This is a genomic window from Pseudomonas trutticola BRTCR10 (assembly GCF_056155105.1).
The window spans coordinates 6188387-6245760 of sequence record NZ_CM149552.1; the positions used below are offsets into that span (position 1 = coordinate 6188387).

Here is a 57374-nt window from a genome sequence, read left to right on the forward strand (position 1 = left end):
TGCACTTGGCTGCGTGATGACCGACGATTACACGCTGTTCCTGATATTCCGTGTCGTACAGGCAATAGGGTGCGGTTGTTTCGTGCTGTCCCAGGCACTGGTGCAGGATCTGTTCGAAGGTGAAGAGCGTGATCGCCTGCGTATCCTGATGGTCACCGCCAGCGGGATCTTCATTTCGGTGTCGCCACTGGCCGGCACCTTTCTGCAAGCCACCCTTGGCTGGCGCGGCAGCTTCTGGGTATTTACCGCACTCGCAGCAGTCGTGCTCATCAAGGCCTGGCTGTTGCTGGACAACAGTCGGCCGGCCAGCGGTGGCATACGCCTGGGTTTCATTCAGTCGTACCGACGGGTACTGGGAAATTTCCAATCCGTCGGTTACTGGTTGATATCGGCGTTCGCCTTCGCCTGCCACTTTTCGTTCATCGTGATTTCGCCGCTGATTTTCATGGATCAGCTACAACTCGCGCCCTATGACTTTTCGCTGATTCTGCTGATTTACGGGGCTGCCTATATCGTCGGCGGCATTGTCGCCAGCGTGCTAAATCGACGCATCACCACAGGCCGACAAATCATTACCGGGCTGAGCCTGATCCTGCTGTCGGGCCTGGCCATGCTGTATCTGGCCGCCCATCATGCTCTGGCGCCGGCCACGGTGCTGATCCCGATGCTGATCTGCACGGCCGGCACCACCATCACACGACCGGCCGCCACCTCTCGGGCCATGGCGCTGTTTCCCGACAACGCCGGCACTTCGGCCTCGGCCGGTAGCACCATCATTTTTATCAGCGGCGGTTTGATCAGCGCACTGATCAGTCTGAGCCCGGCCAATCTGCAAGCCACGCTGGGTTACAGTTTTGTACTGCTCAGTTGCGTCGCGCTGGCACTCAACAGCGGGGTCAGCCGGCGCTTGAGGAGCGTTCAGGCCAGTGCGCTGGTGCAACCTGGCAGCGAATGATCCTGCCGGTCGTCATGCCACACGCACCGTCGGCACTGGAACAATGCTTTGCGCCATTCCCTCCAGACGCCAGCGGTGTAGAATCGGCTGATTCATCGCCATTCATCCCCCGGCGGGTTTATGAGCTCAAGCTGAGACCAGCGGCGATCCCGCAACGTCATCGGCAACTTCACGGACACACGGCCATTTCTGAGTGTTCCAGACGTCAATAGAAGCTCACTCCCCTTTGATACCTGATTAGCCGCCCGGAGTGCTCCATGCCAGATTACCGCTCGAAAACATCCACCCACGGCCGCAACATGGCCGGCGCCCGCGCACTGTGGCGCGCCACCGGGATGAAAGATGACGACTTCAAAAAGCCGATCATCGCCATTGCCAACTCGTTCACCCAGTTCGTACCGGGCCATGTGCACCTGAAGGATCTGGGCCAGCTGGTCGCCCGCGAAATCGAACGCGCCGGTGGCGTCGCGAAAGAATTCAACACCATCGCCGTGGATGACGGTATCGCCATGGGCCACGACGGCATGCTCTATTCGCTGCCGAGCCGCGAGATCATCGCCGATTCCGTCGAGTACATGGTCAACGCCCACTGCGCCGATGCCATCGTGTGCATTTCCAACTGCGACAAGATCACCCCGGGCATGCTGATGGCTGCCTTGCGCCTGAACATCCCGGTGATTTTCGTTTCCGGCGGCCCGATGGAAGCCGGCAAGACCAAACTCGCTTCCCACGGCCTCGACCTCGTCGACGCCATGGTGATCGCCGCCGACGAAAGCGCTTCTGACGAGAAAGTCGCTGAGTACGAGCGCAGCGCCTGCCCGACCTGCGGTTCGTGCTCCGGCATGTTCACCGCCAACTCGATGAACTGCCTGACGGAAGCGCTGGGTCTGGCATTGCCGGGCAACGGTTCGACCCTCGCCACCCACAGCGACCGCGAGCAGCTGTTCCTGCAGGCGGGCCGTACCATCGTCGAGCTATGCAAGCGTTACTACGGCGAGAACGATGAATCGGTATTGCCGCGCAACATCGCCAACTTCAAGGCGTTCGAGAACGCGATGATGCTCGACATCGCCATGGGCGGTTCGACCAACACCATCCTGCACTTGCTGGCTGCCGCCCAGGAGGCGGAGATCGATTTCGACCTGCGCGATATCGACCGTCTTTCGCGCAGCGTTCCACAGCTGTGCAAAGTCGCGCCGAACATCCAGAAGTACCACATGGAAGACGTGCACCGCGCCGGCGGCATCTTCAGCATCCTCGGTTCGCTGGCCCGTGGCGGCCTGCTGCACACCGATCTGCCGACCGTGCACAGCCGCAGCATGGAAGAAGCCATCGCCAAGTGGGACATCACCCAGACCACTGACGAAGCGGTTCACCACTTCTTCAAGGCTGGTCCTGCCGGCATCCCGACCCAGACCGCGTTCAGCCAGTCGACCCGTTGGGAAACCCTGGATGATGACCGTGAAAACGGCTGCATCCGCAGCTTCGAACACGCTTACTCGCAAGAGGGTGGCCTGGCCGTGTTGTACGGCAACATCGCGCTGGACGGCTGCGTGGTGAAAACTGCCGGCGTCGATGAGTCGATCCATGTCTTCGAAGGCAACGCGAAAATCTTCGAAAGCCAGGACAGCGCCGTGCGCGGCATCCTCGCTGACGAAGTGAAGGCTGGCGACATCGTCATCATTCGCTACGAAGGCCCGAAAGGCGGCCCGGGCATGCAGGAAATGCTCTACCCGACCTCTTACCTGAAATCCAAAGGCCTGGGCAAAGCCTGTGCGCTGCTCACCGATGGTCGTTTCTCCGGCGGCACTTCGGGCCTGTCCATCGGCCACGCTTCGCCAGAGGCTGCGGCCGGCGGCGCGATCGGTCTGGTGCAGGACGGCGATAAAGTGCTGATCGACATCCCGAACCGTTCGATCAACCTGTTGGTCAGCGACGAAGAACTGGCTGCACGCCGGGTCGAGCAGGACAAGAAAGGCTGGAAACCGGTTGAGGTTCGTCCTCGCAAAGTGACCACCGCCCTCAAGGCCTACGCCCTGCTGGCGACCAGCGCCGACAAGGGTGCTGTGCGTAACAAGGCAATGCTCGACGGGCTGTAAGCGTCGAATCGCAGTAACGAAAATGCCCCGCCAACGTGCGGGGCATTTTTTCGCCTGATCGAATCAATGGATGAACACGAGGGCCCCATCGCTGGCAAGCCAGCTCCCACAGGGATTTATGGTGTTCTCACCATTTGTGTTTCACCTTGGACACTGTGGGAGCTGGCTTGCCAGCGATGGGAGCGACTCGGTCTTACTGAATCTCTTCAGGCTTGACGATCACCCAGTTCTTGTCCGCCGTCACCGGCAACCCTTCCTTGGCCTGCGCCGCTGCGTGCTTGGCCATCATGCCGTTGAGCTGCGTCATGTATTTGTCCTTGCGGTTGACCCACAAGTGAATGCCGCCCTTGGCCACATCCACATCGTGGAACAGCATGTAACCGTCGCTGGTCGGGGTATCGCCACCCACCAGTACCGGTTTTTTCCATTCGTCGATGTAAGTCAGAATCGCCGCGTGCTTGCCGGCCATCCACGTTGCTGGCGTCCACAGGTATGGCGTCAGTTCGAGGCCAAGGTTGGCCTTCTCGTCATATTTGCCGGCGGTAATCTGCTTGCGCGCAGTGGTCAGTTCGTTGGTTTCGCGGTTTTTCAGCAACGTGGTCACGCCGATGACGTTCTGCGGTTTGACGTTGTAGCCATACTTCGGATCGGCCGCGACCATGCGCACCAGTTCTTCCGAGGCCGCAGTCATCACGTAGACCTCGATGCCGTTCTCCATCAGCTTGTTGTACAGCTCAACCTGGCCGGTGAAGATTTTCGGTGGTTGAACGTCGAGGTTCTTCACCACATCGCCTTCGTAATAAGTCGCCGGCACCGGCTTGCCCGAGGCCATCAACTCATCGACGTAGCCCTTAAGCTCCTTGAGGGTGAAGCCGGAGAACACCTGCGCCACCCACGGGTAGCAGACCATGTCGTCGACTTCGCAGAGGCGATAGTAGTAACTGAACAGGCTTTCCTTGTGGTCGGCGGTGTCCTTGAACGGCATCAGCTTCAGGGAGGGATCGAGCTTGTCGCGGGTGATCAGGCCCTTGTTTTCCATGAATGGCAGCAAGGACTCTTCGAGGTCGTAGCGGTAACTGGTGTTGTCCATGTCGAACACTGCGTAGTTACCCTTGTTGGCGTTGGCGGCGATCATCGCGTCCAGTGCCTTGGCCTGATCCGCCGGCCAGTGTTTGAGGTCGGTGGCGAAAGCCTGACCGGCCAGGCCCAAACCTACAGTCAGTGCGACAGCCAGAAATTTCGGTGTGAACTTCATCGATGCTTTCTCCCTGAGCTAAAGACATCGACGCTAACAAATATGTGTGACAGTCCTCGTCTGTCAGCGACCGCTCACGTCCCCATTGCGCCAAATGCATTGCCGAGAGCGACATGCGCTTATTCCAAAAACGACGGAAGACCTTCAATTTCGGTATTAAATCATTGCAAATCAAACTGTTAGGCTTACCGGTTCGCAGCAGCCCCGGAAGGCTGTTGGCACAGTCTTACCTGGAGATCTCATGAATCTACCGTTGATTCTCAACCTGCTGGTGTTCCTCGCCCTGCTCTTCGGTCTGGCGCAAACCCGCCACACCACTTGGAGCCTGGCGAAAAAAGTCCTGCTCGCGCTGGGATTGGGTGTTGCGTTCGGTGTTGCGCTGCACACGATCTACGGTGCCGGCAACCCGGTGCTGAAAGCCTCGATCGGCTGGTTCGATCTGGTTGGCAACGGTTACGTGCAGTTGCTGCAAATGATCGTCATCCCGCTAGTGTTCGCCTCGATCCTCAGCGCCGTGGCGCGCCTGCACAACGCTTCGTCGTTGGGCAAGATCAGCTTCCTGACCATCGGCACGCTGCTGTTCACCACGGCGATTGCGGCGCTGATCGGTATCGGCCTGACCAATCTGTTCGGCCTCACCGCTGAAGGTCTGGTCGCCGGCACCCAGGAAATGGCCCGTCTGCAAACCATCCAGACCGACTACGCCGGCAAGGTTGCCGACCTGAATGTGCCGCAATTGCTGCTGTCGTTTATCCCGCAGAATCCGTTCGCCGACCTGGCGCGGGCCAAGCCGACCTCGATCATCAGCGTGGTGATTTTCGCTGCGTTCCTCGGGGTTGCCGCGCTGCAACTGCTCAAGGACGACGTCGAGAAAGGTCAGAAAGTGATCAACGCCATCGACACCCTGCAAGCCTGGGTGATGCGTCTGGTGCGTCTGGTCATGAAGCTGACCCCGTACGGCGTGCTGGCGCTGATGACCAAAGTGGTCGCCGGTTCCAACCTGCAAGACATCATCAAGCTCGGCAGTTTCGTGGTGGTGTCGTACCTCGGCCTCGGTCTGATGTTTGTCGTCCACGGTTTGCTGGTGTCGGCGGCCGGGATCAACCCGCTGCGTTTCTTCCGCAAGATCTGGCCGGTGCTGACGTTCGCGTTCACCAGCCGCTCCAGCGCCGCCAGCATTCCGCTGAGCATTGAAGCGCAGACCCGTCGTCTGGGCATTCCACAATCGGTGGCGAGTTTTGCCGCTTCGTTCGGTGCGACCATCGGCCAGAACGGCTGCGCAGGCCTGTACCCGGCGATGCTGGCGGTGATGGTTGCGCCAACCGTTGGCATCAACCCGCTGGATCCGCTGTGGATCGCGACGCTGGTGGCGATTGTGACCCTGAGTTCGGCCGGTGTGGCCGGCGTGGGTGGCGGTGCGACGTTCGCCGCGCTGATCGTGCTGCCGGCGATGGGCTTGCCGGTGTCACTGGTGGCGTTGCTGATTTCGGTTGAGCCGCTGATTGATATGGGTCGTACGGCGTTGAACGTGAGTGGTTCGATTACTGCTGGTGCGATTACCAGTCAGGTGATGCAGCAGACCGATAAAGAGTTGCTGGATGCCGATGAGCATGCGGAGCTTGCTCAGGCTTAAGGTCTTCTTTGCCTGATCTGGCCCTATCGCTGGCAAGCCGGCTCCCACAGTGTCCGAGGTGAAACACATATTGTGTGAACACCATCGATCCCTGTGGGAGCTGGCTTGCCAGCGATGCTTTTAAGCCTTTTCCCAGACTTCGAAGTTGTACGCCGGTTTATCGCCTTCCGCCGGATTCGGCACGTTCGACACCAGTTTCCACTGGTGCAAATCGAACTCCGGAAACCATGCATCGCCCTCCGGGCTCAGCGCCACACGGGTCAAGTACAAGCGATCCGCATCAGCCAGCCCCTGCGCATACAACTGCGCCCCGCCAATCAGCATCAACTCATCGACGCCCTGCTCTTTCGCCCACTCTTCGGCGCGAACCACGGCAGCCTCCAGCGACGGATAAACCTCCGCACCTTCGAGCACCAGGTCTTGCTGACGGCTGACCACGATGTTCAACCGGCCCGGCAGCGGACGACCGAGGGAATCCCAGGTCTTGCGACCCATGATGATCGGCTTGCCCAAGGTCGTCGCCTTGAAGTATTTGAAGTCCCCCGGCAGGTGCCAGGGCATGCTGTTGTCGACGCCGATCACACGGTTTTCACCGAGGGCTGCGATCAGGCTGAGGGGGAGTGATTTAGTCATGCCGGCGAGGATACCAGAGCCTCGCTTGACCCGATAAGCGCCACAGCGGTTATGCTCACGGCTCAATTGAGCGACGGGATGCCGCGTGACACAACTGACTCCACTGCAAAACCTCTGGTTGACCGAAACCGTGCGCCTGCGCGAAGAACACGCAGGTCCCCTGGATGATCTGGAAGCCAATCGCCTGGCCCGCGCGGCCGGCGGTGATCTGCCGAGCCGGATTCAGCGCCGTGCGCTGTGGCTGGCTGAGCGTGACGGGCTGACATCTGCACTCAAACACTGGCTGCAAGGCGCGCGTCTGGCGCTGATGTTGCTGATGATTTTCGCCGTATTGAGCGGTGCCGGGCTGGCCTTCGCCGCGCTGGGACAAACCCCGGTCAACGTGTTCTGGGCCTTGGGCAGCCTGCTCGGGCTGAATCTGATTCTGTTGCTGAGCTGGGCGCTGGGGCTGATTTTTGCCGGCGAACACGGTGCCACTTTGGGCCGCCTGTGGTTGTGGCTCAGCGAAAAGTTCGCCCGCGACGCCAAAGCCGCGCAACTGGCGCCAGCGCTGCTGCTGATGCTCCAGCGCCAGAAGCTCAATCGCTGGGCGCTGGGTGCATTGGTCAACGGCTTGTGGTTATTGGCGATGCTCAGCGCACTGATTCTGTTGCTGACGCTGATGGCGACCCGGCGCTACGGCTTTGTCTGGGAAACCACGATTCTCAGTGCCAACACCTTTATCCACGTCACTCAGGCACTCGGCTATCTGCCGTCGCTGCTCGGTTTCAATGTGCCGACCGTGGAGATGATCCGCGCCAGCGGCGACAGCGCACTCGACATCGAAAGCGCCCGCCAGGCCTGGGCGACATGGCTGGTTGGCGTGCTGGTGGTCTACGGCGTCGTCCCGCGGTTGTTGCTCGCGCTGTTTTGCCTGTGGCGCTGGAATGCCGGCAAAGCCGCACTGCGTCTGGACTTGAACCTGCCCGGCTACGCGCAACTGCGCGAACGCCTGATGCCCACCAGCGAACGCCTCGGCGTCAACGACCCGGAGCCTGCGCAGATGCATCGCGTCGAAAGCGGCGTGGGTGAACTCGCCAGCGAAGGCGCGCTGCTGGTCGCCATCGAACTCGATGAGCAACGCCCATGGCCGCCCGCCCTGCCGAAAAGCGTCAGCAACGCCGGCATCCTCGACAGCCGCGAATCGCGCACCAAACTCCTCGAACAACTGAGCCGCTTCCCCCCGGCACGTCTGGCGATTGCCTGTGATCCACGACGTTCGCCGGATCGCGGCAGCCTCGCCTTGATCGCCGAATTGGCACGCAGTGCGGGCGAAACCCGGGTCTGGCTGCTGCAAGCGCCACCCGGCGAAGCGCTGGACGCCGAGCGCCTCGGTGACTGGCACATTGCGCTGCAACAACTGGAGTTGCCCTTCGCCGATTGCGCACCGCTGAACTGGCTGGAGACGGGTCATGACTGATACCTGGAAAGCGCCGCTGAAACTCGCGGTGGTCGGCCACACCAACGTCGGCAAAACCTCACTGTTGCGTACGCTGACTCGTGATGTCGGCTTCGGCGAGGTCTCCCATCGCCCAAGCACCACCCGCCATGTCGAAGGCGCGCGGTTGTCGGTGGACGGCGAACCGTTGCTCGACCTCTACGACACGCCGGGGCTGGAAGACGCCATCGCCCTGCTGGATTTTCTCGAACGCCTGGAACGCCCCGGCGAACGCCTCGACGGCCCGGCGCGGCTGGTGCGGTTTCTCGACGGCAGCGAGGCGCGTCAGCGTTTCGAACAGGAAGCCAAGGTGCTGCGGCAACTGCTCGCCTCCGACGCCGGTTTGTATGTCATCGACGCCCGCGAGCCGGTGTTGGCCAAGTATCGCGATGAACTGGAAGTGCTCGCCAGTTGCGGTAAACCGCTGCTGCCGGTGCTGAATTTCGTCAGCAGTGCCAATCACCGTGAACCGGATTGGCGTGAAGCATTGGCGCGGCTCGGATTGCACGCATTGGTGCGTTTCGACAGCGTCGCGCCGCCGGAGGATGGCGAGCGGCGGCTGTACGAGAGTCTGGCGTTATTGCTGGAAACGGCGCGACCGCAACTGGAACGGTTGATCGCTGATCAGCAAGCCCAGCGCCTCGCCCGCCAGCAAAGTGCGGCGCGCCTGATCGCCGAATTGCTGATCGACTGCGCCGCGTGTCGACGCAGTGTGGTCAGTGAAGCCGAGCAGGAACAGCAAGCCATCAGCGAATTGCGCAAAGCCGTGCGTCAGCGCGAGCAAAAATGCGTCGAAGCGCTGCTCAAGCTCTATGCGTTTCGCCCGCAGGATGCGGCGGCGAGTGATTTGCCTCTGCTGGATGGGCGTTGGGGCGATGACCTGTTCAATCCGGAAACCCTCAAGCAACTCGGTGTGCGGGTCGGTGGCGGCATCGCCGCAGGCGCGGCGGCGGGGGCTGGCGTCGATTTGCTGGTCGGCGGAATTACTCTCGGCGCAGCGGCGTTGGCTGGCGCGATTGCTGGCGGTGCGCTGCAAACGGTGCGCAGTTATGGCAGTCGCTTGCTCGGCAAGATCAAAGGCCAGCGGGAATTGACGGTGGATGACGGGGTGCTGCGGTTATTGGCGTTGCGCCAGCGGCAGTTGTTGCTGGCGCTGGATCAGCGTGGACATGCGGCGATGGACGCGGTTCAGGTGGCGACGCCGCAGGACAAGACCTGGCGTGAGGGCAAGTTGCCCGAGGCGCTGAGCAAGGCGCGGGCGCATCCGCAGTGGTCGTCGTTGAATCCGCAGGCGAAATTGAATCAGGCGGAGCGGCAGGAGCAGATTGAGTCTTTGGCCAAAGAGCTCTAGCGCCTGACCTGGCCCCTTCGCTGGCAAGCCAGCTCCCACAGTGTCCGAGGTGGAACACATATTGTGTGAACACCATCGATCCCTGTGGGAGCTGGCTTGCCAGCGATAGCCGCACCTCGGTCTAACGCCTCAAGCAGCCAAAAGTCGCGCCGCTTTGTCCTTCAAAACCCCAAGATCCATCACCGGCACCGCCGTTTCCTTGGCCAGCTCATCCCACTGCCGCATCCGCAGACTGACCGCACACAGCGGATCGCGCTCAAACACATCCGCCTCAGCCCCCGTCATCACCCCGCCCTGATATTCCAGCGTCCGGCGACTCGCTTCACTCAAACGCTCGAAATACCCCGGCTCGCGTAAGGTCAGATACCGCTTGGCCTGCACGTGATATTCCACCAAACGTGCCAACCGCTCGCTGAAGCCGGCCTCACGCAGATAATCGGCACCCAACCGTTCATGGCTGACCACCCCATAGCCGCCCATGCTCTGTGCACCTTCTGCACACAAATGACCAATGTCGTGAAAGAACGCCGCCAGCACCACTTCGTCATCAAAACCTTCGGCCATCGCCAACTGCGCGGCCTGAGACATGTGCTCGATCTGCGACACCGGTTCGCCGATGTAATCACTGGTGCCGAAGCGTTCATACAGCCCGAATACCCGCGCAATGACTTGTTGGTGATCGGCCATCAGATTTCCTCCAGCAGCTGCGCCACGTTGCGCTCGGCCATCGCCGGGCCGACGCTCATGCCGACGCCCGTGTGCATCAGCGCCACACTTAACCCCGGAGCCGGGCGCAAAAACGAAAACGGCCCAGGCCCCCGGGAACCATAGACGCCCTGCCAGCGCTCGACCACTTGCACCTTGCAGCCCAGCGTCTGCTCGGCCAGTTCGATCATCCAGTTGTCCACGTGCTCGGCGTTGAATGGCGATGGATCGCTGCCGTAATGGTGCGAGTCGCCGATGATCAACTCGCCGTACGGCGTCGGACTGATCAGCAGGTGGATACCGTTTTCATGCAGGTGCGGTTGCTCGCGCAGGATCTGCGCCTGCACCGCCGCCGCTTCCGGCAGGTCGGCAAAGGCGCCGTAGTGCACGCAGCTCAGGCCGGTGAGCAAGGCGTGTTGCAGATTCAGCTCGATCTGCGGTTTTGCGCGGAGCATTTGCAGACGGCAGATCTGCGGATCGAGCGTGGCAATCGGCTCGGCCAGCAAGGTCTGATAGTCGTGGCCGGAGCAGACAATGATCTGCTTGGCGCTGAAACGGCCGACAGTGCTTTGCAGGTGCCCCGGCTCGACATCGCGCACCAGCGTGGAGAAGTGGAATTCGACGCCGAGGTCGCGGCGCAGGTAGTCGATCAGCGCCGGAATCGCTTCGCGCGAGTACAACTGTTGATCGTCCATCCCGTGCAGAGCGGCGCGGTGATGGCTGAACTGGCCGTTGTACAAATCGCGCAGTGCCGCGCCGCGCAGTAGGTCGACGTTGTAACCGTGTTCGACGGCGCGCCCGGCGCAGAAGGCTTCGAGCAAATGTTCTTCGGCTTCGGTGCGGGCGAACAGGTACGAGCCGTTGCGTTTGATTTTCAGCCCGGCAAGTTGCGCCCAGTCGCCCCAGATCTCGCGGCTGGCCTTGGCCAGTTCGAGCATTTGGCCTGGCGGCTGACCAGTGACCAGCGCCTGACCGAAGTTGCGCACCGAAGCGCCGAGGGGCGTGGCAGTGCGTTCGAAGACGGCGACCTTGAGGCCGCGTTTGGCGGCGGCGTAGGCGTGGGACAGGCCGAGAATGCCGGCGCCTACGATGAGCAGGTCTTTGTGGTGTGTCATTTAGAGATGCTCTGAATGCGAGACCGCTATCGCTGGCAAGCCAGCTCCCACAGTTGACCGAGTTGTCCAGACGGACGCGGTCCAGTGTGGGAGCTGGCTTGCCAGCGATGAGGCCCTGTCAGTCAATAAAGATCTTACTTGGCGGCGACTTTCTCGGACTTGCCGTCATAGCGCTTGCGCCACTCGGTGAGGATCTCGTCGCGATTCTTCGAGGCCCAGGCAAAGTCGTTCTTGATCAAACGCTGCTCGTAATCGGCCGGCAGTTCGGTCTGCGGCTTGGCGATGCCCGGCTGCGCGAGGACGGCGAAGTTCTCCTTGTACAGGTCCATCGCCTCGGCGCTGGCGGAGAAGTCCGCGAGTTTCTTCGCCGCGTCTTCATGCGGCGTGCCTTTGATCACGGCCGTCGCTTCGATCTCCCAGCCCAGGCCTTCCTTCGGCAGGATGATGTCCAGCGGCGCGCCCTGGCGCTTCAACTGTACGGCCGGGTATTCAAAGGAAATGCCGATCGGGAATTCCCCCGCCGCCGCCAGTTTGCAAGGCTTGGAACCGGAGTGAACGTACTGGCCGATGTTCTGGTGCAGACCATCCATGTAGGCCCAGCCCTGCTTCTCGCCGAAGGTTTGCAGCCAGGCGCTGACGTCGAGGAAACCGGTGCCGGACGACGCCGGGTTGGGCATGACGATCTTGCCTTTGTACTCAGGCTTGGTCAGGTCCTGCCAGCTCACCGGTTTGCTCAAGCCCTGCTTTTCGGCTTCGACAGTGTTGAAACAAATGGTTGCGGCCCACACGTCCATGCCGACCCAGGCGGGCGGGTTGGCAGCGTCGCGGTAGTTCGCGCCGATCTTGCCCAGATCCTTCGGCGCGTAGCTTTGCAGCATGCCCTGCTGGTCGAGGATCGCCAGACTGGAAGCCGCGAGGCCCCACACCGCATCAGCCTGCGGACGGGCCTTTTCGGCCAGCAGTTTGGCGGTGATGATCCCGGTGGAATCGCGTACCCATTTGATTTCGACGTCCGGGTTGGCCTTCTCGAAAGCCTCTTTGTAGGACTTCAGTTGCTCGGCTTCGAGGGCGGTGTACACCGTCAACTCGGTTTTTGCCGCGAAGGCATTCAGGCTGAATGTCGCGAGCACAGCAGCGGCCAGGGCCATAGGCTTGAACATGATCGTTTTCCTGTCTTTTGGAGTTGAGGGTTACGGGAAAAATCAGTGACCGGGCGCGGTTTGCCGCCAGGCCTGGGAACGGCGCAGCAAGCCGCGCGAAGCCCACGCCAGCAGCAAGGACACGCCCGCCGAGGTGAACAGAATCAGGGTCGACATCGCCGCCGCGCCGCCGACGTTGCCGGCGTCATCCATATTCAGCACCGCGACCGCCGCGAGGATGGTGTCGGGGCTGTAGAGGAAGATCGCCGCCGACACCGTGGTCATCGCCGAAACGAACAGGTAGCGCACAATGTCCAGCAGCGCCGGCAGGCAGATCGGCACGGTGACGCGCAGGTAGTGGCGGTACAGCGGCGCCTTGAGCGACAGCGCGGCGGCTTCGAACTCGGCATCGAGTTGGCGCAGCGCGGTGGTCGCAGTCATTTGCGCGGTGGTCAAATAGTGAGCAATGGTGCAGACGATCAGCAGCGTCATCGTCCCGTACAGCACGTGCAGCGGGTTGCCGGTGAGGTTGAAGAAGAAGACGTAACCCAGACCGAGCACCAGCCCCGGCACCGCCATCGGGATGAAACTGAGCATGCGCAACGTCAGGTTGAGGCCGCGCTGGCTGCGGGTTTTCTCCATCAGATAGGCGCCAGTGAAAATCAGCACGCTGCCGATCAACGCCGTACCTAGCGCCATCTTCAAACTGTTGCTGTACGCCAGCCAGCCACCGCCAGCGGTTTCGTTGAACTGGTAATGGTTCAGCGACAGCGACAGGTTGTATGGCCAGAACTTCACCAGCGACGAGAACACTGCCATGCCGAATACCAGAATCAACGCGGCGCTGATCAACAAGACAATCGCTAGATAGCAGCCATCACGCAGTTTCGACGGTGCCGGTTTGAACACCTGCGCGCGGCCACTCATCGAGTCGCCGTGACGCCGACGCAACCAGGCATCGACACCGAAGCTGAACAGCGCCGGCAGCAACAGCACCATGCCGATCAACGCCCCGCGACCGAACTGCTGCTGACCGACCACGGCTTTGTAGGCTTCCAGCGCCAGCACTTGGTAGTCGCCACCAACCACCACCGGCACGCCGAAATCGGTGATGGTGAGGGTGAACACCAGACAGAACGCGGCGAACACCGCCTGACGGGTCGCCGGCCAGGTGATGCTGCGGAACGCTTTGGCAGGACTGGCGCCCATGCTCGATGCGGCATCGAACAGGCGCGCATCGGCCAGCGACAGCGCCGACAGCAAAATCATCAGCGCATGGGGAAAGGTGTAGATCACCTCACCCAGGACAATCCCCCAGAACCCGTAGATGTTGTCCGAGAGCAAGCCGCGCAACATGCCCTGATTGCCGAACAGATAGACCAGCGCAATCCCCGGCAGCATCGACGGCGCCATCAACGGCAGCAGGGAAATTCCGCGCCAGATGCCCTTGGCCGGAATCAGCGTGCGTTGCAGCGCGTAGGCAAACAGGTAGGCCAGCGGTACGACGATGGCCGCCACGCTGAGGGAAACTTTCAGGCTGTTACCGAGCAACCAGTGGAAATTGTCGCTGGTCACCAGCTCCTTGGCGGCGAGCCAGCCACCGCCCTGCCCGGCCTCGCTACTGAAGCCACGCCAGAAGATCGCCAGCAGCGGCAACAACACCGCGACACCAAGCAAAAGCAGCAAGAAGACTTTGCCGCCGACTACAAAGATGCGGTCGCCAATCTCGGCTTTCGAAGACTGTCGCACCTGCTTGTGCGGTAGCGGCAGCGCGAGGTTGCTGTTCATCAGGCAAACACCTGCAGGCTGCGCGGCGGCAAGGCGACCATGATCTGCTGGGCGCCGAGGCGCGGCATTGCTTCCGGGGCCAGTTCAGCGAGCAGCGCGTGGCCCGGCAGTTGATCGAGTTCGAAGCTCATGCGGCAGCGATTGCCGAGGAAGGTGATCTCACGGACTTTGGCCGGGAACAGGTTTTCTTCATGCACCAGCGGATTGACGTTGATCGCTTCCGGGCGGCAGAACAGTCGCCCCGAGGCGCCGCTCACGCTGCCGTCGGCCAGACGCACATTCATTCCGCCAACCCGCGCGTGGCTGTCACTGCTGCGCTGGAACGGCAGCCAGTTACCCTGGCCGACAAACTCGGCCACGAACGGCGTGGCCGGGCGGTTGTAGATTTCCTGCGGGGTGGCGTATTGCTCGACGCGGCCGTTGTTCATCACGGCAATACGGTCGGCCATCAGCATGGCTTCGTCCTGATTGTGGGTGACCATCAGGGTGGTGATGCCGAGGTTGCGTTGCAGCTGGCGCAGCTCGGTGCACAGGTGCTCGCGGACGCGGGCGTCGAGGGCGGACATCGGTTCGTCGAGCAACAATAACGAAGGTGCTGGGGCCAGAGCGCGAGCCAGCGCGACGCGTTGCTGTTGGCCACCGGACAATTGGCCGGGGTATTTTTTCTCACTGCCGGTGAGGCCGACCAGTTCCAGCATCTGCCCGACGCGACGGCGCACTTCGTCGCGACCGCTGCCGGCCAGGCCGTAGGCAATGTTCGCTTCGACGGTCAGATTGGGGAACAGCGCGTAGGACTGAAACAGAATACCGTAGTCCCGGGCTTGTGGCGCAAGGTGCGAAACGTCGCGGTCACCCAGGTACAACTCGCCGCTGTCCTGCTTTTCCAGACCGGCGATGCAGCGCAGCAGCGTGGTTTTACCGCAACCCGAGGGGCCGAGCAGACAGACCAGCTCACCGGCCGCGACGTCGAGGGAGACGTTATCCAGCGCAGTAAAAGCGCCAAAGCGCTTCTGCACGCCGCGCACTTTCATCGGCGCACCGGGGTTGGTCAGGGCAGTTGCGATTGCAGGATTCATGGGACAGACCTCATCAAGCAGATGAGGGCCATCCTAGAGTTGTAATGCGTCCGTCATGTGGCAGTGAGGCAAAAACGGCCGATAGTGGTATTCGGGGATTTTGGTTCACCAGAGATCGTTCCCACGCTCTGCGTGGGAACGCCTCATCGGACGCTCCGCGTTCGGCTGTTGGGACGCAGAGCGTCCCGGGCTGCGTTCCCACGCAGAGCGTGGGAACGATCATTACGCCGGGGACATCTCTTGGGCCAAGCCGAGAAATGCCGCCGGCAACCGCGCATTCTTCCTCTCTTTGAGGCAATACAGATACTCGGGAATCTGCGGCGCTTTCTCGATCGTAAGCACGCGCAACTGCGGATCATGCGGCACTTCCTGCCGGGCAATGATGCTGATGCCGATGTTGCGCAACACCGCCTCACGGATCGACTCACGGCTGCCAATCTCCAGCAGTGGCCCAAAACTCACGCCCGCGCTGGCCAGTAACTCTTCAGTCAATCGCCGCGTGGTCGAGCCGGTCTCACGCATCAGCAAGGTATGCCCGGCCAGTGCGCTCAATGTCACATGCTCCTGCGCCGCCAGCGGATGATTGCGATGCACCGCCAGCACCAGCGGATCTGTGCCCAGCACCCGGCGAATCAGCCGTGCATCCTCGAGCAATTGCGACGAGGCAGCCACATCCACCCGGTAATCCTCCAGCGCTTCCAGCACCTGCTGCGAGTTGCCGATTTCCACCGACACTTCCACCTGCGGCAGGCGCTCGCGGAAGGTCTTGACCAGATCGAGGATGTAATACGGCGCGGTGGCAGCGATGCGCAGCGTGCCCTGCACCTGACCGCTGTTGCGCAGGAAGAATTCGATGTCGGCCTCCTGCTGCAACAGCGCCTTGACCATCGGCAGCAACCGCGCGCCTTCGTCGCTGACGCTCAGCCGGCGACCGCCACGGTAAAACAGTTCCACCGAATACTGACTTTCCAGATTGCGGATCTGCGTGGTCACGGTCGGTTGGCTGAGGCCGAGCTTTTTCGCCGCCAGGGTGATGCTGCCCAGGCGGGCCACCATGTAAAACGCCTTTAGCTCGGCACTCAGCACAACCATCCCTCATCGTTTACTTGCGCAGCAGGCGCAAGCCGTTGAACACCACCAACAGGCTCACGCCCATGTCGGCGAACACAGCCATCCACATGGTGGCGAGTCCGGCGAAGGTTACCCCAAGAAAGATAGCTTTGATCACCAGTGCCAATGCGATGTTCTGTTTCAGGATGCTTGCGGTGTTGCGCGACAGGCTGATGAACGCCGGGATCTTGCGCAGATCGTCGTCCATCAGGGCAACATCGGCGGTTTCGATCGCAGTGTCGGTGCCCGCTGCGGCCATGGCAAAACCGATTTCGGCACGGGCCAGTGCCGGGGCGTCGTTGATGCCGTCGCCGACCATGCCGACGCGATGACCTTTACCGTAAAGCTCTTCGATGGCTTGCAGTTTGTCAGTTGGCAACAAGTCGCCCTTGGCCTGATCGATGCCGACCTGAACGGCAATCGCCTGCGCGGTGTGTACGTTATCGCCGGTGAGCATCAAGGTTTTCACGCCCAGTGCGTGCAACTGGCGGATCGCTTCGCGGCTGGTTTCCTTGACCGTGTCGGCCACGGCAAACAGCGCCAACGGGCCGGAGCTGTCGAGCAGCAGCACCACCGACTTGCCCTGCTTCTCCAGCGCGAACAGCTTTTCTTCCAGTTGCGGCGAGCACAGACCCAGCTCTTCCACCAGACGGTGGTTGCCCAAGTGGTAGGTCTGACCGCCAATTTCACCTTTGACACCACGCCCGGCCAGCGCTTCGAAGTTATCCACACTCAGCGCCGCGAAGTTTTTATCCACAGCCGCATTGGCGATGGCCAGCGACACCGGGTGATCGGAGCGCCCGGCCAACGCACCAGCAATTGCCGGGGCCGTGGCGTCGGCGGTTGGATCAAGGGATAGGTAATCGGTCTGCACCGGTTTGCCGTGGGTGATCGTCCCGGTTTTATCCAGCGCCAGATAGTCGAGCTTGAAACCGCCCTCCAGGTACACACCGCCCTTGACCAGAATGCCTTTGCGCGCCGCCGCCGCGAGGCCGCTGACGATGGTCACTGGGGTGGAAATCACCAGCGCACACGGGCAAGCCACCACCAGCAGCACCAGCGCGCGGTAGATCCAGTCGAACCACACCGCGCCCATGAACAACGGCGGAATGATCGCCACGGCCAGCGCCAGGACGAACACCACCGGGGTGTAGATTTTCGAGAATTGATCGACGAAACGTTGAGTCGGTGCACGCGCACCTTGGGCTTGCTCGACGGCGTGGATGATTCGCGCCAGCGTCGAGTTATTCGCCGCCGCAGTCACCGTATATTCCAGCGAACCCGCCTGGTTGATGGTGCCGGCGAAGACTTTGTCGCCAACGGTTTTCTCCACCGGCAGGCTTTCACCGGTAATCGGCGCCTGGTCGATGGTCGAGCTGCCGCTGACCACTTCGCCATCCAGCGCGATGCGTTCACCGGGTTTTACCCGCACACGGGCACCCAGTTCGACGATTTTCACCTCCTGCTCAAGCCAAACGCCGTCAGCCTGCTGCACGGTCGCCTGCTCGGGCGTCATCTGCATCAGGCCACCGATTGCATTGCGCGCACGGTCCAGCGAGCGCGCTTCGATCAACTCGGCCACGGTGAACAGGAACATTACCATCGCCGCTTCCGGCCACTGACCGATGAGGATGGCACCGGTCACCGCGATGCTCATCAGCGCATTGATGTTGAGATTAAGGTTCTTCAGGGCGATCCAGCCCTTTTTATAGGTGGTCAGGCCACCGCTGAGGATCGACACCAGCGCAATGATCGCCACCACCCAGGTCGGCGCGGCGTTGGTGAAGTGGATGACTTCGGCAGCCAGTGCACCGACACCGGACAGTGCCAGTGGCCACCAGTGTTTTTTCACTGCCGCAGGTGCCGGCGCTTCGACGCCCGCTTCCAACGGCTCGGCGTGCATGCCGAGGGACTTGATCGCCTCGGTGATGGGCTCGGTGCCCGGCAGCGTGTGAGTCACGCCGAGCACACGGTTGATCAGGTTGAATTCCAACTGCTCAACGCCGGCCAGTTTGCCGAGTTTGTTCTGGATCAGCGTCTGCTCGGTCGGACAGTCCATCGCCTCGATGCGGAAACTGCTCAACCGCGCATCGGCGCTGGTCTTTTCGCTCAGTTGCACCCGCGCAGGCGCGGCGGCTTCCGACGAGCAGCAGGAGTCCTCGTGCGCATGAACCGGTGCCGGTGCTGCGACTTTCGACCCGCAGCAAGCATCGCCGCCATGGGAATGCTTATGCACAGGCTGCAATTTATGACTGTGATCGTGCCCGTCGCCGGGCTTGTGGGTGTGCTGGGAATCGCTCATTGGTCGCGTCCATGAAGGTGCCTGTTGCCAAGTAAAGACCCTGTAGCCACTATAGGGTCAAGCACCCTTTTGGAGATTGCCGTCATGAAGATCGGAGAACTGGCCAAACTCACCGACTGCGCCGTGGAAACCATCCGCTATTACGAGCGCGAAAACCTGCTGCCGGAACCGGCCCGCAGCGACGGCAACTACCGCGTTTACACCCAGGCCCACGCCGAACGCCTGACCTTCATCCGCAACTGCCGCACCCTCGACATGACGCTCGAAGAGATCCGCAGCCTGCTGGCGATGCGGGATAGCCCGCAGGATCAGTGTGAGAGCGTTAATACCCTGATCGACGAGCATATCCAGCATGTGAAAGCGCGGATTGATGGGTTGCTGGCGTTGCAGACACAACTGCTCGACCTGCGCCAACGCTGTGGCGAGGGGCCGGGGGCGGATCAGTGCGGGATTTTGCAGCGGCTGGAAGTGAGTGGCGGGGTTGTGGCGACGGAAATCGAACACTCCCACGTGGGCCGCAGCCACGGCCATTAAGAACACCGAGTATCCCTGTGGGAGCTGGCTTGCCAGCGATAGCGGTTTTACAGACACATCAATGTTGAATGTGCCGCCGTCATCGCTGGCAAGCCAGCTCCCACAGGTTTATTGGCAAGCCTTCAGACCGCCATCGGCGCAGTCATCGGCGCGTGATGCTCGTAACCTTCCAGCGAGAAGTCGCTCGGCTCAACCAGCTCCAGCCATTCCGGTTGATACACACCGGTCTTGGCAAACTCCGGCACGCGGTCGGAGATCTTCAGCTTCGGCATGGCGAACGGCTCGCGCTTGAGCTGTTCGTTGAGCATGTCGAGGTGGTTCTCGTAGACGTGTGCATCACCGATGAAATAGGTGAACCAGCGCGGCGTGTAGCCGGTCAGGCGACCGATCAGGCTCAGCAGCGCGGCGCCTTCGGTGAGGTTGAACGGCGTGCCCAGGCCCAGGTCGTTGGAACGGATGTAGAGGGTCAGAGAAATCTCTTTGGTCTCGACATTCGGGTGGAACTGATACAGCAGGTGGCACGGCGGCAGGGCCATTTCATCCAGCTGAGCGACGTTCCAGCCGTGGAACAGGATGCGACGGCTGCCCGGATCGTTGATGATCGTGTCGACGCACTGGCGCACCTGATCGATGGCTTTGTACAGCACCACGTAGGCCTGGCCGCCTTCTTCGCCTTGGGCGATCTGCTTGTAGCCGTTGTTCAAGGTTTGTTCGATGGCGGCGGTGTTGCTCAGCGGGATCTGCTTGTACGCCGGCCATTTGCGCCATTGCACGCCGTAGATCTCGCCGAGGTCGTCGTCGCCCTGACGGAACGGGTTGGCCAGCCATTGTGCGTTTTCGTTGGCGTTCTGGTCCCAGACCTTGCAGCCCAGTGCACGGAATTCAGCGGCATTGTTGACGCCACGCAGAAAGCCGCACATCTCGCCGATGGCCGATTTGAAGGCCATCTTGCGGGTGGTGATCGCCGGGAAACCTTCCTGCAGATCGAAACGCAGCATCGCCCCCGGGAAACTGATGGTGTTGATGCCGGTGCGGTTGGCCTGTTTGGTGCCGTTCTGAATGACGTGCGAGACCAGTTCGAGATATTGCTTCATGAGTTACCTGTGTCCTTGGAGCCCCGGCGTCGCGCGCCGGGGTTCGTAGTTTAAGCCGTCGGTGCGAGCGGTGCTGCCGGCGCGCGACGATAGGCCAGCCAGATCAGGAACAGCCCGCCGATGATCATCGGCACGCACAGAACCTGCCCCATGGTCAGCCAGTTCCAGGCCAGATAGCCCAGTTGCGCATCCGGGACGCGGACGAACTCGACGATGAAACGGAAGATGCCGTAAAAAAGCGCGAACATGCCGGAAACGGCCATGGTCGGGCGCGGTTTGCGCGAGAAAATCCACAGGATCAGGAACAGCGCCACGCCTTCGAGGGCGAACTGATACAGCTGCGAGGGGTGACGCGGCAGTTGCGCCGGATCGCTGAACGGCGGGAAGACCATGGCCCACGGCACGTCGGTGGCCTTGCCCCACAACTCGGCGTTGATGAAGTTGCCGATACGCCCGGCACCCAGACCGATCGGCACCATAGGCGCGACGAAGTCCATCAACTGGAAGAACGACTTGCCGTTACGCTTGCCGAACCACAGGGCCGCGAGCATCACCCCGATAAAGCCGCCGTGGAACGACATGCCGCCCTTCCACACTTCGAAAATCAGCGTCGGGTTGGCCAGGTAAGCGCTCAGGTCGTAGAAAAGCACATAGCCCAGACGCCCGCCGACAATCACGCCCATCGACAGCCAGAAGATCAGATCGGAGAGCTTCTCCTTGGACCAGGTCGGGTCGAAGCGGTTGAGCCGGCGCGACGCCAGCAGCCACGCACCGCCGATGCCGATCAGGTACATCAGACCGTACCAGTGGATTTTCAGCGGACCGATGGCCAGGGCCACCGGGTCGATCTGCGGGTAAGGCAGCATTGCGACTCCTCGTTAGAGTTGAAACCAAAATTCCCGGGCGACGCTGCCACCTCAGGATTAAGTCAGGATTGCGGCGCGGTTAAAGCAGAAAGCTCAAACCCACGCTGAACAGCAAAGCGGCGAACAGCCGTTTCAGCAAGCGCGGCGACAATCGATGTGCCAAACGCGCGCCGATGCGGGCGAAGACCATGCTGGTCAGGGCGATGCCCAACAACGCCGGCAAATAAACAAAACCGAGACTATGGGCTGGCAGCAACGGATCATGCCAGCCCAGAATCATGAAACTTAATGCACTGACCAGAGCGATCGGCAGGCCACAGGCTGATGAAGTCGCCACGGCTTGCTGCATCGGCACACTGCGCCAGGTCAAAAACGGAACGGTGAGCGAACCGCCACCGACGCCAAATATCGCCGAGGCCCAACCAATCACACTGCCGGCCACGGTCAGACCGAGTTTGCCCGGCACGGTTCGGCTGGCCTTGGGTTTGATATCCAGCGCCAGTTGCACGGAAATCACCAGGGCGAACACACCGATGATTTTTTGCAGGTTTGGCCCCGAGATCGCTTCAGCGGTCAGCGCACCGAAACCGGCACCGAGCAAAATGCCCACCGCCATCCACATGAAGATCGGCCAGCGCACCGCACCACGCCGATGATGTTCACGCACAGCGTTGACCGAGGTGAAAATGATCGTTGCCAGCGACGTACCCACCGCCAGATGCGTCAGGATCGATTGGTCAAAGCCTTGCAGGGTGAAACTGAACACCAGCACCGGGACAATGATGATCCCGCCCCCCACTCCGAACAGCCCGGCCAGTACGCCCGCACAGGCGCCCAGCGCCAGATAGAGCAGAAACTCCATGACCGTCTCCCAAGGCGCATCGCCAAAACCGGAGCGGCATGGTAACGGATGCATGGCCTCCTGCTCCACTTGCGATGGATGCACGGACGCTGGATGCGTAGAGTGAGCAAAAAACACACAAGGACCACCTTATGTGCCTGATTGTTTTCGCCTGGCGCCCGGGCCATGCCCAGCCGCTGATCGTCGCGGCCAACCGTGACGAATTCTATGCCCGGCCAAGCCTGCCGCTGGCGCAATGGCCGGAGGCGCCGCAGGTGCATGCCGGGCGTGATCTGGAGGCTGGTGGGACCTGGCTCGGCATCGGCGCCAATGGCCGCTTTGCCGCACTGACCAATATTCGCGATCCGCATCAGCCGCCGGCCCGCAAGTCACGGGGCGAGTTGGTGGCGCGGTTTCTGACGGGTGATGCGTCGATTGATGATTATTTGAACGATGTGGTCGGACGTGCGCCGGAATATGCCGGGTTCAATCTGCTGCTCGGCAACAGCCATGAACTGTGGCTCTTCAATGCGCGGATGTCCGAGCCGGTGATGCTTGAGCCCGGTGTTTACGGACTGTCGAATGCCGGGCTGGATACGCCGTGGCCGAAGTTGCTCAAGGCCAAGGCAGCGTTGAGCGCGGTGCTGGATGATCCGCAGCCTGGGCGGTTGCTGGAGCTGCTGGGCGATGCGCAGACCGCGCCGTTTGCCGAGTTGCCGGATACCGGGGTGGGTCTGGCGACGGAGTCATTGTTGTCGAGTGTGTTTATCGCCAGCCAGAGTTACGGGACGCGGGCGAGTACGGCGCTGGTGGTGCAGGCGGACGGGACGCGGCGGATGGTGGAGCGGAGTTTCGGGCCGTATGGCGGGCATTTGGGTGAGGTAGAGGTTTTGGTTTAGCGTTGCAGGGTAGGCCGCCATCGCTGGCAAGCCAGCTCCCACAGGTTTCTCGGGTGTTCACACGCTCGGTGAACGGTGAAGATCCTTGTGGGAGCTGGCTTGCCAGCGATGGGGCCAGCAGCCTTTTAGAGAGCTTTGTTGACCGCCGGCGGATTGATCTTCGACAACCCAAGATTCTTCAGCGCCAGTTGCAACGAGCTGTGGATAACTTGCGGGTTATCGATTGTCATCAGCTCAGCCAGCAACTCCTTGGCCTTGCTCAGATTGACCTGACGCAACATCCATTTCACCTTCGGCAAGTTGGTGGCGTTCATCGACAGGCTGTCGAAGCCCATCGCCATCAACAGCACCGCCGCCGCCGGATCGCCGGCCATCTCGCCGCAGATACTCACCGGTTTGCCTTCGGCATGGGCATCACGCACCACGGTTTGCAGGGCTTGCAGCACCGCCGGGTGCAGGTAGTCATAGAGGTCGGCCACACGCGGGTTGTTACGGTCGACTGCCAGCAAATACTGGGTCAAGTCGTTGGAACCGACGGACAGGAAGTCGACCATCCGCGCCAGTTCCTTGGTCTGGTACACGGCCGCCGGAATCTCGATCATCACGCCAATCGGCGGCATCGGCACGTCGGTGCCTTCGTCGCGCACTTCACCCCAGGCCCGGTGAATCAGGTGCAAGGCTTCTTCGAGTTCATGAGTGCCGGAGATCATCGGCAGCAGAATCCGCAGGTTGTTCAGGCCTTCGCTGGCCTTGAGCATCGCGCGGGTCTGCACCAGGAAGATTTCCGGGTGGTCGAGGGTGACGCGAATGCCGCGCCAGCCGAGGAACGGGTTGTCTTCCTTGATCGGGAAGTACGACAGCGACTTGTCACCACCGATGTCGAGGCTGCGCATGGTTACCGGTTGCGGGTGGAACGCGGCGAGCTGTTCACGATAGATCGCCAGTTGTTCCTTCTCGCTCGGGAAGCGCTGGTTGATCATGAACGGCACTTCGGTGCGGTACAGGCCGACACCTTCGGCGCCACGCTTCTGCGCCCGCGCCACATCGGCCAGCAGGCCGGTGTTGACCCACAGCGGCATGCGGTGGCCATCGAGGGTCACGCACGGCAGGTCGCGCAGGGTGTCGAGGCCCAGCGCCAGTTGCTTCTCTTCTTCAACGACTTCGGCGAACTGCTTGCGCAGCACTTCGCTCGGGTTGGTGTAGACCTCGCCGCGCGTACCGTCGACGATCATTTCGATGCCGTCGACCTTGGCGTACGGCAGGTCAACCAGACCCATCACCGTCGGAATGCCCATGGCCCGGGCGAGGATCGCGACGTGGGAGTTACCCGAACCAAGTACCGACACCAGACCGACCAGCGTGCCTTCCGGCACCTCGCCGAGCATTGCCGGCGTCAGTTCTTCGCTGACCAGAATGGTTTTTTCCGGGTAGACCAGGTTCTGCTGACGCTCTTCCTGCAAGTAAGCGAGCAGGCGGCGGCCGAGATCCTTGACGTCCGAGGCGCGCTCACGCAGGTAGGCGTCGTCCATCAATTCGAAACGGTTGACGTGTTCGGTGACCACCTGACGCAGCGCGCCCTGCGCCCACTGGCCAGTCTTGATCACAGTAGTGATTTCGCTGCCCAGCGAGGCATCGTCGAGCATCATCAGGTAGACGTCGAACAGCGCGCGCTCTTCCGGGCGCAACTGGGTCGCAAGCTTGGCGGACAAGGCACGCATGTCGGCGCGCACGCCTTCGATGGCGGTCTTGAACAGCGCCAGCTCAGCGTCGATGTCGGTGATGGTCTTGTCCGGCACCACGTCCAGATCAGCGGGCGGCAGCATGACAACTGCAGTACCGACCGCCGCACCCGGCGAACCCGGCACGCCGACGAACTTGGCTTCCTGGATACCCTTGCCCTGACGGCCCAGGCCACGGATCGAACCGGTAGCCTCGGCATGGGCGATAACGCCGGCAAGCTGCGCGCTCATGGTCACGAGGAAGGCTTCTTCACCTTCATCGAACTGGCGACGTTCTTTTTGCTGGATGACCAACACGCCGACGACACGGCGGTGGTGAATGATCGGGGCACCGAGGAACGAGGCGTAGCGCTCTTCGCCAGTTTCAGCGAAGTAGCGATAGCGCGGGTGATCCGCGGCGTTTTCGAGGTTCAGGGGTTCTTCACGCGTGCCGACCAGACCGACCAGACCTTCGTTGGGTGCCATGCTGACCTTGCCGATCGAGCGCTTGTTCAAGCCCTCGGTGGCCATCAGGACGAAGCGATTGGTCTCGGGATCAAGCAGGTAGACCGAGCAGACCTGGCTGCCCATGGCCTCTTTGACGCGCAACACAATAATCCCCAACGCCGCCTTGAGATCCTTGGCGGAGTTAACTTCCTGGACGATCTTGCGCAGCGTATTGAGCATGGCTCGGGGTCGAACTCCGTCGTCAGTCGCGCGCTAAAAGGCGCGGGGCAAGCTCTTTGAGGGCGCGGCGATACACCTCGCGCTTGAATGTCACCACCTGGCCCAACGGATACCAATAGCTGACCCAGCGCCAGCCATCGAACTCCGGTTTACCGGTCAAATCCATCCGCACCCGCTGCTCGTTGGAGATCAGGCGCAGGAGAAACCATTTCTGTTTCTGGCCGATGCACAGCGGTTGGCTGTGGGTACGCACCAGACGTTGCGGCAAACGATAGCGCAACCAGCCCCGAGTACAGGCGAGTATTTCAACATCTTCACGTTCCAGGCCAACTTCTTCGTTCAGCTCGCGGTACAAGGCGTCCTCCGGCGTCTCCTCGGGGTTGATTCCCCCCTGTGGAAACTGCCAGGCATCTTGATTGATACGGCGAGCCCATAGCACCTGGCCGGCGTCATTCGTCAGAATGATCCCGACATTGGGACGGAAACCATCGGGGTCGATCACGGCAACAACCTCGCAAACGCATGTCGCCGCATTGTTCCACAAAGCTTGATAAGGCGGCAACGAAGGTTCCTACCTTATGTGCACTCTTGTGAAAAGACCGTATTCTTGTCGCCTTTTTACTGACTTTTCAGCGGGTAACTGCAATGCGCCTGGCTCTATTCGATTTGGACAACACCCTTCTGGGCGGCGACAGCGATCACGCTTGGGGCGACTATCTGTGTGAGCGCGGCTTCCTCGACCCGGTGGCGTACAAGCAGCGCAACGACGAGTTCTATCAGGATTACCTGGCCGGCAAACTGGATAACGCAGCCTACCTGAACTTCTGCCTGGAGATCCTCGGCCGAACCGAAATGGCCGTGCTTGAGCAGTGGCATAACGATTACATGCGTGACTGCATCGAGCCGATCGTGCTGCCCAAGGCACTGGAGCTGCTGAAAAAGCACCGCGATGCCGGCGACAAACTGGTGATCATCACGGCGACCAACCGCTTCGTCACCGCGCCGATTGCCGTTCGTTTGGGCGTCGAAACCCTGATCGCCACCGAGTGCGAAATGGTTGATGGCCGCTACAGCGGGCGCAGCACTGACATCCCGTGCTTCCGTGAGGGCAAGGTGACGCGCCTGAATCGCTGGCTGGAGGAGACCGGCTATTCGCTCGACGACAGCTATTTCTATAGCGATTCGATGAATGATTTGCCGCTGCTGGAGCAAGTGACGAACCCGGTGGCTGTCGACCCGGACCCGAATCTGCGCGCCGAAGCCGAGAAACGTGGCTGGCCGGTAATCAGCCTGCGCGACTGATATCCGCTTGCCCACAGCGCTTTGCACATCGCTGTGGGCATCGCTTCACGCGGGTTTTGCCACCATCAGGTAGAAAATCGCCATAAACGCCAGAAATGCCGGCCACCCCAAGGCAAACCACCAGCGCATGTAGGTCGAGGCCTTTACAGGCATCGGCGTCCCTTGCAGCAGCGCCTGATCGGCCATCCTGTGCACGCGAATCTGCAACCAGACCACCGGCAACCAGCAAATTCCGGCCAGGACATACAGGCCAATGCTCCACATCAGCCAGGTCTGCTGCAGTGGCCAACCGGCCATGTGCATCAAGCCCAGGCCACTCAACGGCTGAAACACTGCTGTCGTGGTGGTGAACGCCCAATCGGCAAACACCAGATGTTTGAAGGTCACGGCGATCACTTCGACCTTGCCGGAACGCCATGCCCTGAGCGCGTAATAAGCCGAGCCGGCACCCAGCCCGAAGAGAATCGTCGACGACAGAATATGCAGGGTTTTCAGCAGCAGATAAGCGCTCATCGGCGAGGTTCAGTCCAGAGAAGCCATAAAGTAGCCACCATCAGCACCAGATTTTTGCCGACGGCCGCGTAAGGATCAAACCAGTAGTGGGGCAACACCAGGGTTATGTAGACGGTGTAGGCGAGCATCAGCCCCAATTGCAGGCGAAACGCTTGCCGGCGCCAACGACTGAACAGCATGGCGACGCCCAATACACCATCGAAGATGGCTCCACCGATCACCGCGACCTGCGCCCAGGCGCCGTGCACGCCGGTTTCGGCCATGATCCGCAGGCTCCATTGGTAGCCGGGGCCCAGACACACCGCAGCAGTGCCCAGCCAGATCAGCGCCATTGCCACCAGCATCAACGGGCGCAATGCGCGTTGGGTACTTTGGGCAACGATCGGCCAATCTTGCAGGCGAGTGTGTAGCGGAGCGGCTCGATAGCCGCAAATCGACGTCAGCACGTCGGGATCAGCGAGATTGTCGCGCTGCGCCAGCTTTACGCTTTGCCGATTCAATGCACGCCAGCCGAAACGCTCTCCCAGCCAACTGCCGGTGCGCAGCAATAGTTGCGGAACCTGCACATAACGTCCCGGCATCCAACCTTGCGCCCGGCGCAAACAATCGATGACCTGAGCCAGCGTCATCGGCTCAGGCCCGACACACGGCAACACCAGCGACCGCGCGGGCCATTGCCGCAAAAGGGCCAGCACCGCACCCACCACGTCATCGATATGGACGGGTTGTGATCGAGCCTTGAGATCCAACAGGGGAATCAATGGCCATGGCGAAAGCCCCGCGAGCCAGAGACTGCTTGTCCCGCCAGCGCCGAGCACCAGCGAAGGGCGCAGCACCACCGCGACGGTGTCCAGCTTCAGCAGGTAGTCGTCAGCCTGGCCTTTGCTCGCCAAAAACGGCACATCGGATTGTGCCGCCGCACCCAGCGCTGAAATCTGCAGAACTCGAACGCTCTGGCGTGCGGCCAGATCGAACAATGCCTGGGCACCGCGAGCCTGAATCAGGTGCAACGCCTGCTCATCCACGCTCAACAGGCCGGCGGCATTGATCAGCAAGTCGATATCGTCAGGCAAAGCAAAATGCGTGGGATCAACCGCCAACACAGCGAGGTCGAGCTGACGCCATTCAACACCTGGCCATACCGACACTTGCGGCTCGCGGCTGGTGGCGATGACGCAATGGCCCGCAGCGCACAGCGCACCCAGGAGGTGGCGGCCGACAAACCCGGTGCCGCCCACCAGCAGAATTTTCATCACAGTCCTTGTCGCTTAAACCGGTTTTGCGCCCATCAATCCGGTAATCGCGAGAAACCCGACGGCGCTGACAATGGCCAGAATCAGGGTGAATTTCCAGTTACCGGCCTGACCGACCCGCACGCGGTTGAGGCGCGCCAGCAACCACAAGGTGCCGAGCGTCGCCACGGTGTAGATCACGCCAGAAAACAGAATCCAGGTCTGGCCCAGCGGCCAGCCCACCAGGTGCACCAGCCACCAGCCGCTGAAGGGCATGCTGAACATGCACAGCAGCATCAGGCACCAGACGAAAATCCACGGGCGACGCAACGTGCTGGCCGCCCCTTCGCTGCGCTTGCGCCAAGTCAGGTACGCGAGGCCGACACCACAGACCAGCAACACGGCTGTCGCGGCGACATGCAGGACTTTCAGAGTGGTCAGGGTTTCCATACTTTGTCTTCCTTGGGACGTGCCCTTCAGCGTAGCCGTTTAGCCAAGAAACAACTGATAGGCCGGATTCTCACTCTCATCCCAATACGGGTAGCCGATTTCTTCCAGCGCCGCCGGTACCAGATGACGCTCGTCATGCGGCACTTGCAGACCAGCGACCACCCGGCCATCCGCCGCTCCATGGTTGCGGTAATGGAACATCGAGATATTCCAGCGCCCGCCAAGCTTGTTGAGGAAGTTGAACAGCGCGCCCGGACGCTCCGGGAACTCGAAGCGAAACACCACCTCATCGACCACCTGCGCCGCGCGTCCGCCGACCATGTGGCGGATGTGCAACTTGGCCAGTTCATTGTCGGTCAGGTCGAGGACCGGGAAACCCTGCTCGGTCAGGCTCGCCAGCAGTGCGCTGCGCGGATCGTTTTCCGGGTGGGTCTGCACGCCGACGAAGATGTGCGCTTCGCTGCCGGTGTTGTAGCGGTAGTTGAATTCGGTGATCTGGCGCTTGCCGATGGCCTCGCAGAAGGCCTTGAAGCTGCCGGCCTTCTCGGGGATGGTCACGGCGATGATCGCTTCGCGGCCTTCACCCAGCTCGGCGCGCTCGGCAACGTGGCGCAAGCGGTCGAAGTTGACGTTGGCCCCGGAGTCGATGGCGACGAAGGTCTGGCCACTGACACCGCGCTGTTCGACGTATTTCTTGATCCCGGCCACGCCCAAAGCGCCGGCAGGTTCGGTGATCGAGCGGGTGTCGTCGTAGATATCCTTGATTGCCGCGCAGATCTCGTCGGTGTTGACGGTGATCACCTCATCGACGTAGTCCTTGCAGATGTCGAAGGTGTGCTGACCGACCTGCGCCACGGCGACGCCGTCGGCGAAGATGCCCACGGTCGGCAGTACCACGCGCTCGCCCGCCGCCATGGCCGCTTGCAGGCAGTTGGAGTCGTCCGGCTCGACGCCGATGACCTTGATGTCCGGCCGCAGGTATTTCACGTACGCAGCGATGCCGGCGATCAGCCCGCCGCCACCGACCGGGACGAAAATCGCATCCAGTGGCTGCGGGTGCTGACGCAGAATTTCCATCGCCACGGTGCCCTGCCCGGCAATGGTGTGCGGATCGTCGTACGGGTGAATGTAGACGTAGCCTTTTTCGTCGACCAGTTTCAGCGAGTAGGCCAGGGCTTCCGGGAACGAGTCGCCGTGCAGCACCACTTTGCCGCCGCGCGAACGCACGCCTTCGACTTTGATCTCGGGGGTGGTCTTGGGCATGACGATGGTGGCTTTTACGCCCAGCACTTTCGCCGCCAGGGCCAGACCCTGCGCATGGTTGCCCGCCGACGCGGTGACCACGCCACGGGCGCGCTCTTCTTCAGTCAGTTGGGTCAACTTGTTGTAGGCGCCGCGAATCTTGAACGAGAACACCGGCTGCAAGTCTTCGCGCTTGAGCCAGATGTCATTGCCCAGCCGCTCGGAGAGCTGGCGAGCGTTCTGCAGCGGGGTTTCTACGGCAACGTCATAAACGCGCGAGGTGAGGATCTTTTTGACGTACTGTTCGAGCATCGGAAAGCATCACTGAGCGGGTTGGGCAGGGCCAAGGAGTCTAACCCGGCTTTTGCCCGGGCGACCACACTAAACAGGTGGTTTTAGCCAGCGAGAACCCATTGTGGCGAGGGGATTTATCCCCGATGGAGTGCGAAGCACTCCCCCAGCAGTCATCAAGTGATACCGCACCCTCAGGTTTCACGACGACTGCGTCGCCGGTCGGGGCGGTGCGACGTTTCGTTAAATCCCCTCACCACAGGAGGTTTTCGCCGGGCATGGGGATATAATGCCGGCCTTTCCGTTCTCCCCTCGCCCGCTTCCGGAGCCCGCATGACCCAGGATCAACTCAAACAGGCAGTGGCTCAGGCCGCCGTCGACTTCATCCTTCCGAAACTCGACGACAAGAGCATCGTCGGGGTCGGCACCGGCTCCACTGCCAACTGCTTCATCGACGCCCTGGCGCAACACAAGGGTGCGTTCGACGGCGCAGTCGCCAGCTCCGAAGCCACCGCCGCGCGCCTGAAGGGCCACGGGATTCCAGTGTATGAGCTGAACACCGTCAGTGACCTGGAGTTCTACGTCGACGGCGCCGACGAAAGCGACGCTCACCTGAATCTGATCAAGGGCGGTGGCGCGGCCCTGACCCGCGAGAAGATCGTGGCGGCCGTGGCCAAGACCTTCATCTGCATCGCCGACGCCAGCAAACTGGTGCCGGTGCTGGGCGAATTCCCGCTGCCGGTCGAAGTGATCCCGATGGCCCGCAGCCACGTCGCGCGCCAACTGGTGAAACTGGGCGGCGACCCGGTCTACCGCGAAGGCGTGCTGACCGACAACGGCAACATCATCCTCGACGTGTTCAATCTGCAGATCACCAACCCGGTCGAGCTGGAAGCGCAGATCAATGCAATTGTCGGCGTGGTCACCAACGGTCTGTTCGCGGCGCGTCCGGCGGATCTGCTGTTGCTGGGCACCAGCGAAGGCGTGAAAACCCTCAAGGCTGAGTAAGCCGGACTGCCCGAAATTGATGGGCAGATGAAATTCCCCGGTAGGAGTGAGCCTTTGTGGTGAGGGGATTTATCCCCGATGGACTGCGCAGCAGACCCCTTTTCTGGGGCCGCTTCGCGACCCATCGGGGATAAATCCCCTCACCACAGGGCCAGCTCCCACAGTGTTTTGGGGTGTTGGTCAGGGCTGTGCCGGTTTTTTGAAGACGTAAAACAGGTTCGGCTCACTCACCAGATACAACGTCCCGTCATCATCCATCGCAATGCCTTCGGCTTGCGGTACGGTCTTCTTCAAACCCTGCCGACCGCCACTGATGGACATCGTGCTCAACGGACGTCCATCGACATCCAGCTCCAGAATCAATCTCGATTCATCCGACAGCGCCAATAAATGGCCGCTGCGCTCGTCGTATTGCAGGCTCGACAGATCGCGCACGAACATCCCGGCGTCACGCTTGGGGTTGTTGATCACGTGCACCGCGTAGGATTTTTCCGGATTGAAGTGCGGGAAGCCGTGCACTTCGTAGATCAGCATCGGATTGCGCTCTTTCGCGACAAACAGGCGCTTGCCCACCGAGTCATACGCCAGACCTTCAAAACCTTTGTTGCTGGCCATATGCACGCCGAGGGTCATCTGCTCGGCGTCCGCCGCGTCGAGGAATGTGGTGCCTGCCTCCAAGTGAATCTTGATCAGCCGCTGCTGACGCTCATCAGTGATCACGTAGGTATCGGCGCTGATGTACTCGACGGCTTCGGGATCGCCGAAACCAATCAGGGCAATGCGCCGCAGGATCTTGCCTTCAAGCGACAGTTCGACCAGCTCGGAATTCTTGTTGGTCACGGTGAACAGGCTTTTGCGCACCGGATCGAAGGTCAGCGCCGAAACATCGTCGTCCAGCCCTTCAATCACCCGCGCCTCAATCTCCACGCGATACTGATCCAGCCCAATCGACTCGCTACTCTGCGGTTGCCATAGTGTGTGCAAGTTAAACCAGGCGCGCTCGAACAGGCGCATGTATTGACCGATCGCAATCAACGCGATCAGGGCAATCACCGACAGGAAGACAATCAGAGGTTTGGGGCGGGCAAGTCGACGCATGTGGATGGGCTCGGGATCAAAACAGGCGGATGAAATATCACGCCCGTCTGAACTGAAGCTTAATGGCCACTTGCCTGTCAGGACAATCAGACTTGTCTGAAATTGCCGCGAGGACAGTTATCGCTTTTTTTCGAAGCGATAGAACAGGTTGGGTTCGCTGACCATGTACAACGTCCCCGCCTCGTCCATGGTCACGCCTTCGGCGCGGGGGATGGTGTTCTTCAGGCCGTTGAAGCCGCCGAGCAGCGTCATGAAGCTGACCTGCTCGCCCTTCTCGTCCAGTTCCAGCAGCAGGTGCGAATCGGCGGACAGCACCAGTGTGTGGCCAGTGCGCGGGTCGATTGCCAGAGCAGAGAGATTGCGGATATCCAGCTCATCACTGGCCAGTTTCTGCTTGTCGCCGTTGAGAGTCTGGCTGCCATCGCTTTTCCAGGTGAACAGTGCCGGCGGGCGTTCTTCACCCAGCAGCAACTCGTGGTTGCGCGGGTCCCAGGTGATCGCTTCGAAGGCCTTGTTCTGGTCTTTCGACGGACCGAGGTCGTATTTGGGGAAATTGGCGATGTTCAGTTCACGGGTGTCGGCATCGACTTTGACGATCGAGAGCAGGTGCTGGCGCTCATCGACAATCGCCATCAAGCCGTTTTCCATGACGGTCAGGCCTTCAGGATTGCTCCAACCCACCAGCGGCATCTTGCGCAGCACATCGCCTTGCAGATTCAGCTCGGCGAGAAACGGATTTTTGCCCATCACCGAAAACAGGGTCTTGGTCTGCGGGTTATAGGACAGGTCGGAGGCCTCGTCTTTGTCCATGCCCGTCAGCGGCTTGGCATCGATGACCACCCGATAGTCCGGCAGCCAGATGCTTTCTTTCTGCTCGGCCTGGCTTTCGAAGCGCTCCAGCACCCACAACACCCCGCGGTCATCCCAATGCATGGCGAACGCCAGGCCGTATGCCGCGGCAATCACCAGCAGCAGCCAGGCATACCAGCGCAAGGCGAATCGTGAGCGGCGTGGCGATTTGAGCTGAGGTTGAGATGACATCGATGGACGCGTTCCGAAATTTCAGGCTATGGGTAATAGCATAAAGAAGCCGGCTAAGACGCCAGAATGAGAGGAATTATCCGTACAAGATGTGAAAAAAACGGCAAATGGCGGGATTGCCCTGCACCGTTGCGGGAAGGATCACAAATCTGGATATGAGACCGACTCTTGTGGCGAGGGGATTTATCCCCGATGGCTGCGAAGCGGCCCCAAAAGCTGAAACTGCTGCGCAGACCATCGGGGATAAATCCCCTCACCACAAAGGCTGGCTCCCACAAGAGATTTGCGGTGTGGCGGTTAGCGCACGCTGCTGGTGAAGCTGCTCGCACCGACCAGTTCCAGAACGATGTCATCGCCGACATTCAGCGGACCAACACCCACCGGCGTGCCAGTGAGGATCACGTCACCGGCCTGCAGCGAGAAGCAGCCGGCCATGTGCTGGATCATCGGCACGATCGGGTTGAGCATCGCGCTGCTGTTGCCGTCCTGACGGACTTCGCCGTTGATGGTCAGGCGGATGCCGATGTCGGTCAGGTCGGCGAAGGTGCTGCCGACCACGAACGGGGCAAGCACCGCCGCGCCGTCGAACGACTTGGCGATTTCCCACGGCAGGCCCTTGGCTTTCAATTCAGCCTGCTTGTCGCGCAAAGTCAGATCCAGCGCCGGGGCGAAACCGGAGATCGCATCGAGCACTTCTTCACGGCTCGGTTTGGTCGACAGCGGCTTGCCGATCAACACGGCGATTTCCGCTTCGTAGTGCACCGAGCCGCGCTCGGTCGGAATGCTGAAACCGCCTTCCAGCTCGACCACGCAACTGCCCGGCTTGATGAACAGCAACGGCTCGGTAGGCACCGGGTTGTCCAGTTCCTTGGCGTGTTCGGCGTAATTACGGCCAATGCACACAACTTTCCCGATCGGGAAGTGGATGCGCGTGCCGTCGACATACTGGTGCTGATAGCTCATTTACCGACTCCTGCCTTCATTGATTCATCAAGAATTACAGATCAAACCGCGAAGATCTTGCCCGGGTTCATGATGCCGTTCGGGTCGAACACCGCTTTCACCGCTTTCATGTACTCGATTTCGACCGGGGAACGGCTGTAGGTCAAGTAATCGCGCTTGGTCATGCCCACGCCGTGCTCGGCAGAGATCGAGCCGTTGTACTTCTCGACGGTTTCGAACACCCACTTGTTGACGGTGGCGCACTTGGCGAAGAACTCGTCCTTGGTCAGGTTTTCCGGCTTGAGGATGTTCAGGTGCAGGTTGCCGTCGCCGATGTGGCCGAACCAGACAATTTCGAAATCCGGGTAGTGTTCGCCGACGATTGCGTCGATTTCCTGCAAGAACGCCGGCACTTTCGAAACGGTGACCGAGATGTCGTTCTTGTACGGCGTCCAGTGCGAGATGGTCTCGGAGATGTACTCGCGCAGCTTCCACAGGTTCTGCAACTGGGTTTCGCTCTGGCTCATCACCCCGTCCAGCACCCAGCCCTGCTCGACACAGTGTTCGAAGGTTTCCAGTGCGCTGTTGGCTACTTCTTCGGTGGTCGCTTCAAATTCCAGCAAGGCATAGAACGGGCAGTCGGTTTCGAACGGCGCCGGCACATCGCCGCGCCCCATGACCTTGGCCAGGGCTTTGTCGGAGAAGAATTCGAACGCGGTCAGGTCGAGCTTGCCCTGGAAGGCGTGCAGCACCGGCATGATCGAGTCGAAATCGGCAGTGCCAAGGACCATCGCGGTGAGGTTTTTCGGCGCACGATCCAGACGCATGGTCGCTTCGACGACGAAACCGAGGGTGCCTTCAGCGCCGATGAACAGTTGCCGCAGGTCATAACCGGTGGCGTTCTTGATCAGGTCTTTGTTCAGCTCCAGCACATCGCCCTTGCCGGTGACGACTTTCATCCCGGCCACCCAGTTGCGGGTCATACCGTAGCGAATCACCTTGATTCCGCCGGCATTGGTGCCGATGTTGCCGCCAATCTGGCTGGAACCTGCAGAAGCAAAGTCGACCGGATAATACAGGCCTTTTTCTTCGGCGACGTTCTGCAAATGCTCGGTGACCACACCCGGCTGACACACGGCGGTGCGGTCTGTGAGGTTCACGTCGAGAATCTGGTTCATGTAGTCGAACGAGACCACCACTTCACCATTCGCGGCCACCGCAGCAGCGGAAAGCCCGGTGCGCCCACCCGATGGCACCAGCGCGACCTTGTGCGTGTTGGCCCAACGGACAACGGCCTGCACCTGCTCGATGGTCTTGGGGAACACGATGGCGCTTGGGGCCGGGGCGAAATGCTTGGTCCAATCCTTGCCGTACGCGTTCAGGGAGTCGGCGTCGGTCAGGACCTTGCCAGGCTCGACCAGGGTCTTCAGTTCATCAATCAGGGCAGGATTGGTCATCGACAGAACTCTCGAACAATTCATGGTCATCCTGAGAACGCTTCACGTCGCAGGAATGAGTGTTTAGCGGGGCGGCTATGCTAGCATACCGACCCCGCAGGACAGTGCCCAAGGCCAGATCTGCGGTAACGGCTTTCCTGCCGTTTGGGTCAGCTCCAGGCTGCTCCCCTCCCTGCCATTTTTCTCCGGGATACAGGTTTACGCAGATGAGCAAGACTTCTCTCGATAAGAGCAAGATCAAGTTCCTTCTTCTCGAAGGCGTCCACCAATCGGCTGTCGACGTCCTCAAGGCGGCGGGCTACACCAGCATCGAATACCTGACAGGTTCCTTGCCGGAAGCCCAGCTCAAGGAAAAGATCGCTGACGCTCACTTCATCGGCATTCGTTCTCGCACCCAACTGACCGAAGAAATCTTCGATCACGCGAAGAAGCTGGTGGCAGTCGGCTGTTTCTGCATCGGCACCAACCAGGTTGACCTGAGTGCTGCCCGCGAGCGCGGTATCGCCGTGTTCAACGCGCCGTACTCCAACACTCGCTCCGTTGCCGAGCTGGTGTTGGCCGAAGCGATCCTGCTGCTGCGCGGCATCCCTGAGAAAAACGCTTCCTGCCACCGTGGTGGCTGGATCAAATCCGCAGCCAACTCCTTCGAGATCCGTGGCAAGAAGCTGGGCATCGTCGGCTACGGCTCGATCGGTACGCAGCTGTCGGTACTGGCGGAAGGCCTGGGGATGCAGGTGTTCTTCTACGACACCGTGACCAAGCTGCCGCTGGGCAACGCCACGCAGGTCGGCAACCTGCACGAGCTGCTGGGCATGTCCGACATCGTCACCCTGCACGTTCCGGAAACCGCAGCGACCCAGTGGATGATCGGCGAGAAGGAAATCCGCGCCATCAAGAAGGGCGGCATCCTGATCAACGCGGCGCGCGGCACCGTGGTCGAGCTGGACGCCCTGGCGGACGCAATCAAGGACAAGCACCTGATCGGCGCGGCCATCGACGTATTCCCGGTGGAGCCACGCTCCAACGACGAAGAGTTCGAAAGCCCGCTGCGTGGCCTCGACAACGTGATCCTGACCCCGCACATCGGTGGCTCGACCGCCGAAGCGCAAGCCAACATCGGTCTGGAAGTGGCAGAGAAGCTGGTCAAGTACAGCGACAACGGTACTTCCGTTTCGTCGGTCAACTTCCCGGAAGTAGCCCTGCCGGCTCACCCTGGCAAGCACCGCCTGCTGCACATCCACGAGAACATTCCGGGTGTGATGAGCGAGATCAACAAGGTCTTCGCCGAAAACGGCATCAACATCTCCGGTCAGTTCCTGCAGACCAACGAGAAAGTCGGTTACGTGGTGATCGACGTCGACGCCGAGTACTCGGAGCTGGCGCAAGAGAAGCTGCAACACGTCAACGGTACTATCCGTAGCCGCGTGCTGTTCTGATCGAACGCTGAGCGACAAAAAAAGGGAGCCTTCGGGCTCCCTTTTTCATGCCTGTGGAAAAGTTACTCCACGTTGACGGTGATCTTCTTCGAGACGATCGGTGGATCGAACGGCATATGGCCGCTGTCGCCCAACTCCAGTTGCAGAGTGTGTTTGCCCGGGGCCAATTTGACGTCGGCCTGGGTCTGGGCCTTGCCAAAGTGCATGTGGTTGGCATCGTTGGGAATCGGCGCACCGGCTGCCGGCAGCTTGTCGACGTCGATCAGCAAATGGTGGTGACCGGAGTTTTTGGTGACATCGCCAGCGGGTGCGAGGGAGACGTCCTTGACGCCGAACTTGACGGTAAAGGTTTGCGAAACAGTCGCCCCGTCCTCGGGAGAAACGATGAACACTTCAGCACCCTTTGGAGCCGGAGTCGCCGCACTGGCCAGCACCGAAACACCCATCAGCACACCGGCCATCGCCGCACGTGACATAAAGCTTTTCATTTTCTTCTCCAGTTTTTCCGTAAAATCCGCACGGTCATGACAACTTCATGACCATTCGTTGTCGAAGGCACTCGACAACCATAGCAAAGCGCGCCAGAAACACAGGCCGCGATAATGATTTCAAAGGAGTGACCATGCGTTTTCTGCCTGGCCTGATCTGCCTGCTACCCCTTTTGAGCCCATTGGCTCACGCCGAACTGATTGATGACGTCAACGACCGTGGCGAGTTGCGCATCGCCATTGAGGCTAATACACCGCCCTTCAATTTCAAGGATGGCGACACACTCACGGGGTTCGAGGTCGAGCTGGGGCAACTGCTGGCCAACGAGCTGGATGTACGCGCCGACTTCATCGTCACCGACGAAGGCGATCTGCTCCAGGGCGTTGAAAGCGGCAAGTACGACGTCGCGCTCAACCACATAGCACTGACACCTGAACTCAAGGATCGTTTCGACTTCAGCGAGCCATACGGCAAGGTTGAATCGCAGTTGCTGGCGAAAAACGATGAGCAACCACGGCCGATGGTGCTGGTGCAGGCGTTGACGGAAGAGAAGCCAAAAGCGACGGCACCGGTGGAATTGGCGATTCCGTTTCAGAAGGGCAATCCGGCGTTTCAGGCCAGCCTTGCGAGCGCGATGCAGCGGATCAAAGCGGATGGGCGCCTGGCGGCGCTGACCGAGAAGTGGTTCAAAGCGCAGACCACTGAAAACCTGAAGTGAACAAAAAAACCTGTGGGAGCTGGCTTGCCAGCGATAGCGGTGGGTCAGTCAGCAATGATGGTGGCTGACCCAATGCCATCGCTGGCAAGCCAGCTCCCACAGTGTTTTGTGGTGAATGGCTAGTCGAGTTTTGTCAGGGCTGTTGCAGCCTGCGGCAGTTCAAGTTCGCTGAAAACCTGCACGCCATGGCGTTTGAGCAGCGCAGCAGTCACGCCTTCACCGCTGACTTTCACTCCACTGAACGTGCCGTCATACGTCAGCAGATTGCCGCACGACGGGCTATTGGCCTTGAGCACCGCCACCCGAATACCGTGCTTGCGCACCAACTCTAGTGCCTGCCGCGCACCATCAAGAAACTGCGCACTGACATCCTCGCCCTCGGTAGTGATCACCGAAGCAACGCCATCGAGCACTTCACTACCCTGCCCGCCCGGAATCTCTGCCGCTGCTCGGGGTGTCGGCAAACCGCCCGCCACTTCCGGACACAACGGCACCACACGCCCTTCGGCTATCCACTGTTCGAGCAAATCAAACGGCCCGCTGGCCCCGCCGTCGTAGCGCACGCGGTGGCCCAACAGGCAGCGGCTGACCAGAATCTTCTGCATGATCAGAACGGCTCGTTGCCACGGCGGCGGAACCAACCGGTCAGCGACAAGCGCTCGCGATTCGCCGGCAGCACTTCATGCGGTACTTCGCCGGAGAGAAACACCACCAGACAACCGCCGGTTGGCTGCACATCGTGCACGCGGTCGCCGTGCAGATACATGCGCAACTGGCCACCATCCTCCGGCAGCCAGGCATCATTGAGGTAGACCACCACCGAAACCATGCGCTTGTCATCATCGCGAAAACGGTCGACATGCCTGCGATAAAACGCACCCGGCGGGTACAGGGCGAAATGGCATTCAAAGTCTTCAAGACCGAGGAACAAGCCCCGGTTGAGTGCCTCGCGCAGACTGTCCATCAGGTTCAGATATCGGTCGCTGGCCTCGGCCTGCCCCGGGTCGATCCATTGGATATGGTCGCCGCGAATACCCTCGCGAATCTCTGAAAACGGCCCACGGCCAACAGCCGCCGGCGCCAGTTCACCCTCGGCCTCACGTTTGCGGCACTCGGCCGCCAGCTCGCGGGTCAAACCCGCGGGCAGGAAAATGTTCTGCTGCGACCAGCCGTGTTCGGCCAGGTCGTCGACGATACGTAACAGCAGCGGGTGTTCAGAGGATATTTGCATGGCGCGCATAGTATGTCGGCGGCAAGAAATCCGACAGAGCCACGCGGCGGCTGGATACGAATTCTCGACAAGTACCGGCACCGCACGGAGAATAGTCCGCTGCTGACAGGAGTCCCTATGCGCCGTTTGCTTTTTTCACTGTTGATGTTCTGTGCTTTGCCCGCCTGGGCGGACGGCCACGATCAGTTGTACAAGGTCGCCGGCTGGCCAGATCAACGTGCGCATTTCAATGACGCCCTGAGTGCCGCGCAGCAGCGCTATCAAAACAGCCTGCCGCCCGCCGTGTTTCAAGCGCTGGTGAACAACAGCAATCAGCGTTTTGCGCCACAGGCCATGGACCAGCGCGCCGAAGCTCAATTGCGGCAGAAGCTCGCCGATCCGAAACCGGCGCTGTCTTTCTTTCAATCGCCGTTGGGCAAGAAAATCGTTGCCGCTGAATTACTGGCGACCCGCCGCGATCAGCTGGCAAAAAATGCCAAGGGCCTGCCGAAGATGCCGGCCAGCGACAGCCGCCTGCTGATCATCGGCCACCTCGCCCAGGCGCTGCCTGCCCGCGAGGCTGGCGCCGAAGTCAGTCTGGCGATTGCCGGCGTGGCCGCGGACAGTTTGAGTTCGATGATCCCGGGACTGCTCGGCGGCGGTCAGGCGCAGGGCATGTTGAATGGGCAACGTCAGCGCTTGATGGAGCAGATTGGCGCGGACATGAACAACACGCTGCTCTATGTATATCGCGACCTGTCGGATGAAGAGCTGGAAGAGTTCGCGACGTTTGCCGAATCGACCGAGGGCAAGGCTTATTACCAGGCGGCGCTGGCGGCGATTCGGGCGGGGTTGGCGGTGGGACAGAATACGTCGAACCTTAGCCAGTGATCTCTATCGCCTGACAGGCCGTCATCGCTGGCAAGCCAGCTCCCACAGGGTCCTTGGCGCTCACACATTCTGAACTCACGGAAGATCCTTGTGGGAGCTGGCTTGCCAGCGATGAGGCCAGTGAATCCTCTAGAGATTCCTGCCCCTGATCCGCTTGCTCAGAAACTCGAAATACTCCTCGCGCATCTCCACCGTCTCATTGGCCAGATGATGCCGCGCCTCGGGCAGCAGCAAGATCTGCGGCCGATCAAACTTCCACTTCAACACCTGCAAATTGTGCTGCCAGTCGACCGTCATGTCCGCCTGCCCCTGAATGATCAGCGGCCGCCGCGGACTTTTTTTCGCGTATTCCACCCGGTTGATCCAGCGCGACAAGGCTCCGACCCATGCCGTCGGCAAACGCTTGGGCTGCAACGGATCGGCGAGCAGAAACGGCAGGAAATCCGGATCGTTGGAGTTCTCGCTGAAACGTCGGGCGATGCCCCGCACAAACGGCCGCAGCAAGTAATAACTCAGCTGCGACCAGCCCCACGCCCGCGGCCGCACCAGCGGCGACAGCAAGATCAACTGTCCCTGCGCCGGACTGTTCTCGCCATGATTGAGCACATGATCGACCACGATCGCGCCGCCGGTACTTTGCCCGCACAGGTGCCAGGGTTGCGGCAGGGCAATCGAATTGGCTTCGACGAATAAGGCTTGCAGCGCGTCCTGATATTCAGAGAAGTCGCGGATGCTCGCCCGCGGCCCGCTCGACAGACCGTGCCCCGGCAAGTCGCAGGCGATCACGGCAAAATCCTGATCCAGCGCCCACTCGATCACATGCCGATAGAGCCCGGTGTGATCGTAGAAACCGTGGAGTAAAAACAGCGTGCCCTTGACCTTCTCCGGCCACCAGCAATGGCTGACCAGTTCGTAACCGTCCACGGCAAACCGCCCCATGCCGCGCCAGACATCACGCTCGGGAAAGTCGGTCTGGTAGAACCGTTGATACGCTTTCGACTCCTCGGACAACGCCTGCCACTCGGCCAGAGGCTTGAGGCTGGCGCGGATTTGATCGGGGTCGAAAGTGGCAGGCATGAGGCAATTCCAGAACGGTAAACAGACTTTATCGGCCTGCGATATTCATCTGTTGAGTCAGGCATGGCAAGCTAGCCGGCCTTCGAGGATCGAAAACCATGCGTTCGCCCTACCGCACCGCACTGTTTGCCAGCCTGCTCACGCTTGTGTGTGCAGGCGTGCTGTGGGCCGCGTATGACTGGTTTCAGGGGCGCTACCTGCGGGCGTTCAGCGAACACACCGCGGTTTTTTCCGGCGATCCTTTGCGTCTTCCCGATAACCTCGCCGGCCCCGGCAATATCCGTCTCGTCCACTTCTGGGACCCGGCCTGCCCGTGCAACGTCGGCAATCAACAGCACCTGACCGAAATGGTCGAGCACTTCAGCGGCAAAGGCGTGGAGTTTTTTGCCGTGCAGAGAGCCGGCAGCCACGGCCAGTTGCCCGCCACGCTGAGCAGCCTGAAAACCATCACAGTGTTGCCCGGCTCCGAGCAGATTCCCGCCAGCCCGGCCGTGGCGATCTGGGATCGCAGCGGCAAACTGGCGTACTTCGGTCCCTACAGCGAAGGCCTCACCTGCAATTCCAGTAACAGTTTTATCGAACCGATCCTCAATGCGCTGACGGATGATCGCCCGGTGAATGCCACACACACCCTGGCGGTCGGCTGCTATTGCCCGTGGCCGGTGGAGGCGCAGTAAGGCATTCCGGACTTTTCAAGGACAGCGATGCACGGCACAGAAGGTCTGTGCTAATTGTTTGCAGCCCGACGGGCGGCAATCCCGCATGCACAAGGAGTCACCATGAAGCGCGTGTTCACCGTTCTTGCCTTGCTCATCGTTGTCCTGCTCGCCGGCGCCGGCTGGTATGTCTACAGCAAGCAGCCATCCCGCCAGGGCCAGGTTGAACTGCGCAACCTGCAGGGTTCGGTGACCGTACGCTATGACGAGCGCGGCGTGCCTCACATCCGTGCTGAGAACGAAACCGACCTGTACCGCGCCCTCGGCTATGTGCATGCCCAGGACCGGCTGTTCCAGATGGAAGCGATGCGCCGCCTCGCCCGTGGCGAACTGGCCGAAGTGCTCGGGCCAAAACTGCTCGACACCGACAAACTGTTCCGCAGCCTGCGCATCCGTGAACGGGCGGCCAGTTACGTCGCCAGTCTCGATAAGCAGTCGCCGGCGTGGAAGGGCCTGCAAGCCTATCTGGATGGCATCAACCAATATCAGGACACCCACGCGGCGCCTATCGAGTTCGACGTGCTGGGCATCCCCAAGCGGCCGTTCACGGCTGAAGACAGCATCAGTGTCGCCGGTTACATGGCCTACAGCTTTGCCGCGGCGTTTCGCACCGAGCCTTTGCTGACTTACGTACGCGATCAACTGGGCGCCGACTACCTCAACGTCTTTGATCTCGACTGGCAGCCCAAAGGCGTGCTGGCGAAGAGTCGCGCCAACCCGACTCCGGCGCTTGCCGCCGGCGACTGGAAAGACCTCAACGCCCTCGCCCGCCTCAGCGAACAGGTACTGATCGACAACGGTCTGCCGCAGTTTGAAGGCAGCAATGCCTGGGTCATCGCGGGCAGTCGCAGCCAGAGCGGCAAACCGCTGCTGGCCGGCGATCCGCACATTCGTTTCTCGGTGCCGTCGGTGTGGTACGAGGCGCAATTGTCGGCGCCGGGTTTCGAACTCTATGGCCATCATCAGGCGCTAGTGCCGTTCGCGTTTTTGGGGCACAACCTCGATTTCGGCTGGAGCCTGACCATGTTCCAGAACGACGATCTGGACCTGATCGCCGAGAAGGTCAATCCGGATAATCCGAATCAGGTCTGGTATCGCGGCCAGTGGACCGACATGGTCGTCACCGAGCAGCAGATCAATGTGAAGGGCCAGACGCCAGTGACCATCACCCTGCGTCAGTCGCCGCACGGCCCGATCGTCAACGATGCGCTGGGTACGGCCGCCGGCAAGACGCCGATTGCGATGTGGTGGGCATTCCTCGAAACACCGAACCCGATTCTCGAAGGTTTCTACCAGCTCAACCGTGCCGACACGCTGGCCAAGGCCCGCGCTGCTGCGGCCAAGGTGCAGGCGCCGGGGCTGAATCTGGTTTACGCCAACGCCAAGGGTGATATCGGCTGGTGGGCCTCGGCGTTGCTGCCAAAACGCCCGGTCGGGGTGAAGCCGGGTTTCATTCTCGACGGCAGCAGCAATCAGGCCGACAAGGACGGTTACTACCCGTTCAGCGCCAACCCGCAGGAAGAGAACCCGGCGCGCGGTTACATCGTCTCGGCCAACTTCCAGCCGGTTTCGCCGACCGGCATGGAGATTCCCGGTTACTACAACCTTGCCGATCGCGGGCAACAGCTCAATCGCCAGCTCAGCGACAAGAACGTGAAGTGGACCAACGAAGCCAATCAGAAATTGCAATTGGGCACGGCGACCGGTTATGGCCCGCGTTTGCTCTCACCGTTGCTGCCGGTGTTGCGTGAGGTGGTCAGCGACCCGGCGCAGTTGAAACTGGTCGAGCAACTGGCGCAATGGCCAGGCGACTACCCGCTGGATTCGGTCAGTGCGACGGTGTTCAACCAGTTCCTCTACGACCTCGCCGATGCGGCGATGCGCGATGAGTTGGGCAATGACTTTTTCGACACGCTGTTGTCGACACGGGTGATCGATTCGGCACTGCCACGGCTGGCGGCGAACGCCGATTCACCGTGGTGGGACAACCGCGCCACCCCAGCCAAAGAGACCCGCGCCGATGTCGTGCGCACAGCGTGGCAGGCGAGCATCAAGCATCTGAAACTGACCCTTGGCGACGATGTTGCCGGATGGCAATGGGGCGCGGCGCACACACTGACTCACGGGCATCCGCTGGGGCAGCAGAAGCCGCTGGACCGGATTTTCAACGTCGGGCCGTTCGCGGCACCGGGCAGTCATGAAGTGCCGAACAACCTTTCGGCGAAGATCGGCCCGGCGCCATGGCCGGTGACTTACGGGCCTTCGACGCGGCGTCTGGTGGACTTCGCCGACCCGGCGCACAGCTTGACGATCAATCCGGTCGGACAGAGTGGTGTGCCGTTCGACAGTCACTATGACGATCAGGCTGAGGCGTATGTTGACGGGATGTATGTGCAGGCGCATTTCAGCGAGGAAGAGGTGACGGCGAACACGCGCAGCACGTTGAAGCTGTTGCCGGCGCGGGCTGCGCAATAGAGTTGTATTGACTGGACTGGCCTCATCGCTGGCAAGCCAGCTCCCACAGAGTTTCGTGTCGTTCACAAATCATGAGAACACCAGAGAACCTGTGGGAGCTGGCTTGCCAGCGATGGGCCCTCAAGAACACCAAAGGCCTTCAAAGCATCACCGCAAAATTCAGCCGAAACTGCTGCGGCGTCACGCCCAACCTGCGATTGAACACACTGCGCATATGTTGCGCATCGCGAAACCCGCACTGATACGCCACAGTCTTCAACGGCGCCGTGGTGCTTTCCAGCAACACCCGCGCCGCGTCCACTCGCGCCCGCTCGACGAACTCTGCCGGCGTGACCTTGGCTTCACGGGCAAACACCCGGGAGAAATTGCGCGCACTCATGTTCGCCGCATTGGCCAGATCGGCGATGGTCAGATCCCCAGTGAGATTGGCCAGCACATACAACTGCACCATCGCCACCGCCGAGGTCGACTCTGCGTGCGGCGTCAGGAACGGACTGAACTGCGACTGCCCGCCGGAACGCTGGGTGAACACCACCAGCCGCTTGGCCACGCTCAATGCCACTTCGGCGCCGTGATCACGGGCCAGCAGGTACAGCGACAGATCAATCCCCGCCGTCACCCCGGCCGAGGTGTAGAGCGCACCATCCTCGACGTACAAGCGATCGGCTTCGACCTGCGTGGACGGGCACAACTGTGCCAAGGCCTCGGCATCGTTCCAATGCGTGGTGACCGTGCGCCCCTCAAGCAGCCCCGCGCGCGCCAGCATGAAGGCGCCGTTGCAGATCGAGCCGAAACGCTGCGCCCGGGCGCAAGCCTCGCGCAGCCAGGTGTCGAAGGACTTGCCGAAATCGATGAAGGGCAACTGCGGCCCACCGGCGACCAGCAACAGGTCAAAGGCGTCCGCCACTTCGCCGAAATGACGATGGGCGTTCAGCACCAGGCCGTTGGAGCAGGCCATCGATCCGTGTTCGACACCGATCACCTCCAGCCGGTAGTGATCCTCGGGCGCGAGAAAACGATTGGCCTCGGCGAACACATCCATGGGCCCGGTGACGTCCAGTGATTGCACGCCGGGGAATACCACGATGGCGACGGTTTTGGTCATCTCTCTCGCAAACTCCTCTGAACCTGTGGCGAGGGGATTTATCCCCTCACCACAATGCTCTCCTATCGGTCAGTTGGCATGATTTGCAGGTCGATTGGCAAGGATCGCAGCCATGCGTCGATTGTCCGCTTTCAGCCTCGGGAACAGACTTTCTCCATCAGCGCCGACCCGGCGTTTTCGACGAGGAAACCTCCCATGACCACCACCATCGCCGGCATCAAGATCCCCGACAGCGCCCTCGCCCGCGCTACCACCGAATACATCCGCGACATCGAATCCGACCTGCTCTATCACCACTCGCGCCGGGTGTTTCTGTTCGGGGCGTTGAGCGGCGAACGTCAGCAACTGGCCTACGACCCGGAGCTGCTGTACGTCGGCGCGATGTTCCATGACCTCGGTCTGGTCGAAGGTCATCGCAGTGACGACGAGCGTTTCGAAGTCGACGGTGCCAACGCTGCAGCGGCATTCCTGAAACCGTATGGCTTGAGCGATGACGACATCGAACAGGTCTGGTTGTCGATTGCCCTGCACACCACGCCGGGCGTACCGAAGCATCTGCGCCCGACCGTGGCGCTGGTGACCGCCGGTGTCGAGATGGACGTGCTGGGCATGGATTACGCCGCGTTCAGCAACGTGCAGCGCGAAGCGGTGGTGCATGCGCATCCACGCGGGGAAGGTTTCAAGGAGTGCATCATCTGCGCATTTGCCGATGGCTTGCGCCATCGTCCGCAGACCACATTCGGCAATGTGAAGACCGATGTGCTGGTGGATCAGGAGCCGGGGTTCAAACCGATGAACTTTGTCGAGGTGATCCGCAAATCCCCTTGGACAGCCTGAATCCAACTGTGGAATGGGACCTGTGGCGAGGGGATTTATCCCCGATGGGGTGCGAAGCACCCCCTCTCTTGATCCAAAAAGCAGGGGGCTGCTGCGCAGTCCATCGGGGATAAATCCCCTCACCACAGAAACCCATTCCAGCATTGGATTCGGGTTGGCCTCGAGACTGAGACCAACCCAACTGGCTTACGCCGCTTCCGGCGCCGGTGCGCGACGCACGTCCGGTTGCTTCCACGAATCGGCAGCGCTTTCTTCGATGGCTTGCTGGATAGCTTTCTTGCGTGCTTCTTCAGCGCGGCGGCTGAAGAACCAGACCATGAAGGTCACAATCGACACCGCCAGCAGAATCAGGCTCGCCACCGCGTTGATCTCAGGCTTCACGCCCAGACGCACCGCCGAGAACACTTCCATCGGCAGGGTCGTCGACCCCGGGCCGGAGACAAAGCTCGCCAGTACCAGGTCATCCAGCGACAGCGCGAACGACATCATGCCGCCCGCCGCCAGCGACGGCGCGATCATCGGGATGGTGATCAGGAAGAACACCTTCCACGGCCGCGCCCCCAGATCCATCGCCGCTTCTTCGATCGACAGGTCCAGCTCACGCAGACGCGCCGACACCACCACCGCCACGTACGCCGCACAGAACGTCGTGTGGGCGATCCAGATGGTGACAATGCCACGCTCCTGCGGCCAGCCGATCATCTGCGCCATGGCCACGAACAGCAGCAACAGCGACAGACCGGTGATCACTTCCGGCATTACCAATGGCGCCGTCACCAGACCGCCGAACAGCGTGCGGCCCTTGAAGTGGGTGATACGCGTCAGCACGAACGCCGCCAGGGTACCCAGCGCCACCGCAGCGACGGCGGTGTAGCAGGCGATTTCCAGCGAGCGCACCACCGAGCCCATCAGTTGGGTGTTGTCGAGCAGGCCGACGTACCACTTGATCGACCAGCCGCCCCACACCGTCACCAGTTTCGAGGCGTTGAACGAGTAGATCACCAGGATCAGCATCGGCAGATAAATAAACAACAAACCCAGGACCAGCATCAGGCTGGAGAAACGGATGCGCTTCATTCTTTACCCTCCATTTCCTTGGCCTGACTGCGGTTGAACAGGATGATCGGCACAATCAGGATCGCCAGCATCACCACCGCCAGCGCGGACGCCACCGGCCAGTCTCGGTTGTTGAAGAACTCTTGCCAGAGCACTTTACCGATCATCAGGGTTTCCGGACCGCCGAGCAGTTCCGGGATCACGAACTCGCCCACCACCGGAATGAACACCAGCATGCAGCCGGCAATGATCCCGTTCTTGGACAGCGGAATAGTGATTTTCCAGAAGCTGTTGAAGGTGCTCGAACCGAGGTCCGACGCCGCTTCCAGCAGACTGTTGTCGTGCTTCACCAGGTTGGCGTAGAGCGGCAGGATCATGAACGGCAGGTACGAATAGACAACACCGATGTACACCGCGAGGTTGGTGTTGAGGATCTGCAGCGGCTCGTCGATGAAACCCATGCTCATCAGAAAACCGTTGAGCAGACCGTTGTTGCTGAGGATGCCCATCCACGCATACACGCGGATCAGGATCGCGGTCCAGGTCGGCATCATGATCAGCAGCACCAGCACCGTCTGCAGCTCTTTACGGGCACTGGCGATGGCATAGGCCATCGGGTAGCCGATCAGCAGACACAGCACGGTGCTGATCAGCGCCATCTTCAGCGAGCCGAGGTAGGCGGCGATGTACAACTCGTCGTCGCCGAGCATTGCGTAGTTGCCGAGGTTCAGCAGCAGTTGCAGTTTCTGCTCGGCGAACGTGTAGATCTCGGTGTACGGCGGGATGGCCACGTCGGCTTCAGCGAAGCTGATCTTCAGAACGATGAAGAACGGCAGCATGAAGAACAGGAACAGCCAGATGAAGGGAACCCCGATGACCAGTTGGCGGCCATTGGGAATTATTCGGTTGAGCCGTCGTTTGAACTTGCGCATGTTCATGAGCGAAGTACCACGCCGCTGTCGTCTTCCCACCACACGTAAACCTGATCGCCCCAGGTTGGACGTGCGCCACGGCGTTCGGCGTTGGCGACGAACGACTGCACCAGTTTGCCGCTCGGCAATTCGACGTAGAACACCGAGTGCCCGCCGAGGTAAGCGATGTCATGGACCTTGCCGCTCGACCAGTTGTATTCGCAGGTCGGCTGATCGGCGGTGACCAGCAGTTTCTCCGGACGGATCGCGTAGGTCACGGACTTGTCCTGCACCGAGGTGCTGATGCCGTGGCCCACATAGATCTGTCGGTCGAGGTCCTTGCAGGTGATGGTCGCGTGGCCTTCGGCGTCGTCGATCACTTCGCCTTCGAAGATGTTCACGTTGCCGATGAATTCGCAGACCAGACGGCTGGTCGGGGTTTCGTAGATGTCGATCGGGCTACCGATCTGGGCGATCCAGCCCAAGTGCATGATCGCAATGCGCTCGGCCATGGTCATGGCCTCTTCCTGATCGTGCGTCACCATCACGCAGGTCACACCCACGCGCTCGATGATTTCGACCAGCTCAAGCTGCATCTGCGAACGCAGTTTCTTGTCCAGCGCGCCCATCGGTTCGTCGAGCAGCAGCAGCTTCGGCCGCTTGGCCAGCGAACGCGCCAGCGCCACCCGCTGACGCTGACCGCCAGACAGTTGATGCGGTTTGCGCTTGGCGTACTGGCTCATCTGCACCAGTTTGAGCATCTCGGCCACGCGGGCGTCGATCTCGGCCTTGGGGATCTTGTCCTGCTGCAGGCCGAACGCGATGTTCTGCGCTACGGTCATGTGCGGGAACAAGGCGTACGACTGGAACATCATGTTGATCGGACGTTCGTACGGCGGCATGTCGGTGATGTCGACGCCGTCGAGAAAAATGCGCCCCTCCGTGGGCCGTTCGAACCCTGCCAGCATCCGCAGCAGAGTGGATTTGCCCGATCCCGAACCGCCGAGCAGGGCGAAGATCTCGCCTTTCTTGATTTCCAGGGACACATCGTCCACGGCAATCGTCTCGTCGAACTTCTTCGTGACCCGGTCGATTTTGACCAACACCTGCTTAGGTGTCTGGTCGCCCTCGAGGGCTTTCTTATAGGCGCCGGAGGCAACTGCCATTTACGAAACTCCCAGAAAAAAACAGTGCAGTTCGCCCACGCAGGCGAACCCTGGATAGTGTGTGCCTTACATACCCGACTTGACCTTGGTCCAGCTGCGGGTCATCAGACGTTGAATGTTCGGTGGCAACTCGATCGACACGTAAGCCTTGTCGATCACAGCCTGCGGTGGATAAACCGATGCATCGGTACGGATGGATTGTTCCATCAGCTTGTCCGACCCGGGGTTGGGGTTGGCGTAACCGACGTAATCACTGACCTGGGCAATCACCTCAGGTTTCAGCAGATAGTTGATGAAGGCATGGGCCTCTTTCACGTTGGACGAATCCTTGGGGATTGCCAGCATGTCGAACCACAGGGCGCCGCCCTCTTTCGGGACGGTGTAGGCGATGTTCACGCCTTTCTTGGCTTCTGCCGCGCGATTCTTCGCCTGGAAGATATCGCCGGAGAAACCGATCGCCACGCAGATGTCGCCGTTGGCCAGGTCGCCGATGTATTTCGAGGAGTGGAAATAGGTCACGTAAGGACGCACCGCGAGCAGTTTGTCAGTGGCCTTTGCGTAGTCCTTGGGATTGGTGCTGTTGGCATTCAGGCCCAGATAGTTGAGCACGGTCGGCATCATTTCATCAGCCGAGTCGAGGAACGCCACTCCGCAGCTTTGCAGCTTCTTGATGTTCTCCGGCTCGAACAGCACGCCCCACGAATCGATCTTGTCGACTCCGAGCACGGCCTTCACTTTGTCGACGTTGTAACCGATGCCGTTGGTACCCCACAGGTACGGCACGGCGTACAGGTTGCCCGGATCGTTCTGCTCCAGACGCTTGAGCAGCGCCGGGTCGAGATTGGAATAGTTCGGCAGCTGCGACTTGTCGAGCTTCTGGAACGCGCCCGCCTTGATCTGCTTGCCGAGGAAGTGGTTCGACGGCACAACCACGTCGTAACCGGTACGTCCGGCCAGCAGCTTGCCTTCAAGGGTTTCGTTGGAATCGAAGACGTCGTAGACCGGTTTGATTCCGGTGTCTTTCTGGAAGTCCGCCAGGGTCGTCTCGCCGATGTAGTCCGACCAGTTATAAATATGCACCGTACCGGCGGCCTGGGCTCCGACAGCGATCGTCAGGCCGGCAGTGGCCAGCAGGGCATTGCGCAAAGAAGAAAAAATAGGCAAGTGGAGGTCCTCTAAATTAGTTGGGCCCAAGTTGCCCCGCGCTGCATGACAGCCATGGCTGCCCGGCAACAAAACCGGCGCGCAACTTACCCTCGAAAAACCGTTCCAGCAAAACTTTCTGTCATTTAATTATCCCGCTGGCCGCCTTCGCGGTGACGACGGCCAGCGGTTGCTGCTTCAAACCGGCTTATTTACCGGATTTGATTTTGGTCCAGCTGCGAGTGATCAGGCGCAGGGTCGCTGCATCCTGATCGCTGATCGCATAGAGCTGCTTCTTCACTTCAGCCGAAGGGTAGATGCTCGGATCGCTGGTGATGTCTTTGTCCACCAATGGCGTGGCCGCCTTGTTGCCGTTCGGGAAACGCACGGCGTTGGTGATCTCGGCCATCACTTCCGGCTGCAGCAGGTAGTTCATGAATTTGTAGGCGGCCTCGACGTTTTCGGCATCCTTGGGAATGGCGACCATGTCGTAGAAAGTGCCAGCACCTTCTTTTGGAATGGTGTAGGCCAGTTTGACCTTGTCACCGGCTTCCTTGGCGCGGGTCTTGGATTGCTCCAGGTCACCCGAATAACCGACAGCCACGCAGATGTTGCCGTTGGCCAGGTCGGAGATGTATTTCGAGGAGTGGAAGTACGCAACCGAAGGACGCACCTTGAGGAACAGGTCTTCGGCGGCTTTAAGATCAGCCTTGTCCTTGCTGTTGGTCGGCTTGCCCAGATAGTGCAGGGCCGCTGGAATCATTTCGGTCGGGGCGTCGAGGAAACTCACGCCGCAGCTTTTGAGTTTCTCGATGTTCTCTGGCTTGAACACGATGTCCCACGAATCGATCTTGTCGATGCCCAGCGCAGCCTTGACCTTGGCCGGGTTGTAGCCAATGCCGATGGAGCCCCACATGTAAGGGAAGGCGTGCTTGTTGCCCGGGTCGCTGGCATCGCCAACGGCCTTGAGCAGGTCTTCATCAAGGTTCTTCCAGTTCGGCAGCTTGGACTTGTCCAGCTCCTGATACACGCCAGCCTTGATCTGCTTGGCGAGGAAGTTGTTGGAAGGCACCACCACGTCATAACCGGATTTACCGGCCAGCAGTTTGGCTTCCAGGGTTTCGTTGCTGTCGAACACGTCGTAGACGACTTTGATGCCCGACTCTTTCTCGAATTTGGCAACGGTGTCTGGCGCGATGTAGTCAGACCAGTTGTAGACGTGCAATACCTTGTCGTCCGCCTGAACCGCACCCGCCATCATGCCCGCGACGGACAGGGCGAGAAGTGTCTTGCCAGCAAGCTTTTTGCCTAATGCCTTCATGCGTTAATGCTCCAAATTTTTCTTTTTTGAACCACTTTGTTCAGCGGCCGAACCCGGACAACTGGAACCGCGGCTAGTCTGGCAAGATCCGAGGCGGTCTTTCAAGAAAAGACCGGCCTTTCTGACAGCTTTGCGCGAGAGCGCCGCAGCTCCCCCGCCCAAAGCCTAGCACTTAGCCCTGCAACGCACTGAGGGTCAGGTCCAGACACTTGCGTGCCTTTGTAACCAGCTCATCGATCTCCGCTTTGCTGATCACCAGCGGCGGCGCGATGATCATCGTGTCGCCCACAGCGCGCATGATCAGCCCGTTGTCGAAGCAGAACTGGCGGCAGATCATGCCGACGCCCTTGCCTTCGTAACGCTTGCGAGTGGCCTTGTCCTGCACCAGCTCGATCGCCCCCAGCAGACCAACCCCGCGCACTTCCCCCACCAACGGGTGATCGTTCAGCTCGCGCAGACGTTTCTGCAAATACGGTGCCGTTTCGTTGTGGGCGTTCTCGATAATTTTCTCGTCGCGCAGAATCCGGATGTTCTCCAGACCCACCGCTGCCGCCACCGGGTGACCGGAGTAGGTGAAGCCGTGGTTGAAGTCGCCGCCTTCGTTGAGCACCTTCACCACTTCGTCGCGCACGATCAGGCCACCCATCGGGATGTAGCCGGAGGTCAGGCCCTTGGCGATGGTCATCATGTCCGGTTTGAGGTCGTAGAAATCGCTGCCGAACCATTGGCCGGTACGGCCGAAACCGCAGATCACTTCGTCGGCGACGAAGAGGATGTCGTACTTGGCGAGGATTTCCTTGATGCGCGGCCAGTAGGTGTCTGGCGGAATGATCACGCCGCCGGCGCCCTGGATCGGCTCGGCAATAAAGGCACCGACGTTGTCGACGCCGACTTCGAGAATTTTCTCTTCCAGCTGATTGGCCGCCCAGATGCCGAACTCTTCCGGCGACATGTCGCCGCCTTCGGCGAACCAGTACGGCTGGGCGATGTGGACGATGCCCGGAATCGGCAAGTCGCCCTGCTCGTGCATATAGGTCATGCCGCCGAGGCTAGCGCCGGCTACGGTCGAACCGTGATAACCGTTTTTGCGGCTGATGATGACTTTCTTGTTCGGCTGACCCTTGATCGCCCAGTAGTGGCGAACCATGCGCAGCATGGTGTCGTTGCCTTCGGAGCCGGAGCCGGTGAAGAACACGTGGTTCATGCCTTCCGGTGCGACGTCGGCGATAGCCTTGGCCAGTTCCAGTGCCGGCGGGTGGGCGGTCTGGAAAAACAGGTTGTAGTAAGGCAGTTCGCGCATCTGTTTCGCGGCGGCGTCGGCCAGTTCATCACGACCGTAACCGATGGCCACGCACCACAGCCCGGCCATGCCGTCGAGGATCTTGTTGCCTTCGCTGTCCCACAGGTAAACGCCCTTGGCGTTGGTGATGATCCGCGGGCCTTTCTCTTTCAGCTGCTTGAAGTCGCTGAACGGGGCCAAGTGGTGATCGCTGCTCAGCGCTTGCCACTCACGGGTTTGCGGGTTGTTGCTGGTCATGCCAATTCTCCTTGTTATCGGTGAAGGCGCGGCGCCTGAGCACCGCACCCGGCGTATCAGACGGCGAAGAGCAGGTACTCACGCTCCCACGAACTGATCACGCGCTTGAAGTTTTCATGCTCGGCCCGCTTGACCGCGACGTAGCCCGTGATGAAAGTTTTGCCCAGGTATTTCTCGATGGTCGCGCTGTTTTCCATACGCTCCAGCGCGTCTTCGATGGTCAGCGGCAGGCGCAGATTGCGCCGCTCGTAACCACGACCGACGACCGGCGCGCTCGGGTTGAGGCCTTCGACCATGCCGATGTAGCCGCAGAGCAGGCTCGCGGCGATCGCCAGGTATGGGTTGGCGTCGGCGCCCGGCAGGCGGTTTTCCACGCGGCGGTTCTGCGGGCCGGCATCCGGTACACGCAGGCCTACGGTGCGGTTTTCTTCGCCCCACTCCACGTTTACCGGTGCCGAGGTGTCCGGCAGGAAGCGGCGGAACGAGTTGACGTTCGGCGCGAACAGCGGCAGCAATTCCGGGATCAGTTTCTGCAGGCCACCGATGTGGTGCAGGAACAGCTGGCTCATGGTCCCGTCTTCATTGGAGAACACGTTCTTGCCGGTCTCGATGTCGATGATGCTCTGGTGCAAGTGCATCGCGCTGCCCGGCTCGCCGGTCATCGGCTTGGCCATGAAAGTGGCGGCCACGTCGTGCTTGAGCGCGGCTTCGCGCATGGTGCGTTTGAACACCAGAATCTGGTCGGCCAGCGACAGTGCGTCGCCGTGACGGAAGTTGATTTCCATCTGCGCCGTGCCGTCTTCGTGGATCAGCGTGTCGAGGTCCAGTTCCTGCAGTTCGCACCAGTCGTAAACGTCTTCGAACAGCGGATCGAATTCGTTCGCCGCTTCAATGGAGAACGACTGACGACCGATTTCCGGACGGCCCGAGCGGCCAATCGGCGGCTGCAACGGATAGTCGGGGTCGTCGCTGCGCTTGGTCAGGTAGAACTCCATCTCCGGCGCCACGATCGGCTGCCAGCCCTTGTCGGCGTAGAGTTTGAGGACCTTCTTGAGGACGTTGCGCGGCGACAGCTCGATCGGGTTGCCTTGCTTGTCGTAAGTGTCGTGGATCACCTGAGCGGTTGGCTCAATGGCCCACGGCACCATGTACACGGCGTTCTGGTCGGGACGGCAGATCATGTCGATGTCGGCCGGGTCGAGCAGTTCGTAATAGATGTCGTCTTCGACGTAGTCGCCGGTCACGGTCTGCAACAGCACGCTTTCTGGCAGGCGCATGCCTTTTTCGGCGATGAACTTGTTGGTCGGCGAGATCTTGCCCCGGGTGATACCGGTCAAGTCGGCGATCATGCATTCGACTTCTGTGATCTTGTGGTCTTTCAACCAATCGGTGAGCTGGTCGAGGTTGTTACTCATAAATGCCTCTGGGCTGAGTCTCCTGACGTGGTGTCAGGCAAAGTTTGACGCCGGAGCGTCGCGTTAAAGGGGGGCTTGCTCGCGCAGTGCCGGCTTACGCCTGGCACCGCGCATAGACAATGAAAGAGGAGCTTACCTGCCCTTTACGCTGGCGTTGCATTTCCTGTGCACATTCAAGGCGTGCAGAATCATGAGCACGGCTCGAGGAGCGGCACAGGCTTTGGGACTCAAAGAGATCTATATTGGAAGGAGACGCCATAAACAGGATGCTTTCCCATACGTCCAGAATATCGGACGCTGACGCTTGAATGGTCATGGACGGGAACATCGTCGGCAAGCGGCGAGCCTTGCTGGCTGCGCTATCGACGGCTTTGTCGCCACTGATGTGATGAGCATGCAGACCGGACTGTTGCGAGCAGTCGGTGATGCCGATTAACGGCAGGCGAGACATGAAGCACCCCGGTATTATTGCTGTTATGGGTTTGACCGGAGCTTAGCCTTGTTCATTTTTTTACACAACACCCCCGTAAAAAATACAACACGGCCTGCTCAAGCCCGCGGGTGGCAACTGCCCCAAGGACAAAAAACCGCCCCAAAGTGCCCCATAAATGCCCTCACAGCGCTTTTTTAGGGCAAAAAAGGCCTCGCTTGACTTCGGCAGGCTGTTCGGGTTGACTGAAACCAGAAAAGATCAATGATTGATATTTTTAACAACAAAGGTGTTGCATCATGTCGGTACCCCCGCGTGCCGTTCAGCTCAACGAAGCGAACGCGTTCCTTAAGGAACATCCTGAGGTTCTGTACGTTGACCTTCTGATTGCGGATATGAATGGTGTGGTGCGCGGCAAGCGCATTGAACGCACCAGCCTCCACAAGGTTTACGAGAAAGGCATCAACCTGCCGGCCTCTCTATTTGCTCTGGATATCAATGGTTCGACGGTGGAAAGCACCGGCCTGGGCCTGGACATCGGCGACGCCGATCGTATCTGCTATCCAATCCCCGACACCCTGTGCAACGAGCCATGGCAGAAGCGCCCTACCGCGCAACTGTTGATGACCATGCACGAGCTCGAAGGTGACCCGTTCTTTGCGGATCCGCGCGAAGTGCTCCGTCAAGTTGTTGCAAAGTTTGACGAGCTGGGCTTGACCATCTGCGCCGCATTCGAACTCGAGTTCTACCTGATCGACCAGGAAAACGTGAACGGCCGTCCACAGCCGCCACGCTCGCCGATCTCCGGCAAACGCCCGCACTCGACTCAGGTCTATCTGATCGACGACCTGGACGAATACGTCGACTGCCTCCAGGACATTCTGGAAGGTGCCAAAGAGCAAGGCATCCCGGCCGACGCCATCGTCAAGGAAAGTGCCCCGGCGCAGTTCGAAGTGAACCTGCACCACGTCGCCGACCCGATCAAGGCGTGCGACTACGCGGTACTGCTCAAGCGTCTGATCAAAAACATCGCCTACGACCATGAAATGGATACCACCTTCATGGCCAAGCCCTACCCGGGCCAGGCTGGCAACGGTCTGCACGTACATATTTCGATTCTGGACAAGGCCGGCAAGAACATCTTTGCCAGCGAGGATCCCGAGCAGAACGCCGCGCTGCGTCACGCGATCGGCGGTGTGCTCGAGACCCTGCCCGCGCAGATGGCTTTCCTCTGCCCGAACGTCAACTCGTACCGTCGTTTCGGCGCTCAGTTCTACGTCCCGAACTCGCCTTGCTGGGGCCTGGACAACCGCACCGTGGCGATTCGCGTTCCGACCGGCTCGTCCGATGCTGTGCGTATCGAACACCGCGTGGCCGGCGCCGATGCCAACCCGTACCTGCTGATGGCTTCGGTACTGGCGGGCGTGCATCACGGTCTGACCAACAAGATCGAACCGGGCGCGCCAGTCGAAGGCAACAGCTACGAGCAGAACGAACAAAGCCTGCCGAACAACTTGCGCGATGCCCTGCGCGAGCTGGACGACAGCGAGGTGATGGCCAAGTACATCGATCCGAAATACATCGATAT

General features: G+C 60.5%; 51 protein-coding genes (2 of these 51 running past the window's edge). 16 read left to right on the forward strand and 35 right to left on the reverse strand.

The features are described 5' to 3' along the window. Window positions 1-955, forward strand: the 3' portion of a protein-coding gene (locus ACVVH8_RS28165; RefSeq protein ID WP_475227448.1) for an MFS transporter. 278 nt of this gene lie to the left of the window's left edge; only the last 955 of its 1233 coding nucleotides appear in the window; its start codon lies beyond the left edge, outside the window; it ends in the stop codon at window positions 953-955. Between the two features lie 257 nt (window positions 956-1212). Next, a complete protein-coding gene (gene ilvD, locus ACVVH8_RS28170) occupies window positions 1213-3054 on the forward strand; it encodes a dihydroxy-acid dehydratase (protein ID WP_103304338.1) in 1842 nt (613 codons plus the stop codon). A 193-nt stretch (window positions 3055-3247) separates the two neighbouring features. On the opposite strand, the gene ACVVH8_RS28175 is transcribed toward ilvD, so the two are convergent. Beyond that, window positions 3248-4309 carry an HAD family hydrolase gene (locus ACVVH8_RS28175; protein WP_475227451.1) on the reverse strand — a complete coding sequence of 354 codons (1062 nt, stop codon included), beginning with the start codon at window positions 4307-4309 and terminating at the stop codon, window positions 3248-3250. Window positions 4310-4550: 241 nt separating this feature from the next. On the opposite strand from ACVVH8_RS28175, the gene ACVVH8_RS28180 reads away from it, so the two are divergent. Next, on the forward strand, window positions 4551-5942 hold the full coding sequence (locus ACVVH8_RS28180; RefSeq protein WP_103304340.1) for an L-cystine transporter: 1392 nt from the start codon (window positions 4551-4553) through the stop codon (window positions 5940-5942). Between the two features lie 120 nt (window positions 5943-6062). Here the strand turns inward: ACVVH8_RS28180 and ACVVH8_RS28185 are convergent, their stop codons facing one another. Beyond that, on the reverse strand, window positions 6063-6575 hold the full coding sequence (locus ACVVH8_RS28185; protein ID WP_401300418.1) for a dihydrofolate reductase: 513 nt from the start codon (window positions 6573-6575) through the stop codon (window positions 6063-6065). Window positions 6576-6660: 85 nt separating this feature from the next. Between ACVVH8_RS28185 and ACVVH8_RS28190 the strand changes: the two genes are divergently transcribed. Beyond that, window positions 6661-8034, forward strand: coding sequence for a DUF2868 domain-containing protein (locus ACVVH8_RS28190; protein WP_475227453.1), 1374 nt, complete (start codon window positions 6661-6663; stop codon window positions 8032-8034). Beyond that, window positions 8027-9403, forward strand: coding sequence for a GTPase/DUF3482 domain-containing protein (locus ACVVH8_RS28195; protein WP_475227456.1), 1377 nt, complete (start codon window positions 8027-8029; stop codon window positions 9401-9403). Before ACVVH8_RS28190 ends, ACVVH8_RS28195 begins: the two co-directional genes overlap by 8 nt. Before the next feature lie 129 nt (window positions 9404-9532). On the opposite strand, the gene ACVVH8_RS28200 is transcribed toward ACVVH8_RS28195, so the two are convergent. From ACVVH8_RS28200 to ACVVH8_RS28230, 7 genes are all read right to left on the reverse strand, one after another. After that, window positions 9533-10090, reverse strand: coding sequence for a phosphonate degradation HD-domain oxygenase (locus ACVVH8_RS28200; protein ID WP_475227460.1), 558 nt, complete (start codon window positions 10088-10090; stop codon window positions 9533-9535). Further along, entirely contained in the window at window positions 10090-11223 is a 1134-nt protein-coding gene (locus tag ACVVH8_RS28205; RefSeq protein WP_475227463.1) for a TIGR03364 family FAD-dependent oxidoreductase, read from the reverse strand. The genes ACVVH8_RS28200 and ACVVH8_RS28205 overlap by 1 nt, the downstream gene beginning before the upstream one ends. A 134-nt stretch (window positions 11224-11357) precedes the next feature. Continuing rightward, window positions 11358-12383 (reverse strand): putative 2-aminoethylphosphonate ABC transporter substrate-binding protein, encoded by a 1026-nt coding sequence (locus ACVVH8_RS28210; protein WP_463576408.1) that lies wholly within the window; start codon window positions 12381-12383, stop codon window positions 11358-11360. Window positions 12384-12425: 42 nt separating this feature from the next. Then, window positions 12426-14150, reverse strand: coding sequence for a putative 2-aminoethylphosphonate ABC transporter permease subunit (locus ACVVH8_RS28215; protein ID WP_475227465.1), 1725 nt, complete (start codon window positions 14148-14150; stop codon window positions 12426-12428). Continuing rightward, window positions 14150-15226, reverse strand: a complete 1077-nt coding sequence (locus tag ACVVH8_RS28220) for a putative 2-aminoethylphosphonate ABC transporter ATP-binding protein (protein WP_103304347.1) — start codon at window positions 15224-15226, stop codon at window positions 14150-14152. Before ACVVH8_RS28220 ends, ACVVH8_RS28215 begins: the two co-directional genes overlap by 1 nt. A gap of 222 nt (window positions 15227-15448) precedes the next feature. Next, complete coding sequence (locus ACVVH8_RS28225) at window positions 15449-16312, reverse strand: LysR family transcriptional regulator (RefSeq protein WP_475231238.1); 864 nt, start codon at window positions 16310-16312, stop codon at window positions 15449-15451. 16 nt (window positions 16313-16328) lie between these two features. Beyond that, complete coding sequence (locus ACVVH8_RS28230) at window positions 16329-18638, reverse strand: heavy metal translocating P-type ATPase (RefSeq protein ID WP_475227468.1); 2310 nt, start codon at window positions 18636-18638, stop codon at window positions 16329-16331. An 84-nt stretch (window positions 18639-18722) separates the two neighbouring features. Here ACVVH8_RS28230 and cadR point away from each other — a divergent pair, with 84 nt between their 5' ends. Next, the gene (cadR, locus tag ACVVH8_RS28235) at window positions 18723-19172 is read left to right on the forward strand and encodes a Cd(II)/Pb(II)-responsive transcriptional regulator (protein WP_096795788.1); all 450 of its coding nucleotides are present in this window, start codon (window positions 18723-18725) and stop codon (window positions 19170-19172) included. A gap of 122 nt (window positions 19173-19294) precedes the next feature. On the opposite strand, the gene ACVVH8_RS28240 is transcribed toward cadR, so the two are convergent. From ACVVH8_RS28240 to ACVVH8_RS28250, 3 genes are all read right to left on the reverse strand, one after another. Continuing rightward, window positions 19295-20266 carry a thymidylate synthase gene (locus tag ACVVH8_RS28240; RefSeq protein WP_475227470.1) on the reverse strand — a complete coding sequence of 324 codons (972 nt, stop codon included), beginning with the start codon at window positions 20264-20266 and terminating at the stop codon, window positions 19295-19297. 50 nt (window positions 20267-20316) lie between these two features. Further along, a complete protein-coding gene (gene lgt / locus ACVVH8_RS28245; protein WP_103304351.1) occupies window positions 20317-21132 on the reverse strand; it encodes a prolipoprotein diacylglyceryl transferase in 816 nt (271 codons plus the stop codon). A gap of 79 nt (window positions 21133-21211) precedes the next feature. After that, the gene (locus ACVVH8_RS28250) at window positions 21212-21994 is read right to left on the reverse strand and encodes a sulfite exporter TauE/SafE family protein (RefSeq protein ID WP_103304352.1); all 783 of its coding nucleotides are present in this window, start codon (window positions 21992-21994) and stop codon (window positions 21212-21214) included. Window positions 21995-22125: 131 nt separating this feature from the next. Here ACVVH8_RS28250 and ACVVH8_RS28255 point away from each other — a divergent pair, with 131 nt between their 5' ends. Next, a complete protein-coding gene (locus ACVVH8_RS28255) occupies window positions 22126-22872 on the forward strand; it encodes an NRDE family protein (protein WP_475227473.1) in 747 nt (248 codons plus the stop codon). Between the two features lie 125 nt (window positions 22873-22997). On the opposite strand, the gene ptsP is transcribed toward ACVVH8_RS28255, so the two are convergent. Continuing rightward, window positions 22998-25277 (reverse strand): phosphoenolpyruvate--protein phosphotransferase, encoded by a 2280-nt coding sequence (gene ptsP / locus ACVVH8_RS28260; RefSeq protein ID WP_213026875.1) that lies wholly within the window; start codon window positions 25275-25277, stop codon window positions 22998-23000. 22 nt (window positions 25278-25299) lie between these two features. After that, window positions 25300-25779 carry an RNA pyrophosphohydrolase gene (locus tag ACVVH8_RS28265; RefSeq protein ID WP_003229203.1) on the reverse strand — a complete coding sequence of 160 codons (480 nt, stop codon included), beginning with the start codon at window positions 25777-25779 and terminating at the stop codon, window positions 25300-25302. Window positions 25780-25922: 143 nt separating this feature from the next. On the opposite strand from ACVVH8_RS28265, the gene ACVVH8_RS28270 reads away from it, so the two are divergent. Continuing rightward, window positions 25923-26579 carry a histidinol-phosphatase gene (locus tag ACVVH8_RS28270; protein WP_475227476.1) on the forward strand — a complete coding sequence of 219 codons (657 nt, stop codon included), beginning with the start codon at window positions 25923-25925 and terminating at the stop codon, window positions 26577-26579. Window positions 26580-26624: 45 nt separating this feature from the next. Here ACVVH8_RS28270 and ACVVH8_RS28275 read toward each other — a convergent pair whose 3' ends face one another. The 4 genes from ACVVH8_RS28275 to ilvA are packed head-to-tail and all read right to left on the reverse strand — an operon-like array spanning window position 26625 to window position 30328. Further along, entirely contained in the window at window positions 26625-27092 is a 468-nt protein-coding gene (locus tag ACVVH8_RS28275) for a DUF2269 family protein (RefSeq protein ID WP_213026877.1), read from the reverse strand. Next, window positions 27089-28345, reverse strand: a complete 1257-nt coding sequence (locus ACVVH8_RS28280) for an SDR family oxidoreductase (protein ID WP_475227479.1) — start codon at window positions 28343-28345, stop codon at window positions 27089-27091. Before ACVVH8_RS28280 ends, ACVVH8_RS28275 begins: the two co-directional genes overlap by 4 nt. Window positions 28346-28360: 15 nt before the next feature. Beyond that, on the reverse strand, window positions 28361-28774 hold the full coding sequence (locus tag ACVVH8_RS28285; protein ID WP_475227482.1) for a DUF2269 family protein: 414 nt from the start codon (window positions 28772-28774) through the stop codon (window positions 28361-28363). Window positions 28775-28813: 39 nt separating this feature from the next. Beyond that, entirely contained in the window at window positions 28814-30328 is a 1515-nt protein-coding gene (ilvA, locus tag ACVVH8_RS28290; RefSeq protein WP_475227485.1) for a threonine ammonia-lyase, biosynthetic, read from the reverse strand. 312 nt (window positions 30329-30640) lie between these two features. Between ilvA and rpiA the strand changes: the two genes are divergently transcribed. Further along, window positions 30641-31315, forward strand: a complete 675-nt coding sequence (gene rpiA / locus ACVVH8_RS28295; RefSeq protein WP_007913886.1) for a ribose-5-phosphate isomerase RpiA — start codon at window positions 30641-30643, stop codon at window positions 31313-31315. 180 nt (window positions 31316-31495) lie between these two features. Here the strand turns inward: rpiA and ACVVH8_RS28300 are convergent, their stop codons facing one another. From ACVVH8_RS28300 to ACVVH8_RS28315, 4 genes are all read right to left on the reverse strand, one after another. After that, the gene (locus ACVVH8_RS28300; protein ID WP_475227487.1) at window positions 31496-32413 is read right to left on the reverse strand and encodes an SdiA-regulated domain-containing protein; all 918 of its coding nucleotides are present in this window, start codon (window positions 32411-32413) and stop codon (window positions 31496-31498) included. Window positions 32414-32530: 117 nt separating this feature from the next. Further along, a complete protein-coding gene (locus ACVVH8_RS28305) occupies window positions 32531-33454 on the reverse strand; it encodes an SdiA-regulated domain-containing protein (protein WP_475227489.1) in 924 nt (307 codons plus the stop codon). Window positions 33455-33751: 297 nt separating this feature from the next. Then, entirely contained in the window at window positions 33752-34417 is a 666-nt protein-coding gene (locus tag ACVVH8_RS28310) for a fumarylacetoacetate hydrolase family protein (RefSeq protein ID WP_315445101.1), read from the reverse strand. A gap of 41 nt (window positions 34418-34458) precedes the next feature. After that, complete coding sequence (locus tag ACVVH8_RS28315) at window positions 34459-35853, reverse strand: FAD-binding oxidoreductase (protein ID WP_475227492.1); 1395 nt, start codon at window positions 35851-35853, stop codon at window positions 34459-34461. Between the two features lie 206 nt (window positions 35854-36059). Here ACVVH8_RS28315 and serA point away from each other — a divergent pair, with 206 nt between their 5' ends. Beyond that, window positions 36060-37289: a phosphoglycerate dehydrogenase gene (gene serA / locus ACVVH8_RS28320; protein WP_025112046.1), complete on the forward strand. Its 1230-nt coding sequence runs from the start codon at window positions 36060-36062 to the stop codon at window positions 37287-37289. 62 nt (window positions 37290-37351) lie between these two features. Here the strand turns inward: serA and ACVVH8_RS28325 are convergent, their stop codons facing one another. Continuing rightward, window positions 37352-37777 (reverse strand): DUF4399 domain-containing protein, encoded by a 426-nt coding sequence (locus ACVVH8_RS28325; protein WP_103304365.1) that lies wholly within the window; start codon window positions 37775-37777, stop codon window positions 37352-37354. Between the two features lie 134 nt (window positions 37778-37911). Between ACVVH8_RS28325 and ACVVH8_RS28330 the strand changes: the two genes are divergently transcribed. Then, window positions 37912-38496, forward strand: coding sequence for a transporter substrate-binding domain-containing protein (locus ACVVH8_RS28330; RefSeq protein WP_475227495.1), 585 nt, complete (start codon window positions 37912-37914; stop codon window positions 38494-38496). A 119-nt stretch (window positions 38497-38615) separates the two neighbouring features. Here ACVVH8_RS28330 and ACVVH8_RS28335 read toward each other — a convergent pair whose 3' ends face one another. Both ACVVH8_RS28335 and ACVVH8_RS28340 read right to left on the reverse strand, forming a co-directional pair. Next, window positions 38616-39101: a 2-thiouracil desulfurase family protein gene (locus ACVVH8_RS28335; RefSeq protein ID WP_213026884.1), complete on the reverse strand. Its 486-nt coding sequence runs from the start codon at window positions 39099-39101 to the stop codon at window positions 38616-38618. 2 nt (window positions 39102-39103) lie between these two features. Continuing rightward, window positions 39104-39736 (reverse strand): 2OG-Fe(II) oxygenase, encoded by a 633-nt coding sequence (locus tag ACVVH8_RS28340; RefSeq protein WP_213026885.1) that lies wholly within the window; start codon window positions 39734-39736, stop codon window positions 39104-39106. Window positions 39737-39844: 108 nt separating this feature from the next. Between ACVVH8_RS28340 and ACVVH8_RS28345 the strand changes: the two genes are divergently transcribed. Next, complete coding sequence (locus tag ACVVH8_RS28345; protein ID WP_475227499.1) at window positions 39845-40597, forward strand: DUF2059 domain-containing protein; 753 nt, start codon at window positions 39845-39847, stop codon at window positions 40595-40597. Window positions 40598-40726: 129 nt separating this feature from the next. Here ACVVH8_RS28345 and bipL read toward each other — a convergent pair whose 3' ends face one another. Continuing rightward, window positions 40727-41674: a phospholipase BipL gene (bipL, locus tag ACVVH8_RS28350; RefSeq protein ID WP_475227502.1), complete on the reverse strand. Its 948-nt coding sequence runs from the start codon at window positions 41672-41674 to the stop codon at window positions 40727-40729. Between the two features lie 98 nt (window positions 41675-41772). On the opposite strand from bipL, the gene ACVVH8_RS28355 reads away from it, so the two are divergent. Both ACVVH8_RS28355 and ACVVH8_RS28360 read left to right on the forward strand, forming a co-directional pair. Further along, window positions 41773-42351 carry a DUF6436 domain-containing protein gene (locus ACVVH8_RS28355; protein WP_475227506.1) on the forward strand — a complete coding sequence of 193 codons (579 nt, stop codon included), beginning with the start codon at window positions 41773-41775 and terminating at the stop codon, window positions 42349-42351. A gap of 102 nt (window positions 42352-42453) precedes the next feature. Continuing rightward, on the forward strand, window positions 42454-44865 hold the full coding sequence (locus tag ACVVH8_RS28360) for a penicillin acylase family protein (protein WP_475227510.1): 2412 nt from the start codon (window positions 42454-42456) through the stop codon (window positions 44863-44865). A 139-nt stretch (window positions 44866-45004) separates the two neighbouring features. On the opposite strand, the gene ACVVH8_RS28365 is transcribed toward ACVVH8_RS28360, so the two are convergent. Next, a complete protein-coding gene (locus ACVVH8_RS28365) occupies window positions 45005-45970 on the reverse strand; it encodes a GlxA family transcriptional regulator (protein ID WP_475227513.1) in 966 nt (321 codons plus the stop codon). Between the two features lie 195 nt (window positions 45971-46165). On the opposite strand from ACVVH8_RS28365, the gene ACVVH8_RS28370 reads away from it, so the two are divergent. Beyond that, window positions 46166-46807 carry an HD domain-containing protein gene (locus tag ACVVH8_RS28370; protein ID WP_315445093.1) on the forward strand — a complete coding sequence of 214 codons (642 nt, stop codon included), beginning with the start codon at window positions 46166-46168 and terminating at the stop codon, window positions 46805-46807. A 186-nt stretch (window positions 46808-46993) separates the two neighbouring features. Here the strand turns inward: ACVVH8_RS28370 and ACVVH8_RS28375 are convergent, their stop codons facing one another. From ACVVH8_RS28375 to ACVVH8_RS28410, 8 genes are all read right to left on the reverse strand, one after another. Further along, on the reverse strand, window positions 46994-47884 hold the full coding sequence (locus ACVVH8_RS28375; RefSeq protein WP_103307430.1) for an ABC transporter permease subunit: 891 nt from the start codon (window positions 47882-47884) through the stop codon (window positions 46994-46996). Continuing rightward, window positions 47881-48762, reverse strand: a complete 882-nt coding sequence (locus tag ACVVH8_RS28380) for an ABC transporter permease subunit (protein WP_249412168.1) — start codon at window positions 48760-48762, stop codon at window positions 47881-47883. The genes ACVVH8_RS28375 and ACVVH8_RS28380 overlap by 4 nt, the downstream gene beginning before the upstream one ends. A 35-nt stretch (window positions 48763-48797) precedes the next feature. Next, window positions 48798-49940: an ABC transporter ATP-binding protein gene (locus ACVVH8_RS28385; RefSeq protein ID WP_103302476.1), complete on the reverse strand. Its 1143-nt coding sequence runs from the start codon at window positions 49938-49940 to the stop codon at window positions 48798-48800. Between the two features lie 66 nt (window positions 49941-50006). Then, window positions 50007-51104 carry a polyamine ABC transporter substrate-binding protein gene (locus ACVVH8_RS28390; protein WP_103302477.1) on the reverse strand — a complete coding sequence of 366 codons (1098 nt, stop codon included), beginning with the start codon at window positions 51102-51104 and terminating at the stop codon, window positions 50007-50009. Between the two features lie 187 nt (window positions 51105-51291). Further along, window positions 51292-52404, reverse strand: coding sequence for a polyamine ABC transporter substrate-binding protein (locus tag ACVVH8_RS28395; protein ID WP_475227515.1), 1113 nt, complete (start codon window positions 52402-52404; stop codon window positions 51292-51294). Window positions 52405-52576: 172 nt separating this feature from the next. Beyond that, complete coding sequence (locus ACVVH8_RS28400) at window positions 52577-53941, reverse strand: aspartate aminotransferase family protein (protein ID WP_103302479.1); 1365 nt, start codon at window positions 53939-53941, stop codon at window positions 52577-52579. A gap of 56 nt (window positions 53942-53997) precedes the next feature. Beyond that, window positions 53998-55356 (reverse strand): glutamine synthetase family protein, encoded by a 1359-nt coding sequence (locus tag ACVVH8_RS28405; protein ID WP_007913846.1) that lies wholly within the window; start codon window positions 55354-55356, stop codon window positions 53998-54000. Between the two features lie 94 nt (window positions 55357-55450). Then, window positions 55451-55807, reverse strand: coding sequence for a gamma-glutamyl-gamma-aminobutyrate hydrolase family protein (locus ACVVH8_RS28410; RefSeq protein ID WP_475227519.1), 357 nt, complete (start codon window positions 55805-55807; stop codon window positions 55451-55453). 278 nt (window positions 55808-56085) lie between these two features. On the opposite strand from ACVVH8_RS28410, the gene ACVVH8_RS28415 reads away from it, so the two are divergent. Next, window positions 56086-57374 carry the 5' portion of a glutamine synthetase family protein gene (locus tag ACVVH8_RS28415; protein WP_103302480.1) on the forward strand. The gene runs 88 nt beyond the window's last position, so 1289 of the gene's 1377 nt are visible here — the first part of the coding sequence; its start codon is at window positions 56086-56088; its stop codon lies off the right edge, out of view.

Coding starts and splice junctions, on each gene's coding strand:
- ACVVH8_RS28385 (WP_103302476.1), bottom strand. CDS start 49,940: ATGGCAGTTGCCTCCGGCGCCTATAAGAAAGCCCTCGAGGGCGACCAG.
- ACVVH8_RS28400 (WP_103302479.1), bottom strand. CDS start 53,941: ATGACCAGCAACAACCCGCAAACCCGTGAGTGGCAAGCGCTGAGCAGC.
- ACVVH8_RS28250 (WP_103304352.1), bottom strand. CDS start 21,994: ATGGAGTTTCTGCTCTATCTGGCGCTGGGCGCCTGTGCGGGCGTACTG.
- rpiA (WP_007913886.1), top strand. CDS start 30,641: ATGACCCAGGATCAACTCAAACAGGCAGTGGCTCAGGCCGCCGTCGAC.
- ACVVH8_RS28315 (WP_475227492.1), bottom strand. CDS start 35,853: ATGACCAATCCTGCCCTGATTGATGAACTGAAGACCCTGGTCGAGCCT.
- ACVVH8_RS28255 (WP_475227473.1), top strand. CDS start 22,126: ATGTGCCTGATTGTTTTCGCCTGGCGCCCGGGCCATGCCCAGCCGCTG.
- ACVVH8_RS28185 (WP_401300418.1), bottom strand. CDS start 6,575: ATGACTAAATCACTCCCCCTCAGCCTGATCGCAGCCCTCGGTGAAAAC.
- ACVVH8_RS28355 (WP_475227506.1), top strand. CDS start 41,773: ATGCGTTCGCCCTACCGCACCGCACTGTTTGCCAGCCTGCTCACGCTT.
- ACVVH8_RS28365 (WP_475227513.1), bottom strand. CDS start 45,970: ATGACCAAAACCGTCGCCATCGTGGTATTCCCCGGCGTGCAATCACTG.
- ACVVH8_RS28195 (WP_475227456.1), top strand. CDS start 8,027: ATGACTGATACCTGGAAAGCGCCGCTGAAACTCGCGGTGGTCGGCCAC.
- ACVVH8_RS28220 (WP_103304347.1), bottom strand. CDS start 15,226: ATGAATCCTGCAATCGCAACTGCCCTGACCAACCCCGGTGCGCCGATG.
- ilvD (WP_103304338.1), top strand. CDS start 1,213: ATGCCAGATTACCGCTCGAAAACATCCACCCACGGCCGCAACATGGCC.
- ACVVH8_RS28300 (WP_475227487.1), bottom strand. CDS start 32,413: ATGCGTCGACTTGCCCGCCCCAAACCTCTGATTGTCTTCCTGTCGGTG.
- ACVVH8_RS28215 (WP_475227465.1), bottom strand. CDS start 14,150: ATGAACAGCAACCTCGCGCTGCCGCTACCGCACAAGCAGGTGCGACAG.
- ACVVH8_RS28360 (WP_475227510.1), top strand. CDS start 42,454: ATGAAGCGCGTGTTCACCGTTCTTGCCTTGCTCATCGTTGTCCTGCTC.
- serA (WP_025112046.1), top strand. CDS start 36,060: ATGAGCAAGACTTCTCTCGATAAGAGCAAGATCAAGTTCCTTCTTCTC.
- ACVVH8_RS28305 (WP_475227489.1), bottom strand. CDS start 33,454: ATGTCATCTCAACCTCAGCTCAAATCGCCACGCCGCTCACGATTCGCC.
- ACVVH8_RS28375 (WP_103307430.1), bottom strand. CDS start 47,884: ATGAAGCGCATCCGTTTCTCCAGCCTGATGCTGGTCCTGGGTTTGTTG.
- ACVVH8_RS28395 (WP_475227515.1), bottom strand. CDS start 52,404: ATGAAGGCATTAGGCAAAAAGCTTGCTGGCAAGACACTTCTCGCCCTG.
- ACVVH8_RS28175 (WP_475227451.1), bottom strand. CDS start 4,309: ATGAAGTTCACACCGAAATTTCTGGCTGTCGCACTGACTGTAGGTTTG.
- ACVVH8_RS28330 (WP_475227495.1), top strand. CDS start 37,912: ATGCGTTTTCTGCCTGGCCTGATCTGCCTGCTACCCCTTTTGAGCCCA.
- ACVVH8_RS28280 (WP_475227479.1), bottom strand. CDS start 28,345: ATGAAAATTCTGCTGGTGGGCGGCACCGGGTTTGTCGGCCGCCACCTC.
- ACVVH8_RS28345 (WP_475227499.1), top strand. CDS start 39,845: ATGCGCCGTTTGCTTTTTTCACTGTTGATGTTCTGTGCTTTGCCCGCC.
- ACVVH8_RS28230 (WP_475227468.1), bottom strand. CDS start 18,638: ATGAGCGATTCCCAGCACACCCACAAGCCCGGCGACGGGCACGATCAC.
- lgt (WP_103304351.1), bottom strand. CDS start 21,132: ATGCTGCCTTACCCGCAGATCGACCCGGTGGCCCTGGCCATCGGTCCG.
- ACVVH8_RS28270 (WP_475227476.1), top strand. CDS start 25,923: ATGCGCCTGGCTCTATTCGATTTGGACAACACCCTTCTGGGCGGCGAC.
- ACVVH8_RS28285 (WP_475227482.1), bottom strand. CDS start 28,774: ATGGAAACCCTGACCACTCTGAAAGTCCTGCATGTCGCCGCGACAGCC.
- ACVVH8_RS28325 (WP_103304365.1), bottom strand. CDS start 37,777: ATGAAAAGCTTTATGTCACGTGCGGCGATGGCCGGTGTGCTGATGGGT.
- ACVVH8_RS28180 (WP_103304340.1), top strand. CDS start 4,551: ATGAATCTACCGTTGATTCTCAACCTGCTGGTGTTCCTCGCCCTGCTC.
- ACVVH8_RS28405 (WP_007913846.1), bottom strand. CDS start 55,356: ATGAGTAACAACCTCGACCAGCTCACCGATTGGTTGAAAGACCACAAG.
- ACVVH8_RS28370 (WP_315445093.1), top strand. CDS start 46,166: ATGACCACCACCATCGCCGGCATCAAGATCCCCGACAGCGCCCTCGCC.
- ACVVH8_RS28210 (WP_463576408.1), bottom strand. CDS start 12,383: ATGTTCAAGCCTATGGCCCTGGCCGCTGCTGTGCTCGCGACATTCAGC.
- ACVVH8_RS28240 (WP_475227470.1), bottom strand. CDS start 20,266: ATGAAGCAATATCTCGAACTGGTCTCGCACGTCATTCAGAACGGCACC.
- ACVVH8_RS28310 (WP_315445101.1), bottom strand. CDS start 34,417: ATGAGCTATCAGCACCAGTATGTCGACGGCACGCGCATCCACTTCCCG.
- ilvA (WP_475227485.1), bottom strand. CDS start 30,328: ATGCTCGAACAGTACGTCAAAAAGATCCTCACCTCGCGCGTTTATGAC.
- ACVVH8_RS28410 (WP_475227519.1), bottom strand. CDS start 55,807: ATGTCTCGCCTGCCGTTAATCGGCATCACCGACTGCTCGCAACAGTCC.
- ptsP (WP_213026875.1), bottom strand. CDS start 25,277: ATGCTCAATACGCTGCGCAAGATCGTCCAGGAAGTTAACTCCGCCAAG.
- ACVVH8_RS28275 (WP_213026877.1), bottom strand. CDS start 27,092: ATGAGCGCTTATCTGCTGCTGAAAACCCTGCATATTCTGTCGTCGACG.
- ACVVH8_RS28335 (WP_213026884.1), bottom strand. CDS start 39,101: ATGCAGAAGATTCTGGTCAGCCGCTGCCTGTTGGGCCACCGCGTGCGC.
- ACVVH8_RS28340 (WP_213026885.1), bottom strand. CDS start 39,736: ATGCGCGCCATGCAAATATCCTCTGAACACCCGCTGCTGTTACGTATC.
- ACVVH8_RS28205 (WP_475227463.1), bottom strand. CDS start 11,223: ATGACACACCACAAAGACCTGCTCATCGTAGGCGCCGGCATTCTCGGC.
- ACVVH8_RS28200 (WP_475227460.1), bottom strand. CDS start 10,090: ATGGCCGATCACCAACAAGTCATTGCGCGGGTATTCGGGCTGTATGAA.
- bipL (WP_475227502.1), bottom strand. CDS start 41,674: ATGCCTGCCACTTTCGACCCCGATCAAATCCGCGCCAGCCTCAAGCCT.
- cadR (WP_096795788.1), top strand. CDS start 18,723: ATGAAGATCGGAGAACTGGCCAAACTCACCGACTGCGCCGTGGAAACC.